Source organism: uncultured Parasphingopyxis sp., from assembly GCF_937129435.1.
Lineage (GTDB): Bacteria > Pseudomonadota > Alphaproteobacteria > Sphingomonadales > Sphingomonadaceae > Parasphingopyxis.
The window spans coordinates 1-56,232 of sequence record NZ_CAKZNF010000018.1; the positions used below are offsets into that span (position 1 = coordinate 1).

Annotated in this window: 48 protein-coding genes and 1 riboswitch; of the genes, 21 read left to right on the top strand and 27 right to left on the bottom strand. The window is 64.5% G+C overall.

All coding sequences use genetic code 11. From position 1 onward, the window contains the following. From Q0139_RS03760 to Q0139_RS03785, 6 genes are all read right to left on the bottom strand, one after another. Nucleotides 1-464, bottom strand: a 464-nt coding sequence (locus Q0139_RS03760; protein WP_298017525.1) for a competence/damage-inducible protein A, incomplete at its 3' end; no start/stop codon positions are given. 268 nt (nucleotides 465-732) lie between these two features. Next, a complete protein-coding gene (locus Q0139_RS03765) occupies nucleotides 733-996 on the bottom strand; it encodes a hypothetical protein (protein ID WP_298017528.1) in 264 nt (87 codons plus the stop codon). A 20-nt stretch (nucleotides 997-1,016) separates the two neighbouring features. After that, nucleotides 1,017-4,004, bottom strand: a complete 2,988-nt coding sequence (locus Q0139_RS03770) for a hypothetical protein (protein ID WP_298017532.1) — start codon at nucleotides 4,002-4,004, stop codon at nucleotides 1,017-1,019. An 83-nt stretch (nucleotides 4,005-4,087) separates the two neighbouring features. Beyond that, nucleotides 4,088-5,908, bottom strand: a complete 1,821-nt coding sequence (locus Q0139_RS03775; protein ID WP_298017535.1) for a CHAT domain-containing protein — start codon at nucleotides 5,906-5,908, stop codon at nucleotides 4,088-4,090. A gap of 72 nt (nucleotides 5,909-5,980) precedes the next feature. After that, a complete protein-coding gene (locus Q0139_RS03780) occupies nucleotides 5,981-7,609 on the bottom strand; it encodes a tetratricopeptide repeat protein (RefSeq protein WP_298017538.1) in 1,629 nt (542 codons plus the stop codon). 40 nt (nucleotides 7,610-7,649) lie between these two features. Continuing rightward, complete coding sequence (locus tag Q0139_RS03785; RefSeq protein ID WP_298017542.1) at nucleotides 7,650-8,849, bottom strand: tetratricopeptide repeat protein; 1,200 nt, start codon at nucleotides 8,847-8,849, stop codon at nucleotides 7,650-7,652. A gap of 97 nt (nucleotides 8,850-8,946) precedes the next feature. Here Q0139_RS03785 and map point away from each other — a divergent pair, with 97 nt between their 5' ends. The 6 genes from map (at nucleotide 8,947) to Q0139_RS03815 (ending at nucleotide 15,973) form a co-directional block, all read left to right on the top strand. After that, nucleotides 8,947-9,774 carry a type I methionyl aminopeptidase gene (gene map / locus Q0139_RS03790; protein ID WP_298017545.1) on the top strand — a complete coding sequence of 276 codons (828 nt, stop codon included), beginning with the start codon at nucleotides 8,947-8,949 and terminating at the stop codon, nucleotides 9,772-9,774. A gap of 114 nt (nucleotides 9,775-9,888) precedes the next feature. Next, nucleotides 9,889-11,484, top strand: coding sequence for a hypothetical protein (locus Q0139_RS03795; protein ID WP_298017548.1), 1,596 nt, complete (start codon nucleotides 9,889-9,891; stop codon nucleotides 11,482-11,484). Between the two features lie 50 nt (nucleotides 11,485-11,534). Further along, nucleotides 11,535-12,386, top strand: a complete 852-nt coding sequence (locus Q0139_RS03800) for a hypothetical protein (protein WP_298017551.1) — start codon at nucleotides 11,535-11,537, stop codon at nucleotides 12,384-12,386. A 13-nt stretch (nucleotides 12,387-12,399) separates the two neighbouring features. Continuing rightward, a complete protein-coding gene (locus tag Q0139_RS03805) occupies nucleotides 12,400-12,873 on the top strand; it encodes a tellurite resistance TerB family protein (protein ID WP_298017554.1) in 474 nt (157 codons plus the stop codon). Between the two features lie 89 nt (nucleotides 12,874-12,962). Continuing rightward, nucleotides 12,963-15,158: a PQQ-dependent dehydrogenase, methanol/ethanol family gene (locus tag Q0139_RS03810; RefSeq protein ID WP_298017559.1), complete on the top strand. Its 2,196-nt coding sequence runs from the start codon at nucleotides 12,963-12,965 to the stop codon at nucleotides 15,156-15,158. Nucleotides 15,159-15,178: 20 nt separating this feature from the next. Beyond that, nucleotides 15,179-15,973: a hypothetical protein gene (locus tag Q0139_RS03815; RefSeq protein ID WP_298017564.1), complete on the top strand. Its 795-nt coding sequence runs from the start codon at nucleotides 15,179-15,181 to the stop codon at nucleotides 15,971-15,973. Nucleotides 15,974-15,980: 7 nt separating this feature from the next. On the opposite strand, the gene Q0139_RS03820 is transcribed toward Q0139_RS03815, so the two are convergent. Next, nucleotides 15,981-18,116, bottom strand: a complete 2,136-nt coding sequence (locus Q0139_RS03820; RefSeq protein ID WP_298017570.1) for a TonB-dependent siderophore receptor — start codon at nucleotides 18,114-18,116, stop codon at nucleotides 15,981-15,983. 251 nt (nucleotides 18,117-18,367) lie between these two features. Between Q0139_RS03820 and Q0139_RS03825 the strand changes: the two genes are divergently transcribed. From Q0139_RS03825 to Q0139_RS03845, 5 genes are all read left to right on the top strand, one after another. Beyond that, on the top strand, nucleotides 18,368-18,706 hold the full coding sequence (locus Q0139_RS03825; protein ID WP_298017573.1) for a P-II family nitrogen regulator: 339 nt from the start codon (nucleotides 18,368-18,370) through the stop codon (nucleotides 18,704-18,706). A gap of 202 nt (nucleotides 18,707-18,908) precedes the next feature. Then, on the top strand, nucleotides 18,909-20,321 hold the full coding sequence (gene glnA / locus Q0139_RS03830; protein WP_298017576.1) for a type I glutamate--ammonia ligase: 1,413 nt from the start codon (nucleotides 18,909-18,911) through the stop codon (nucleotides 20,319-20,321). Between the two features lie 176 nt (nucleotides 20,322-20,497). Next, nucleotides 20,498-20,983 (top strand): hypothetical protein, encoded by a 486-nt coding sequence (locus Q0139_RS03835; protein ID WP_298017578.1) that lies wholly within the window; start codon nucleotides 20,498-20,500, stop codon nucleotides 20,981-20,983. A gap of 108 nt (nucleotides 20,984-21,091) precedes the next feature. Further along, nucleotides 21,092-22,516, top strand: coding sequence for an aldehyde dehydrogenase family protein (locus tag Q0139_RS03840; RefSeq protein ID WP_298017583.1), 1,425 nt, complete (start codon nucleotides 21,092-21,094; stop codon nucleotides 22,514-22,516). Between the two features lie 9 nt (nucleotides 22,517-22,525). Continuing rightward, a complete protein-coding gene (locus tag Q0139_RS03845; RefSeq protein WP_298017586.1) occupies nucleotides 22,526-23,596 on the top strand; it encodes an alpha/beta hydrolase-fold protein in 1,071 nt (356 codons plus the stop codon). 3 nt (nucleotides 23,597-23,599) lie between these two features. On the opposite strand, the gene Q0139_RS03850 is transcribed toward Q0139_RS03845, so the two are convergent. From Q0139_RS03850 to Q0139_RS03870, 5 genes are all read right to left on the bottom strand, one after another. Beyond that, entirely contained in the window at nucleotides 23,600-24,547 is a 948-nt protein-coding gene (locus Q0139_RS03850) for a GNAT family N-acetyltransferase (protein ID WP_298017591.1), read from the bottom strand. A gap of 64 nt (nucleotides 24,548-24,611) precedes the next feature. Next, nucleotides 24,612-25,298: a DJ-1/PfpI family protein gene (locus tag Q0139_RS03855; RefSeq protein WP_298017598.1), complete on the bottom strand. Its 687-nt coding sequence runs from the start codon at nucleotides 25,296-25,298 to the stop codon at nucleotides 24,612-24,614. A 19-nt stretch (nucleotides 25,299-25,317) separates the two neighbouring features. Then, a riboswitch (ZMP/ZTP riboswitch) is annotated at nucleotides 25,318-25,399 on the bottom strand. Nucleotides 25,400-25,432: 33 nt separating this feature from the next. Further along, a complete protein-coding gene (locus Q0139_RS03860) occupies nucleotides 25,433-29,680 on the bottom strand; it encodes a translocation/assembly module TamB (protein WP_298017601.1) in 4,248 nt (1,415 codons plus the stop codon). Further along, entirely contained in the window at nucleotides 29,680-31,731 is a 2,052-nt protein-coding gene (locus tag Q0139_RS03865) for an autotransporter assembly complex family protein (RefSeq protein ID WP_298017608.1), read from the bottom strand. Before Q0139_RS03865 ends, Q0139_RS03860 begins: the two co-directional genes overlap by 1 nt. Before the next feature lie 103 nt (nucleotides 31,732-31,834). Continuing rightward, nucleotides 31,835-32,047: a hypothetical protein gene (locus Q0139_RS03870; RefSeq protein ID WP_298017616.1), complete on the bottom strand. Its 213-nt coding sequence runs from the start codon at nucleotides 32,045-32,047 to the stop codon at nucleotides 31,835-31,837. A gap of 175 nt (nucleotides 32,048-32,222) precedes the next feature. Here Q0139_RS03870 and Q0139_RS03875 point away from each other — a divergent pair, with 175 nt between their 5' ends. Further along, nucleotides 32,223-32,393 (top strand): hypothetical protein, encoded by a 171-nt coding sequence (locus Q0139_RS03875; RefSeq protein WP_298017618.1) that lies wholly within the window; start codon nucleotides 32,223-32,225, stop codon nucleotides 32,391-32,393. A 141-nt stretch (nucleotides 32,394-32,534) separates the two neighbouring features. On the opposite strand, the gene Q0139_RS03880 is transcribed toward Q0139_RS03875, so the two are convergent. After that, nucleotides 32,535-33,212: a S24 family peptidase gene (locus Q0139_RS03880; protein WP_298017622.1), complete on the bottom strand. Its 678-nt coding sequence runs from the start codon at nucleotides 33,210-33,212 to the stop codon at nucleotides 32,535-32,537. Nucleotides 33,213-33,334: 122 nt separating this feature from the next. Here Q0139_RS03880 and Q0139_RS03885 point away from each other — a divergent pair, with 122 nt between their 5' ends. Together Q0139_RS03885 and Q0139_RS03890 are read left to right on the top strand one after the other, a co-directional pair. Further along, a complete protein-coding gene (locus Q0139_RS03885; RefSeq protein ID WP_298017627.1) occupies nucleotides 33,335-33,526 on the top strand; it encodes a hypothetical protein in 192 nt (63 codons plus the stop codon). Beyond that, complete coding sequence (locus Q0139_RS03890; protein WP_298017632.1) at nucleotides 33,517-33,828, top strand: hypothetical protein; 312 nt, start codon at nucleotides 33,517-33,519, stop codon at nucleotides 33,826-33,828. The genes Q0139_RS03885 and Q0139_RS03890 overlap by 10 nt, the downstream gene beginning before the upstream one ends. 12 nt (nucleotides 33,829-33,840) lie before the next feature. On the opposite strand, the gene Q0139_RS03895 is transcribed toward Q0139_RS03890, so the two are convergent. From Q0139_RS03895 to Q0139_RS03910, 4 genes are all read right to left on the bottom strand, one after another. Beyond that, nucleotides 33,841-34,329, bottom strand: coding sequence for a pyridoxamine 5'-phosphate oxidase family protein (locus Q0139_RS03895; RefSeq protein ID WP_298017634.1), 489 nt, complete (start codon nucleotides 34,327-34,329; stop codon nucleotides 33,841-33,843). A gap of 252 nt (nucleotides 34,330-34,581) precedes the next feature. Then, entirely contained in the window at nucleotides 34,582-35,763 is a 1,182-nt protein-coding gene (locus tag Q0139_RS03900; RefSeq protein ID WP_298017639.1) for an acetyl-CoA C-acyltransferase, read from the bottom strand. Between the two features lie 75 nt (nucleotides 35,764-35,838). Continuing rightward, entirely contained in the window at nucleotides 35,839-36,237 is a 399-nt protein-coding gene (locus Q0139_RS03905; RefSeq protein ID WP_298017642.1) for a GxxExxY protein, read from the bottom strand. Nucleotides 36,238-36,279: 42 nt separating this feature from the next. Then, a complete protein-coding gene (locus Q0139_RS03910; protein ID WP_298017644.1) occupies nucleotides 36,280-36,738 on the bottom strand; it encodes a MaoC family dehydratase in 459 nt (152 codons plus the stop codon). 226 nt (nucleotides 36,739-36,964) lie between these two features. Here Q0139_RS03910 and Q0139_RS03915 point away from each other — a divergent pair, with 226 nt between their 5' ends. After that, nucleotides 36,965-39,937 carry an L-glutamate gamma-semialdehyde dehydrogenase gene (locus tag Q0139_RS03915; RefSeq protein WP_298017741.1) on the top strand — a complete coding sequence of 991 codons (2,973 nt, stop codon included), beginning with the start codon at nucleotides 36,965-36,967 and terminating at the stop codon, nucleotides 39,935-39,937. Nucleotides 39,938-39,998: 61 nt separating this feature from the next. Continuing rightward, entirely contained in the window at nucleotides 39,999-40,331 is a 333-nt protein-coding gene (locus Q0139_RS03920; protein WP_298017650.1) for a GIY-YIG nuclease family protein, read from the top strand. Nucleotides 40,332-40,409: 78 nt separating this feature from the next. On the opposite strand, the gene Q0139_RS03925 is transcribed toward Q0139_RS03920, so the two are convergent. Then, on the bottom strand, nucleotides 40,410-41,585 hold the full coding sequence (locus tag Q0139_RS03925) for a mechanosensitive ion channel family protein (protein WP_298017653.1): 1,176 nt from the start codon (nucleotides 41,583-41,585) through the stop codon (nucleotides 40,410-40,412). 10 nt (nucleotides 41,586-41,595) lie between these two features. Continuing rightward, a complete protein-coding gene (locus tag Q0139_RS03930) occupies nucleotides 41,596-42,606 on the bottom strand; it encodes a DNA topoisomerase IB (RefSeq protein WP_298017661.1) in 1,011 nt (336 codons plus the stop codon). A 134-nt stretch (nucleotides 42,607-42,740) separates the two neighbouring features. Here Q0139_RS03930 and Q0139_RS03935 point away from each other — a divergent pair, with 134 nt between their 5' ends. Then, on the top strand, nucleotides 42,741-43,301 hold the full coding sequence (locus tag Q0139_RS03935) for a type 1 glutamine amidotransferase domain-containing protein (RefSeq protein ID WP_298017667.1): 561 nt from the start codon (nucleotides 42,741-42,743) through the stop codon (nucleotides 43,299-43,301). A gap of 6 nt (nucleotides 43,302-43,307) precedes the next feature. Here the strand turns inward: Q0139_RS03935 and Q0139_RS03940 are convergent, their stop codons facing one another. Then, a complete protein-coding gene (locus tag Q0139_RS03940; RefSeq protein WP_298017673.1) occupies nucleotides 43,308-44,693 on the bottom strand; it encodes a putative O-glycosylation ligase, exosortase A system-associated in 1,386 nt (461 codons plus the stop codon). Beyond that, the gene (locus Q0139_RS03945) at nucleotides 44,686-44,853 is read right to left on the bottom strand and encodes a hypothetical protein (RefSeq protein WP_298017681.1); all 168 of its coding nucleotides are present in this window, start codon (nucleotides 44,851-44,853) and stop codon (nucleotides 44,686-44,688) included. The genes Q0139_RS03940 and Q0139_RS03945 overlap by 8 nt, the downstream gene beginning before the upstream one ends. A 109-nt stretch (nucleotides 44,854-44,962) precedes the next feature. On the opposite strand from Q0139_RS03945, the gene Q0139_RS03950 reads away from it, so the two are divergent. Together Q0139_RS03950 and Q0139_RS03955 are read left to right on the top strand one after the other, a co-directional pair. After that, a complete protein-coding gene (locus tag Q0139_RS03950; RefSeq protein WP_298017688.1) occupies nucleotides 44,963-46,165 on the top strand; it encodes a TIGR04063 family PEP-CTERM/XrtA system glycosyltransferase in 1,203 nt (400 codons plus the stop codon). 2 nt (nucleotides 46,166-46,167) lie between these two features. Then, on the top strand, nucleotides 46,168-47,199 hold the full coding sequence (locus Q0139_RS03955) for a hypothetical protein (RefSeq protein ID WP_298017693.1): 1,032 nt from the start codon (nucleotides 46,168-46,170) through the stop codon (nucleotides 47,197-47,199). An 84-nt stretch (nucleotides 47,200-47,283) separates the two neighbouring features. Here Q0139_RS03955 and Q0139_RS03960 read toward each other — a convergent pair whose 3' ends face one another. From Q0139_RS03960 to Q0139_RS03985, 6 genes are all read right to left on the bottom strand, one after another. Then, on the bottom strand, nucleotides 47,284-47,832 hold the full coding sequence (locus tag Q0139_RS03960; protein ID WP_298017698.1) for a peroxiredoxin: 549 nt from the start codon (nucleotides 47,830-47,832) through the stop codon (nucleotides 47,284-47,286). Between the two features lie 131 nt (nucleotides 47,833-47,963). Beyond that, nucleotides 47,964-48,719 (bottom strand): ABC transporter ATP-binding protein, encoded by a 756-nt coding sequence (locus tag Q0139_RS03965; RefSeq protein ID WP_298017701.1) that lies wholly within the window; start codon nucleotides 48,717-48,719, stop codon nucleotides 47,964-47,966. Continuing rightward, nucleotides 48,719-49,519: an ABC transporter permease gene (locus Q0139_RS03970; protein WP_298017704.1), complete on the bottom strand. Its 801-nt coding sequence runs from the start codon at nucleotides 49,517-49,519 to the stop codon at nucleotides 48,719-48,721. Before Q0139_RS03970 ends, Q0139_RS03965 begins: the two co-directional genes overlap by 1 nt. Then, complete coding sequence (gene alr / locus Q0139_RS03975; protein WP_298017707.1) at nucleotides 49,516-50,562, bottom strand: alanine racemase; 1,047 nt, start codon at nucleotides 50,560-50,562, stop codon at nucleotides 49,516-49,518. The genes Q0139_RS03970 and alr overlap by 4 nt, the downstream gene beginning before the upstream one ends. Beyond that, nucleotides 50,562-51,308 (bottom strand): sulfotransferase domain-containing protein, encoded by a 747-nt coding sequence (locus Q0139_RS03980; RefSeq protein ID WP_298017712.1) that lies wholly within the window; start codon nucleotides 51,306-51,308, stop codon nucleotides 50,562-50,564. The genes alr and Q0139_RS03980 overlap by 1 nt, the downstream gene beginning before the upstream one ends. A gap of 56 nt (nucleotides 51,309-51,364) precedes the next feature. Further along, the gene (locus Q0139_RS03985; protein WP_298017718.1) at nucleotides 51,365-53,005 is read right to left on the bottom strand and encodes an MFS transporter; all 1,641 of its coding nucleotides are present in this window, start codon (nucleotides 53,003-53,005) and stop codon (nucleotides 51,365-51,367) included. A 250-nt stretch (nucleotides 53,006-53,255) separates the two neighbouring features. Between Q0139_RS03985 and Q0139_RS03990 the strand changes: the two genes are divergently transcribed. Beyond that, nucleotides 53,256-55,190 carry a prolyl oligopeptidase family serine peptidase gene (locus Q0139_RS03990; protein ID WP_298017726.1) on the top strand — a complete coding sequence of 645 codons (1,935 nt, stop codon included), beginning with the start codon at nucleotides 53,256-53,258 and terminating at the stop codon, nucleotides 55,188-55,190. Nucleotides 55,191-55,212: 22 nt separating this feature from the next. After that, nucleotides 55,213-55,578, top strand: coding sequence for a hypothetical protein (locus tag Q0139_RS03995; protein ID WP_298017734.1), 366 nt, complete (start codon nucleotides 55,213-55,215; stop codon nucleotides 55,576-55,578). Nucleotides 55,579-56,232: the final 654 nt, after the last annotated feature.

The window sequence follows — 56,232 nt, forward strand, 5'->3', positions numbered from 1 at the left end:
TGCGGAATGCCGGCCATGATGAAGACGCTGCCATGGCGGATGCCCGGCGCGCCCGAATATTTGTTCTCGATCAGCTCGCCGCCATCGGGCACGCGCGCCATGCGGAGCCGCGCCTCGGTCGCCCCGCCCTTGTCGCCATAATAGCGCTCCAGCATCGCCCGCGCGCGCGGATGGACAACAACTTCGACGCCCAGCGCATGGGCGATCGCATCGACGGTGATGTCATCATGCGTCGGTCCGATTCCGCCGGTAGTGAAGAGATAATCGTTGCGCCCGCGCAGTTCGTTGGCGGCGTCCGCAATCTCCTCCAGCACATCGGGCACGATCCGCACCTCGGCGAGGCGGATGCCCTGCACATTGAGCCACTTCGCCAGCGCCGCGACATTCTTGTCCTGCGTACGGCCCGAGAGAATCTCGTCCCCGATGACGAGCATGGCGGCGGTCCAGATGCGGGAGGATGACATGGCGGCAAGGCATAGCGGATGGGCGCGGAATCGCAATTTGGAAAGTTGCCGAAAGTGCCGCGACACGGGGTGGTAATTTTCGTGGATTGGCGGTTTTCGGGGCGATTTTAGCGAAGGCCGCTGCAAAACGCGTCCTCTGGCGACACTTTCGCCCCGCTTCGCCCCGAATATCCCCGCCCGCGTGACACTTTCGGTGCATCATGCGGCATTTTTCGCAGGGAATGTTGGACGGGGATTGCGGGGGGCGGCGAGAAGGCGCGGGTGCCGTCTAGGCCGCCAGCTGCGTTTCGATCCGTTCCAGTTCCAGTTCGAACTGGCGCCACAGGAAAGTCGCCTCTTCGGGCGGCAGGACTTTCGCCTTGATCGGAAAGCTGTTGCGGTGATGACGCAGCGTCGAGGCGTCCCACGGAGATTCGCTGCGCGCCGCCTTGGCCGTTTCCAGCAGCTCGTGCAGTTCCAGCCGCACCGCGTGCGAACCGACGAACTTGGGCGCTTCCGGTTCGTCGAGATCGAAACCGATCTGTTCGTCCATCAAGGCCTCCTCCATGCTCGTCAACCGGATTGCTTCTTGCCGCCATGGATAGACGGTTCGGCGGCCAGCTTTTTCCGCAACAGATCGAGCGCGCCGCCTTCGTCCGCCAACGCGCCCGGCAGCCCCAATATATCGATCAGAAATGCCGCGTCCAACGCGGTGCGGGTGTTATCCACATCAATTTCATGCAAGGGCCGCATGGGGATATCGGCGCGCTCCTGGAGAAGCGCTGCGCTGTCGGCGAGTTGCTTTTCGGTCAGCTGAGCAGGATCGAGCATGGTCATGTTTGCCAAAGCCTCCTTGCCCATATTGCCTCTGCCCTTCTGCTGCTTGTTGGCCTGCCACCAATGCAGAAGAAGGCCAATTGAAGAATTCCCCCATAATGCGATTGCGGCCTCCTCCTCAGACGACGCGAAACGGAGTGATAGCCATGCGCGTCCCCCAATCGTGCGGCGCGCACAATATTGCATTGCGGTCACTTGGCTATTGAACTGAAAATTTTGATTGAAATGCAGATGCGAGGCGCTGGCCATGACCTCGTTCACCTTGTCGAGGATGATCGCCTTTTCCTCCGCATTCTTGCCAGGTCTGACACGACCTTCCTTGTCGGCCTCGAAGCAGAGCGATCTCTCGCGATCGGCATTATGGCTCCAGAGAATGGGATAGGTCACCGACGCAGGTTTGGTCGTGGGCTCCACCTTGAATGGTCCGCGTATCTTTCCGCCAGCCCCATTCCAATTGATGTCCGCATGATAGGGTCCGATCTGGGCAATCATATCGCGCACTTCGGCAAGCGGCAGGGCATCGGCCAATGCCTGGGGCATTCCGGGCAGCCACAGCGATTTTTCGGTAATCAATCGCCAGGCCGATTGCGCCAAGGACAGATCGGCAACGCGACAAATGTCCCACGTGTCGTCCGATGGCAGCGGCGCCTCGATCGCTTCGCCGACCTTGTCGGCGCCGATCATGATCGGCGAACCCCCATGCGGGGGATCGTCAATCTTATTGATGGCGCCGCCCTCGATCAGCCGCTTGATCGATTTGGCCGTTGCATAGCCGTCGAGCGGCGAGCTGGGCCGGTCGTTCAACACGATGTACGTCGCGGGACGCACATCCGTGCTGTCGTCTTCCCGTCTTTTCGCTACAGTCAATGCTTCCGCCATGCCGGTATCGGCCGAAAACGAGGTTTCACGCGACTGCGTTCCCGTGATCGAAAGGACAATCACATCCTCATAGCCTTCGGCCAATCGCTTGCGCGATTTGTCCCAGGCCTCGCCCGACATCAGGCTCAATGGCGTAATCAGACCGAGCGTGCCGCCCGACGCCAGCTTGCGATGGCCCAGTTCGATGAAGCCGCTCGCCTCGCCCGCCTGACCGTCATAGCAATGATCGCCATCCAACGACTTCAACAGCTTGTCGAACGCGCGTTTCATTTCCTTCTGTTCGTCCTTGTCAGCGGCGAAGGCGGCGAACATCGGATTGGGTACGCCGACTTTTGAGGCCTCCTGACCGGTCGGACGCGTGAACGGCGGATTCATGATGACCAGATCGAAGCTCTTGTCGGCCACGTCGACAAAGACATTCTTTTCCTTCGCACCCTTGGCGCCGATCCCTGTCGCGGAAACGGCATCCATTGCCTTTTGACGTGCCAGCAAATCGAGCGATCCGAGGGCGACGGTCTTGTCCGGCTGGGCGCCGTAGGACACGGTCATGATCATGCTGTCGGTGTATGTCGTTTGCGGGTGAACGCCCGATAGCATCGCAGCGGTCAAATGGGCGGCCGCAGGCAGAACGTCGGCGCCGACGAGAACCGATCCCATCATTGCCGGGTGGATGACTTCCGAATCACCACCTCTCAGTTCGAAATATTGGCCCAGCCTCGTATAGGCCGTCGAAAGAAGCGTACCGGTGCCGCAGGCGAAATCGCCAACCTTCAATCCTTCGACGCTCTCTATGTCCGTCCAGTCATCCCCGCTCGGCGTGTGATTCCGGTTCAGCGCCAATCCCACCATGAGCGCGGCCGATGCCGGTGTCGTATAATAGGCGGCCAGGAATTTGCGATCAGCGATGAGCTTCTGGAAAACGGCACCCGTCAGATCGTGACTGCGCGTCAGGCTGTTCTCGACCAGTTTGATCGCGGTGTCGGCGAGCGTATTGCAGAGCCCGTTACCGATGATTGACGGAATGACATCGAAAATTCGACACGCGATATCGAAAATGGGCCAATAGTTGACCTTCAAGATGGCGCGCCATTCGTGCAGAACCTGACTTCTGGTCAGTTGCCCGGCTCCTCTCATTTCTTCGAGATTGCGGATCGATGCCAAACCGCCCGGACCGTGCGCCAAGGTTTCGTGAAATATGAAGGCATTCGCCAATATGGTCGTTGCCATCCGCCGGGTCTGTTCGCTGTCTTCCTGGCAAAGGGCTTCTGCCATCTTGAGAAGAGCGGGCTCGTATTTGTGCTCGATACCCGCCAGTTGACCGGCGGCCTGTTGCACGCCGGTCATGAGCTGATCGGCAGCCTCTTCGACTATCGAGGGAGGGACGGTCGCCGCCTGTACGATGATCGAAAGGTCGTCGATTGTACCGGTAAGCCAGCCCTCCGAAGGCCAACGCTCGGCAGCGTCGGGCGAGGTCCCGGTAAAGAGCGCGCATTCGATATCTTTCGCACTCCGCAACTCGTCTGTTAACGATTGACCCGACAGGTTGCGCAGACGTTCCGGCGTTCTCACGGCGACGGAAGACAAAATCGACCGTCCATTCTCGGCCAGCACCTCGCCAAGACGATCGCGTGCCTCAGCCTCGACGGTCAGAGCAGGAAGCACTTCATTTTCGACGACCACGGGAGACACGCCGAATTCGGTTACAAGGATGTCGGGCCGCTTTGTGCTCCCGGCGAAATTGCCTGTGTGCTCCGAACGAATCGTATCGCCTTTTCGCCAATTACGCCGCGTCGCACGCAATAGATTTGCGATCGCGTCGTTGATTGTGTGTTCAGTCGTCGCCACGCAAACTCGCCTCCCCGTCGCAAAGACTTAGCGGCGACGGACGGGAAAGGGCAATGGTTTGTAGGACGCCGCGGCGCTCCGTTCTACCGCGCCCCATCCCCGATCAGCGTGAACGGCGACCAGAAGGCTGGGTGGGCCCAGCTTGTCCGGTCGGTGTCGTGGCTTTCGTCCATGCGGACTTCGCGCATCGCCTGTTGGAAGGCCTGGGCGCGGGTGAGGGTTTCGTTGTCGCGTTCCAGTTCGATCGTGCGGACGGTGACTTCGGCGGCGACGTCGTCGTTCACGGGCCAGTGCGAAGCGAGCAGGTTGCGCGCGCCGGCGTAGAAGAAGGCGCGGGCGAGGCCGGACAGCCCCTGCGCGCCTTCGCTGCCGTCGCCGGCGGCGGTGTTGCAGGCCGACAGGATCACCCAGTCGGCGTTGAGCCGCAGCGTCGCGACTTCGCTCGCGGCGAGATAGCCGTCATCCTCGTCGGTCGCTTCGCGCGGCGGCGTGAAGACGAGGCCGGGCTCGACGATTTCGCTGCGGTCGTTCGCGGTCAGGCCGTGGGTCGCGAAGGCGATGATGCGGGTGTTCGACAGGTCCGCCGTGCGCACCGCCGTTTCGGTCGCCTGTTCGGCCAGCTTGATCGCGCTTTCGGGGGCGCCGAGCGCGGCGCGCATATTGTTGAGCTCGATCGCGGTGCCGGGGAGCCGGGCCATGTTGCGGAGCGCACGGACATTGGCGATGCCGCCGCCCGATCGGGTGCGCTGCTGGGTGAAGATCTCGGCCGCATCGGGGGCGCTGTTGCCGCGGTTGAGGCCGCGCGTCTGCGCGACGCCTTGCAGCGCGGGATCGCCGAAGCCGGCGAACATCTGCGCTTCGCCCGCATCGCCGCGCCGTTCCTCGAACTGGCGCAGAAGCTGCAGCGACTGGACCGAGGGGATATGGGTCAGCGCGAAATCGTCGGCGAACCATCGGGTGGCGCGCAGGTCCGCGCCGTTGCTGTCGCTGCCTTGCGGCTCTTCGACGACGAGCATCGCGAAGGGCAGGCTGGAGAGCGCGCCGCCGGACGCGATGAAGAGCTGGTTACGGCCTTCGAGCGCACCCGCCACCGGGGCGACGACCTGGTTGTAGAGCGCGTGCGCGGTCGCACGGTCGAAGGCGAAGCCGTCCGCCTGCGCGGCGCGCCATTCGGCGAGTTCCTCCTCGGACGTCTCGACGCTGGCGCCGACATCCCAGCGCAGCCGGCGCACGGCATCGCCGATCTCCTCGCGCGTCCAGTCGCTGCGCGCCCAGGTCGCGCCGTCGCTGGTCAGCGCCATGACATGGGTGCCGAATTCGGTGGGGACGGTGAGCAGGATCGCCTCGTCGGGGCCGAGCAGCGCGCTCGTCTGTTCGACGGTCAGCGGTTCGGGGCGGACGAGCGCGAAATAGTCGGGGAAGTCGGCGCGCAGCGTCGCGTCGATCTCGTCCATCCGCGCCTCGATCTCGCCGCGCTCGGTGCGGAGCCGCTCGCGCAGTTCCTCATCGGATTCGCTCGATCCGCCGAAAGTCAGCGCATAGCGTTCGTTGTTCGCGGCCCATTGCTCGGACAGCGACTGGCGTTCGCGGACCAGCGCACCGAGCCCCTCGCCCGCCTGATCGGCGAAGCGGCGCACCGCCATCTCGACGATCGCGCGGTTGGCGCTGCCCGCCATTGCATCCTGCAGCGCGGTATAGGCTTCGGCGCGCAGCCCTTCGCGGGGCTCGACATTCGCCTCAGCCGCGGCCCAGGCGGCATCGGCGAAGAGCGCGAAATATTCGGCCTGCGAAGCCGCCTCCCGCTCGGCCTGCGCCTCGGCGAAGCGGCCCTGTGCGTGCGCCGCAGCGGCGGGCAGCGCGAACGCCGCCAGGGCGATACCCGTCTTCAGAATCAACTTGTTCATCGCTTCCCCCTACCCGTTGAAATCGTTTCTATATCCATTGCCGTCCGCGTCCAATCCCTATTGCCTTGGCCCTCATGGCGCCGCGCCGAGTTGCCGCCGCCGCTGCCTGATCGCCGCGACCATCGCGCGGGCGGCCTCGATCGGCTGGCCGAGCGCGGGCTGGTGAAGGCGGAGCCAGGTCAGGTCGGCGGCCGCCAAGATCGTGTCGGGATGGAGATCGCCCAGTGCCTCGCGGCGGTGCGCAAATGCGGCGGCCAGATCCTCGTGCGCCTCTTCGAAACGTCCGGCGCGAAGATCGAGCCACGCCCGGTTATAACGGCTGAGTAGCGTATCCGGATGCGCCGGACCCAATATGCGTTCGCGCCGCGACAGCGTATCGGCGTAGAGCGCCCGTGCCCCTTCCCCGCGCCCGCCGGTCGACAGGGCGACGGCGAGGCTGTTCGCGTTGTTGAGCGTGGCCGGGTGGTCGGCGCCCAGTAGGTCGCGCGCACCTTCATAGGCGAGCGTGGCGCTCGCAATCGCCTGTTCGGAGTCGCCCAGCCGGCCGTAGATGGCGGCCAGATTGGCATGGGCGAGAAAGGTATCGGGGTGATCGGCGCCATAGCGCCGGATCGCCGCGTCGCGCGCCCGCAATGTCAGCGGCAGCGCCTCGGCATAGCGTTCCTGGCGGTAAAGCGTGCGGGCAAGGCCGGTCATCGAATCGATCGTCGACGGGTGATCGGGACCGAGCAGCGCCTCGCGTCGGGAAAACACCTCAAGCTGCAGCTGCTCCGCCCCGGCATAATCGCCGCGATTGACGGCGAGCGAGGCGAGGTTGCCGATCGCGGTGATCGCGTCGGGATGGTCCGGTCCGCCGCGCTCCATGGCCAGGACCCGCGCCTCTTCGAGCAGCCTCGTCGCATCGGTATATCGGCCCTGCATACCGTAGGCGAGGGCGAGATTGTTGAGCGCCGTCGCCGAAACGCCCGACGCGCTCTGCCGCTGCCGCGCGACCGTATCGGCAAAGATGGCCACTGCTTCGTCGACCCTCCCGGCGCTCTCGAGCATCGAGGCCAGATTGGCGCGTACGCGAAGCACGGCTTCATGGTCCGCGCCCAGCGTTTCGGCCAGCCCGGCATGGACCTGCTCGATCAGCGTCACCGCTTCGCCGATACGCCCCAGCCGTTCATAGGCGAGGGCGAGCCCGTTCATCGAGATCAGCGTATTGGCGGCGCGCTCGCCATCGGTCCGGCGGCGCGCATCGACCAGCTGTTCGTAGACACCGGCCGCGCGCGCATAGTCCCCCGTCTGGAGCAAGGCATTGCCAAGCCGGGAACGCGACATCAGCGTTTCCGGATGATCGGGCCCGAAGGCGCGCTCTCTTCCCGCCATGGCGCGCTCGAAGGCGTCGCGCGCCTCGGCGAATCGCCCGGTTCCGACAAAGACCTGTCCCAGCGAATCGACCCAGGCCAGCGTGTAGGGATCGTCCGGGCCTAGCGCCTCGCCGAACCGATCGATCAGAGTAACGACGATCGGCTCGGCCTCGGCAAAGTCACCGCGCGCAAAGACCTGCCGCGCGCGATCCATTTCGGCGGCGCTCTCGGCAACGATCGAAGGCAGTTGCGGCGATGGTTGCGCGGACGCCGGCGGCGCGCTCGACGCCAGGGGCTTTTCTTGTGCGGCCAGCGGCACAGCCAGCAGCATCGCCAGCAAGACGGCCACGGAGCAAGGGCGCACTGCGTTTCTGTCCATTTCCGCTACCCTATCGTTCGGCCGACCGGCGCTCGCGGATGCCCGCCACCAACGCACGTCCGGGGGCGAGGGTTTGCGCGCCCTCGCCCGCCTGCAACCGCCCGCGCAGCAGCATCGCCGCGCTCGACTGGGCATAAGGGTGCGTCATGCCGAACAATTCCCGGCGGCCCGCCAAAACGTCCGCCGCGATGCGGTTGGCTTCGTCCAGATCGCCGCGCCGGAATTGGAGCAGCGCCATATTGCTCCGCGCGATCAGCGTCGACGGGTGGTTCTCACCCAGCGCTGCGCCGCGAATGGCGATCACCCGGTCGTAGAGATCCTCGGCCTCATCAAAGCGGCCCGATCGCATCAGGATACCGGCGGCATTGTTGGCCGGCAGCGCGGTGCGCGGATCGATATCGCCATAGCGTTGGCGGCGCGCGTCGAACACGGCACGGTACAGCGTCAGGGCTTCGTCGGTACGGCCGAGATCGGCATAGATCGCGGCAAGGGCGATCTTCGCAAAATCGGTTTCGGCATGATCGTCGCCCAGCAAATGCCGGCGTCCCGCAAGGACGCGTTCGGCGATGATGGCGGCTTCGGCATTGCGTTGCTGCTCCCAGAGGATCGCCGAAAGATTGCCGAGGACCGACAGGGCGGCCTCGCTATCGGCGCCGTCGATCCGCTCGCGCCGTTCGGCGAGATCGGTGAAAATGGCTTCGGCCTCGGCGAGCCGGCTCTGTGCGATCCTGACCAGACCGAGATGATTGGAGGCGACGAGCGCGCGTTCATGATCGGGGCCCAGCGCCGCGATCGCCCGGTCGCGATTGGCGTCGAGCAGCCCGGCGGCCTCGGACAGCCGGCCCTGGCGATAGAGAATGAAACCCAGATTGGCCTCGGTCGCCAGCGTATCGCGATCGTTATCCCCGAGCTGCTCGCGCCGGACCGCCAGTGCGTCGCGATACATGTCCGCCGCTTCGGCAAGCTTGTCGGCCTGCGCATAAAGCGTGCCGAGATTGTTGGCGACACGCGCGACCAGCAGCGGCTGGTGATTGCGGGCGCCGCGAACCTGCTCATAATAGGCTTCCGCCAGCACGATGGCTTCGGCCAGACGCCCGGCGCGCAACAGTTCGCCGAGCTCCGGTGCATCGCCCTGCATCGCCGGCGCAGGCGATGACGCGACGAACATCAGCGATGCCGCAAGAATCGCGATCCTGTGTACGCGGCGCATGACGCCCTCCTACTTCGCGACCGGCAGGCAATCTGCACGGACCGGATGCCCGGGGCAAGGGTCGCAACCGCAGCGATAAGCATCTATATATCGCCCCATGAACGAATATCAGACGATCACGGCGGACGATTCGGTCGTTCGCGACGGTTCCATCAAGCTGCACGATGCCAGCGGGTTCGAAGGCATGCGTGCGGCCGGGCGGCTGGCGGCGGAAATCCTCGACGCGCTTGTGCCGATGGTCGAGCCGGGAGTGACGACCGAGGAGATCGACGATTTCGTGCTCGAACGGATGCGCGCGGGCGGCGGCATTCCGGCGACGATGAATTATCGCGGCTATACGAAAAGCTGCTGCACCTCGATCAACCATGTCGTGTGCCACGGCATCCCGGCGGACAAGCCGCTCAAATCGGGCGACATCGTCAATATCGACGTCACGCCGATCCTCGACGGCTGGCACGGCGACACCAGCCGGATGTTCACCGTCGGCAAGGTGCCGATCAAGGCCGAGCGGCTGATCGACGTGACTTATGAGTCCATGATGCGTGGTATCGCACAGGTAAAACCCGGCGCGCGGCTGGGCGATGTCAGCCACGCGATCCAGAGCTTCGCCGAGGGTCACCGCTATTCGGTCGTCCGCGATTTCTGCGGCCATGGGCTCGGAAGGCTGTTCCATGACGCGCCCGAGGTGATCCATGCCGGCCATCCTGGAACGGGGCCGGAGCTCAAGCCCGGCATGTTCTTCACCATTGAACCGATGATCAATATCGGCCGGCCGCATGTGAAGGTGCTCGAAGACGGCTGGACCGCCGTCACCCGCGACCGCAAACTCTCCGCCCAGTTCGAACATTCGGTCGGCGTGACCGAAGACGGGGTGGAGATCTTCACAAAGAGCCCGGCCGGGCTGGACAAGCCGCCTTACCGCTGATCGCTCCGAATCCGTCCGGTCCGAGGGGCGAAACACTCCATAACGGACCCACTCGGCATTCTCATTTCACCAAAAGGCTGGTGAATTCGCCCCATAGTTCAGGGGGGCTGAATCATGGCAGGCGACATGCCCGAGCCGGTCGGCGAAATGGCCGGCGAGGGGCGTTGGCGGAAGACCAACCGGGTCTGGATTCCCGAGCTCGACACAGTCGCGCAGGAGGAAATCGAACGAATAAAGCGCGAAACCGATTTGGAGGCGCGCGCCGCCGAGGACGGGCGCAACAACCGCCCGCCGCTTAGCGACACGAGGCTGAACGAGATCCAGCTCGATCTCTGTAGCAAGGTCTATTCGGGCATCCTGTTGCTCAACCAGTTTCTCGCCGAACAGGTCGATCTGGCGCTCAAGCATGTCCGAGCGATGATGCCCGACCGGCTCGATGCGGAAAGCGTCAAGGACGAATGCGAACGCGAGATCAACCGCGTCTTCGGCGACGAGCATAGCCATCTCGTCGAACTCAAGCGCAAGGAGCTGGAAGCCGGGCGATATCTGCGCTTTTTCCGGCACAAGAACCGGATTCATCACGAGGCCGACTATCCTGCATCGCTGATCAAGCTGATCGCCATCCTGTTCGCGATGTTCCTCGGCGAATCGCTGATCAACGGATCGCTGTTCGCCGAAATATCGACGACCGGCCTGATGGGCGGCGCCGTCTTCGCCGGGATGATCAGCGCCATCAATATCGTGCTGGGGCTTATGGCTGGCTATGTCGGCTGGCGTTATTCCGGTCATGTTGCGCCGCTGCAGAAGTCGATCGGCGTTTTCGTCACCATGGCCTGCCACAGCGCCGCGATGACGTGGAACCTGCTCGTCGCCCATTTTCGCGAAGCAGCCGAGATCATCGTCGCGCGCGACGATATCAGCTTCGATTTCAGCCAGATGCGCGAGGCGACGTTCAATCATATCGAGGCGACCGGCTGGCTCGGGATCGATTCGCTTCAATCCTGGGCGCTGCTGCTGATCGGAGTGATCATCCACTTCATTTCGGCGCGCGAAGGCTGGGACGAGATCGCCGATCGCTATCCCGACTACAAGCAGGCCGACCAGAGAGCCGTGCGTACGCGGGAGAATTTCGAATTCGCAATGGCGGACCTGCGCGACGATATTCGCGATGGGGTCGAGGATATCGAGGCGCGCGCGAAAAACACCGTCGCTCTGGCCCAGCAGGCCGAGCGCGACGCGGCGATGCTGCTCGATCAAGCCGAGCAGCGGCGGGCGGAAGTACGCGACAGCGAGGATGAATGGGTCAATGGCGGCAACCGGCTGCTTCGCACCTATCGTGAAATCAACACCGATATCCGCGACAAGGACACCACGCCGTCTTACTTCAAACACTTCCCTACCGCCGCCGATTACCGCCAGAACAACTTCGACGGCAGCCCGGCGAAGAAGGACGTCGCCGAGCGCACCAAGGCGGTTCAGACGGCGCTCGCCGAGATCGAGGCGTTGAAAAAGCAGGCGCACGATATTGCCGAAGCCGGGCAGGACGTGCTGCGCGAGATCGGCCGCCACATCACCCATGCCATGGACCGGGTCGATGCCCGGATCGAACTTGAAGGCCTTGCCATCCGGGAGGAAGCGGAACGGGCGATGGCGGAACAGGCCGGGCCGATCGACAGTGAGCTGGCGGCGATCGCGCCGAGATCGGCATGACACGCAGCCGTTCGCAACGGCGCGACCGAAGCGGGCGCGACCGGCGGAGGATGGCGCGGTCCCTTGGCTCGCGTCCGCGCCGGGAACGTGGCGGAGAGAAGCGCTGGTGGATCGTGATCGCCGTCTGCGTCCTGGTAGTCGGCCTGTTGGTCTGGCTCAACGCGTTCGTGATCGAGCATGTCGAGGTCGACGAAATCACCGGCTGCCCTTCGAACGGCCGGATGCCGGAGGCGCACACGATCATCCTCGTCGACGAGACCGACGCGCTCAATCCCGACACGATCGAATATGCCAAGAACGTCATCTACAACGAATATCGCTGGCTTCCGATCGGCGGCCGGATGACGGTTCGCAACGTCATCAGCAACCCCGATCTGGCCGAGGACATCGTCTTCTGCCGCATCGAGGATGGATCGAATGCGAACGGCATCATCGACAACCCGCGCATGATACAGCAGCGGTTCGACGAAATCGCGGGAGAGCGTCTGCAACAGCTTTACGAAGCGCTCAGCGTGGCGCCGGAACAGGAACAGTCGCCGATCGCCGAATTCGTGTCGATCGCGATGGACCGTACCAATTTCGGCCGCAACGTGGCGGATCGCCGACTGATCCTGCTGTCCGATATGGCGCAGCACAGCGATATCGCCAGCCAGTACGGCGCGGCACCCCTGCTCGACCCGGACGCGCCGGCCCTCGACCATCTCGAACGCGAGATGGCCGGTGTGCACCTGCGGATCCACTATCTTCGCCGACCCGAACTCGCGCGGCTGCAAACCGATGCCCATCGCGCGTTCTGGACTGGATATTTCGCGAATATGGGCGCCGACGATATCGCACTCGGACGCGGTCTACTGCTGGGCGAACCGGATAACAGGGAGACTTGGAGCTATGACAGAGAGTGAGAGGGGGTCTGCCGTGTCGGCTACCGCCGGCGCGGTGAAGGGGCTGTTCGCGGGCCTTCGCGGCAAGGGTGTGAGCGGCGAGCTCGATACGCAGATCGCCGTGATGCTGCCGATCGTCGCCGCCATGGTCGCGGACGGCATGGTGGAGGACGAGGAGCTCGCCCAGATCCATGCCGTGTGCGATTTCAGCCCGATCTACGAGCGCAATTCGCTGACGCAGAACGAGATGCTGGTCGGCCGCGCGATCCGGATCATCGACGATCTCGGACTCGAGAACGCCTGCCGGGCTGCACGCGAACAGCTGTCGCGCGCGCTCTGCGAGACCGCCTTCGTCCATGCCGTCCGCGTGATCTTCTGTGACGGCTATGTCGGCCAACTGGAGCGCGAAGTCGTCGAGCAGATGATCGGCTGGCTCGAAATCGATCGCGACCGCGCGCGGATGATGACCGAGGTCGTCTCGATCATGCAGCATTCCGCCTCGGCCTGACGACCGGGGGCACCGGGCTCCGATCTCCCGATTGCAACGCTTCCCCGGTTGCGCCAATGTGGCGGGAATCGAGGGAGGGAATGACGGTCATGCGGATCTGGGCAACGATCGCGGCGTTTGGCGCCATGGCCTTGGCGGCCTGCCAGAGCGAACCGCTCGACGAGGCGGCTGCGGCGGATGCGTCGTTCAGCGCCGCCGATGTCGATGGCGACTATCTCACCACGGGCGGCGACGGCAGCAACTGGGCGGCGGTCAATTTCAACTACGACGAAACGCGCTTCAGCCCGCTCGATCAGATCAACACCGACAATGTCGATGAACTCGGCGTCGCCTGGTATGCCGATCTTCCCGATGCGCGCGCGCAGGAAGCGACGCCGATCGTCGTCGGCAACACCATGTACCTCACCGGTCCCTGGTCCAAGGTCTTCGCCTATGATGCGGCAACGGGCGAGCCGCTATGGGAATTCGATCCCGAGGTGCCGCGCTCGGTCCTCCAGAATCTGTGCTGCGACGCCGTCAACCGCGGCGTTGCCGTGTGGCGCGGGAAGCTGTTCGTCGGCACGCTCGACGGGCGGCTGATCGCGATCGACGCCAATACCGGTGCCCAGCTCTGGTCGACGCAGACGACCGACCGCGAACGCCCCTATTCGATCACCGGCGCGCCGCGCGTCGTCAACAATCATGTCATCATCGGCAATGGCGGCGCCGAATTCGGCGTGCGCGGTTATGTCTCCGCCTATGACGCCAATACCGGCGCGCTCGTCTGGCGCTTCTACACTGTCCCCAATCCCGACGGCGAACCCGACAATGCGGCATCGGACGAGGTGCTGCGGACAGCCGCGCGGACCTGGTCCGAAGAGGGCAATTGGCGCGAGAGCGGCGGCGGCGGCACGGTCTGGGATTCGATCGTCTACGATCATGAACTGAACCAGCTCTATATCGGCGTCGGCAACGGCAATCCGTGGAACCATGGCGTGCGTTCGGATGGCGAGGGCGACAATCTCTTCCTCTCCTCGATCGTCGCGCTCGACCCCGATACCGGCGAATATCTCTGGCATTACCAGGAAACGCCGGGCGAGACCTGGGACTATACCGCCACCCAGCAGATGATCCTCGCGACGCTGACCATCGACGGCGCGGAGCGGCAGGTGATCATGCACGCGCCGAAGAACGGCTTCTTCTTCGTCATCGATCGCGGAACGGGCGAGCTGATCTCGGCCAAGCCGTTCGTCGAGAATGTCAACTGGGCGACCGGTTATGACGAGGAAGGCCGGCCCATCGAAAATCCCGAGGCGCGTTTCTACCGCACCGGCAACCCGTTCATCGCGATGCCGGGACCGATCGGCGCGCACAACTGGCAGCCCATGGCGTTCAGCCCGGAAACGGGCCTCGTCTACATCCCGGCCAATATCGTGCCGCAGGCCTTCCTGCCCGCGACCGAGGAACGGATGCGCGCGCAGAGCCCAATCGGCTTCAACACCGGCACGAACCTTGAGGACGGCATGCTGCCGCGCGACGAAGCCGTGGTGCGCGAGGCGCTGGCCTCGGTGCGCGGCCAGCTCGTTGCCTTCGATCCGGTGGCGGGCGAGGCGCGTTGGACGGTCGATTATCCGACCCCGTGGAACGGCGGCACGCTGGCGACGGCGGGCGGGCTGATCTTCCAGGGCACCGCGACCGGCGAGCTGAAAGCCTATGATGCGGCGACCGGCGAGGAACTCTGGTCGATGGATACGGGTTCCGGCGTGCTCGCGGGTGCGTCGACCTTCACCATCGACGGGGTGCAGCATATCGCCTTCACCACCGGGCGCGGCGGCGCCTTCACCATCACCGCCGGCACCGCCGACATCACGGCCGGCCGCGTGCCGAACGTACCGCGCCTGATCGTGCTTCGGCTCGGCGGCAACGGTATCCTGCCCGAAACGCCGCCGGTCGATCAGATGACGCTCGACCCGCCCGAATCGACGGGCCGGCCCGAGCAGGTCGCAACCGGCCAGCGTCTCTACGCTCGCTACTGCCTCGTCTGTCACGGCGAAGGCGCGATCGGCGGCGGCGTCAATCCGGACCTGCGCTTCTCGGGCTTTCTGCGCGATGCCGATGCATGGCGTGGCGTGATCCTGGGCGGCAACCTCGCCGAGAACGGCATGCCGAGCTTTCGCGAAGTCCTGAACCGCGCCCGCGCCGAAGCGATCCGCCACTATGTGATCGACAAGGCGAATTACGACCTGCAGCAACTCCGCGCGCGGCGCGAGGAGGCGGAGAGCGGTGAGGCTGCCGACGACGGCTGATCGGTCGAAAGGGGAGCGCGATGGGCGAGTATAGCGTTCGCTTCAGCTTCGGCGGTGCGCCGCAGCCAATGCGCCCTGCTGCCGACATGCCTAACCCGGCACCCGATCCCGACCAGCCGCTGATCGAATTCCTCTGCGATCCCGCGCTCCACGGCCGAATTCCCGCGCCCGATCGCGCCGTGCGGTTCGTGCCGGACTGGTTCAAGCGGCTCGAGCGAGATCTCGGTATGCCCGATGCGCACGGGCTGCCGGGGCTGACGGCCAAGGCCTGCCTGCCGATGACCGACGCCTTCGCGCTCGGCTTTGTCATCCCGCTGCCCTTCGACGTGCAATTGCTGGTGCCCGAAGACCGGGTGTCGATCCAGCTCGGCTGGGCGGCCGATACGCCGTTCCAGCCGATCGAACAGCACCTCCCCGCGCAGATCGGCGCCCCTGCCCCGCCCTTCGAACACACGATGCCGCTGAAGTTTATCAACCCGTGGCGGATCAAGATGCCCGATGGTTATTCGCTGCTCTTCACCCAGCCGCTGAGCCGCCCCGACCTGCCCTTCACCTGCTTTTCCGGCCTCGTCGATGGCGATCGCTTCGACACCACGGTGAACCTCCCCTTCGCCTGGACCGGACCGACTGGCGAACATGTCCTCCCCGCCGGCACGCCCATTGCCCAGCTGATCCCGATCCGCCGCGACGCGATGATCAAGCAGGCAACCGCCCGCGCGTCTACCGACGACGAACTTGCCGAACAGGAAATGGCGAAAGCGCGCAAATACACCGATGAATCGACCTACCGCCGGGACTGGCGTGTGAAGAAATAGCTGCTTTCTAGAACCCCACCCGCACCGTCAGCCGCGCGTTCAGGGGTTCGCCAGTGGAGATGTTGTCGTTGTTGTGCGCGGCGGGGAAATAATCCTCGTTGAACAGGTTCTCGACGTTGAGCTGCAGCTCCACATTCTCGCTGAGCACATAATAGAGCGCGGCATCGACGCGGGTATAGCCCGGCAGGCGGACGCTGTTGTCGATCGCGGCGAATTGCGAGGACTGGTGCGTGACACCGGCACCGAAGCCGAAGCGCTCCGACACGTCATAGCGGCTCCACAGCGAGAACATGTGCTCGGGCACCTGGGCCAGCGTTCGATTGGCGAGCGCCGCGCCGACCACGCGGCCGCGCTCGTCGGCATCGAGATAGCTGTAGCCGGCATTGACCTGCCAGCCGGGCAGGAGCTCGCCGACCAGCTGCACCTCGAAGCCTTCGGTGCGGCTGCCGGTGAGGATGCTGTTCCCCGGATTGGCGGGATCGGGCGTAGTGCCGTTTTCGCGATCGAGCCGGAAGACGGCCGCCGTCAGGCTGAGCTGCGGCATCGGATCCCATTTCAGGCCGATCTCGTAGTTATCGAAGCGTTCGGGCGCGAGCGTCTCGTCGGTCGGGGTCAGAGACAGGAACTGATCGCCCGATCGCGGCAGGAAAGATCGGCTGAAGCTCGCATAGAGCGAGAGATTATCCATCGGCTTGACGATGAGGCCCACGCGCGGCGACCATTCGGTATCGGTGCGGCTCAGGAACCCGTCATTGCCGTCGCCCGCGCCGTCGGCGACCTCAATCGCATCGATCACGTCGATGTCGAACCGGTCGTAGCGGACGCCGCCGACGAGGATGATGTGCTGTCCGATCTCGAGCTGCTCCTGCGCATAAAAGGAGAGGAATTCGGCGTCAGACTGTGTGCTGCGAACCGTGACCGGGAAGCCGAAGGACGGAATGGCGAGCGGATCGGAAAAGGCGAAGGTGACTTGGTCGTCCTGGCTCACATCGAAGAACGTGTCGCGCCGCGCATTGGCGGTCTGCTGGTCGCCATATTCATAGCCCAGCAGCAGCGTATGGGCGAGCGCGCCGGTCCGCCCCTCCCAGATCAGATTGCCCTGGACGATGAAATTCTCGCGCTGCGTCGTGTCGCGATAGCCGTCGAGCGACACCGTCCCCGCCACATCGTCAAAGCCGACGGGATAGAGATTCTGGTAGAGCTTGTCGTAATCGGCATATTGCACGGTCGTGTTGAACGACAGGCTATCCGAAAAATCGTGAAAGAACCGGCCGCGGACGATATCGCCCTGGAACTGCGTCAGGTTGAAATCGGGCGAGCCGAAGAATGTGTTGTCAAAACCCATCAGCGGTTCGCCGCGCAGCGACGGAACACCGCGATCGACGGTGCGGCTGTCGTCGACATGTTCGTAGGACGCCTCGATCCGCGTCGACGGGCCGAGCGCGAAGGAGGCGGTCGGATTGAATGCCCAGCGGCCGCCGTCGTAGAAATCGCGATGGTTGTTGAGCGCCTCGTAATAACCATTGAGGCGGACCGCGACGCTGTTGGAGGCAGACAGGTTCACATCGCCCGACAGATAGGCCGATCCGAAGGTGTCGACGCTCGCCGTGCCCCCGCCGAAGATTGTATCGAACTGCGCCGTCTTGGTGACGCGGTTGATGACGCCGCCGCCGCCGCCCCGGCCGAAGATCAGCGCGTTCGAGCCACGCAGGATCTCGACACGCTCCAGATTGTAGAGCGGCCGGAAATACTGGACGTCGTCGCGCAGGCCGTCGACGAAGAAATCGGCCGTCGTGTTCTGCCCGCGGATCGTGATCTGGTCGCGATGCCCCTCGCCCTGCCCGATCGAGGCGCCGGGCGTGTAGCGCATGACATCGGCGATGTCGGTCAGCATCTGATCGTCGAGCTGTTCTCGAGAGATCACCGACAGGCTCTGCGGCACGTCGATCAGCGGCGTCTCGGTCTTGGTTGCACTGATAATCGCCGGCGGCTGATATTCGCCCGTAACGATGATCATCGGCTGCATCGCGGCTGCGGCATATTGTGTCGGCACGGTGTCGGCGATTGCCTCGGCGTGGACAGGCATCGCGGTAACAATGCCGACCGCAAGGGCACTGGCACCGGAAAGATGGAAACGGAACACAAGGAATCCCCCAACAAACGCAAAACTGCTACTGGCTCGCGAAAGCGTACCAAGCTGGCGCTGTTCTCTAATGCGACTTATTTGCAGTTGCAATCCATTGTGATCGAATTCCCCTGCCGATCCGGTCGTGACCGTCGCATCTCGCTGCAAGGCCGACGGTAAGGCCGCAACGCGGCGCGCACGGCTCGCCATCCTTGAGTCTGTCCAAAGTCTGCCTATGCTGCGAGGCTCGAAAGCAGGAGCATCGTCCCGTGAAAAAGATCGAAGCGATCATCAAGCCGTTCAAGCTCGACGAAGTGAAGGATGCGCTGCACGAGGTCGGCGTGACCGGCATGACCGTGACCGAGGCGAAGGGCTTCGGGCGGCAGAAGGGACATACCGAGCTTTATCGCGGCGCCGAATATATCGTCGACTTCCTGCCCAAGGTGAAGCTGGAGGTGGTCGTCGCGGACGGGCTTGCCGAACGCTGTGTCGAGGCGATCCAGAATGCGGCGCAGACCGGGCGGATCGGCGACGGGAAGATCTTCGTCTCGCCCGTCGACAACGCCATCCGCATCCGCACGGGCGAGCGCGACGAGGACGCGGTCTGAGAGCATGGTCATGTCGGCCTGGCGACCGTCGTGGCGGACGGTCGCAACGGCATCGCTGGCGTACACGGGGGCTTGCCGCTCCGCCCGATCACATGTTGCGGCCGCCCCCGCCTATGCTGCAGCGCAAAAATAATTTGTGCACTGCGTGGCGTTGCGTTAGAGTTTATTGCGCGTGATTCCCAGAAGAGGAAGGAAAGATTTCATGACGACGACCGCGAAAGACATTATCAAACGGATCAAGGACGAGGAGATCGAATGGGTCGATCTGCGTTTCACCGATCCGCGTGGCAAGTGGCAGCACCTGCAAATGTGTTCCGGCGTGTTGGGCGAGGACGAGCTTGAAGAAGGCCTGATGTTCGACGGATCGTCGATCGAGGGCTGGAAGGCCATCAACGAAAGCGACATGATCCTGCGGCCGGACCTCGACGCGGTCTATGCCGATCCCTTCTCCGCAACGCCGATGCTCGCCGTGTTCTGCGATATCGTCGAACCCGGCGACGGTTCGCTCTATGCCCGCGATCCGCGCTCGACGGCGAAGCGCGCCGAGGCGTTCCTGAAGACCACAGGCATCGGCGACACCGTCTATGTCGGCCCCGAACCCGAATTCTTCATGTTCGACGACGTTCGCTTCGAGGACGGTTACGACCGCAGCTATTTCAAGATCGACGATATCGAGCTGCCCACCAATACGGGCCGCGAATATGAGCTAGGCAATATGGGCCACCGTCCGCGCGCCAAGGGCGGCTATTTCCCGGTGCCGCCGGTCGACAGCACGATGGACGTGCGCGCCGAAATGGTCTCGACGATGCTCGAACTCGGCATGCCGATGGACAAGCATCATCACGAGGTCGCCGCGGCGCAGCACGAACTGGGCGTGACCTTCGGCACGCTGACCCAGACGGCCGACCGGGTGCAGGTCTACAAATATGTCGTCCAGCAGGTCGCCCATGCCTATGGCAAAACGGCGACCTTCATGCCCAAGCCGATCAAGGAAGATAACGGGTCGGGCATGCACACGCACATGTCGATCTGGGACGGCGACAAGCCGACCTTCGCGGGCGACGGCTATGCCGGGCTCAGCGAAACCTGCCTCCATTATATCGGCGGCGTCATCAAGCACGCCAAGGCGCTCAACGCCTTCACCAACCCGACGACGAACAGCTACAAGCGGCTCGTTCCGGGCTTCGAGGCACCGGTGCTCCTCGCCTATTCAAGCCGCAACCGTTCGGCCTCCTGCCGCATTCCTTACGGCACCGGCGAAAAGTCGCGCCGCGTCGAATTCCGCTTCCCCGATCCGCTGGCCAATCCATATCTCGCCTTCTCGGCGCTGCTGATGGCCGGGCTCGACGGGATCGAGAACAAGATCCACCCGGGCGACGCGATGGACAAGAATCTCTACGACCTGCCGCCGGCCGAACTCGCCAATGTGCCGACCGTCTGCGGTTCGCTGCGCGAAGCGCTCGAGGCGCTCGAGGAAGATCACGCCTTCCTGCTGAAGGGCGACGTCTTCTATCTCGACCAGATCGAGGCCTATGCCGAGCTGAAATGGGAAGAGCAGCTGCGCTGGGAAACGACCCCCAGCCCGGTCGAATACGACATGTATTACAGCGCCTGATCGACGGCGATATCGAAAAGGGGAAAGGGCCTGGCGGAAACGCCGGGCCCTTTTTCGATCGCGACGGCGGCGACGATTTTCGCTCAACCGATGCTGATCGCGTTTGCAATGCTGCGCGGACCGTCGCAATATCCGCCGTGACCATCGGGGTAGGAAAGACATCGGGGAGTCTTGTCATGAGGAAATTCGCCATCGCCGCCATTTTCGCCGGAAGCCTCGCGCTGGCCGGCTGCGAACAGCTCGGCCTGCAGCAGAGCGATGACGAGGAAGAGGCCGCGGCGAACGAGGAGGAAGATGACGGCGCCGGGCTCGGCAGCGGCTTCGGCAATGACAATGCGGGCAACACCAATGCCGGCCCGATCATCCCCAAGGACAATGCCCAGACGGCGCAGAACAACAATCAGGGCAACAACGCCGCGCTGCGCTCCTGGTTCATCGGCCAGTGGACCGATGACGGCAATTGCGCCAGCGCGATCACCATGGCGCCCGACGGCCGCTTCATCAACGCCGACGGCACCGGCGGCAACTGGGTGCTGAACGGCGATCAGCTCACCATGTCGGGCGGCGGGGGCAGCATCACGGTGACGCTCGTCCAGGCCGGGCCGGACCGGCTGCAGCTCGTCTATGCCGACGGCCGTTCGGGCTTCTCGACCCGCTGCTAACCGGCGCATAAGCGAGACGGTGGATCTCATCGGCGATTGCGCCGAGCCTTGCCCGCGCCTATCTTCGTTGCAAACACGAACCGAATCCGAACCGAGAGGAGCTTCCCGATGCACAGCTATCTGCAGCACTATATCAACGGCGAATGGGTCGACAGCGATGGCGGCCAACGCCACGAGGTGATCAACCCGGCGACCGAAGAGGCCTGTACCGAGATCACCCTCGGCAGCCAGGCCGATGTCGACAAGGCCGTCGCCGCCGCCAAGGAAGCCTTCAAGACCTTCTCCCAGACCAGCGTCGAGGAGCGGGTCGCGCTGCTCGAGCGGATCGCGGACGAATATAAGAAACGCATGCCCGATATCGCCGCCGTGATGGCCGACGAGATGGGCTGCCCCGTCGCCATCGGCAACGCCGCGCAGGCGCCGGCGGGCCTCGGTCACATCCTGAAGGCCGCCGAGGTGCTGAAGGATTTCGAATTCGAAGAGCAGGTCGGCGCTGCGCGCGTCGTGCACGAGCCGATCGGCGTCGTCGCGATGATCACGCCGTGGAACTGGCCGCTCAACCAGATCACCGCCAAGGTCGCCCCGGCGCTCGCCGCCGGCGACACCATGGTCCTCAAACCTTCGGAAGAGACCCCCGGATCTGCCGCGATCTTCGCCGAGATCATGGACGCCGCCGGCGTGCCGGCGGGCGTCTTCAACATGGTGCAGGGCGACGGCCCGGGCGTCGGTACGATGCTGACCAAGCATGAGGACGTCGACATGGTGAGCTTCACCGGATCGACCCGCGCCGGCATCATGATCGCCAAGAACGCCGCCGACACGGTGAAGCGCGTGCATCAGGAACTCGGCGGCAAGACCCCGAACATCGTGCTCGAAGGCTCGGACCTTTCCGAGGCCATTCCGAACGGCCTGCAGGGCGTGATCATCAATTCGGGCCAGAGCTGCATCGCGCCGACGCGGATGCTCGTCCATGAATCGCAATATGACGAGGCGGTGCAGGTCGCGAAGAGCGTGATGGAGAGCGTGCCGGTCGGCGATCCCAAGGAGATGGGCCAGCATATCGGCCCGGTGGTGAACGCCAAGCAATATGAGAAGATCCAGGATCTGATCCAGAAGGGCATCGACGAAGGCGGCAAGCTGGAAACCGGCGGCACCGGGCGCCCCGACGGCGTCAACCAGGGCTTCTACGTCAAGCCGACGGTGTTCTCGAACGTGACCAACGACATGACGATCGCGCGCGAGGAGATCTTCGGCCCCGTTGTGACGCTCATCAAGTATAAAGACGATGACGAGGCGGTCGAGATCGCCAACGACACCGCCTATGGCCTGTCCGCCTGCGTCTACGGCCCGCCGGAAAAGGCGAAGGCCTTCACCGGCAAGCTGCGCGCCGGCCTGATTGGCGTCAACAATTGGGGCCCGATCCCCGACGCGCCCTTCGGCGGCTACAAACAGTCGGGCAACGGCCGCGAAATGGGCAAATACGGCCTGCGCGAATTCATGGAAGTGAAATCGATCGTCGGCGAGCCGGCCTAAGACCGGCTTATGTTTCGACAGCTATTGACGGGGGCGGGCGCGATAGCGTCCGCCCTTTCTCTTTGTACCGCCTCGCCTGCCCTCGCCCAACGCACGGATCAGGCGGGGACGCCGATCACCATCGGGCAATCGTTCACGCTCGACTCAACCGTGATGGGCGCAGGACGGCGCATCGCCGTGCGATTGCCGACGGGTTACGATGCGGAGGAGAATGCCGAACGCCGCTATCCAGTCATCTATGTGATCGACGGCGGGCCCGAGCAGGATTTTCCGCATATCGCCGGCATCGCGCAAAGCGGCGATATCAACTGGACGTTCGAACCGTTCATCCTCGTCGGCATCGAGACGGTGAACCGGCGCCACGAGATCGTCCCGCCCGCAACCGATGTCGCCGCCTATGAGGCCGAACTCGGCGCGAGCCCGGGCGGATCGGCGCAGTTCCGCCGGTTCATCGCCGAGGAGATCAAGCCCTGGGTCGAGGCGCGATACCGGACGAGCGGGCGCGACGCCGTCATGGGCGAATCGCTGGCCGGGCTGTTCGTCGTCGAGACGCTGTTCGAGGCGCCGGAACTGTTCGACGATTATATCGCCGTCTCGCCGTCGCTGTGGTGGGAAGAGATGAAATATGGCCGCGAGGCGCGCGCCTATCTCGACGCGATTCCTGCAGGGGACCGGCGGCTCTATCTGACGCTGGCCGATGAAGGATACCGGCACGAGGAAGGCGTCGGGCTGCTCGTCCAGGCGCTGCAACATGGCGTTCCGCAAGGGTTCCAATGGCAGTTCGTCGAGCAGGGCGACAGCGAGACCCATGCCAGCATCTATCACGGCGCCGCGCTCGACGCGTTCCGCGCCTTTTACGGCTACCCCTCGCGTATCTACCTGCCCGGTCCGCTGCTGAGTGGCCATCCGGTCCGCGAACGCACCGCTGAGGAACAGGCGCGCCGCGACGCCGAATGCACGCGTGAAAATGCGCGCGCGACGACCCCGGCGACTACCCGGAGCGGCATGGACGCCATCACGTACGAATGCCTGCTCTACGATCTCGGCCCGGTGCCGCTGGCGGGGAATTTCGAACGCTGACGCTCACCCGGCGTAGCGCATCGCCACATCGCATCGGCCATATTCGCGTCCATGCTCTTCCAAGATCTGCGCGTCGTGACGAAAGCCGTGCTTCTCGTAGAGATGGATGGCGGTCGCGCATTTGGAGCTGGTCAGAAGATACAGTTTTCGCGCGCCGAGCGCTTCCGCCCTGTCGAGCGCGGCGTGCAGGAGCATTTCGCCGGCGCGGAGCCCGCGCGCCTCCGGGACCACGCCCATCTTTGTCAGCTCGAACGCGCCCTTTCCGGTTTTCCTGAGAGCGCAGGTGCCCAACACGCCGAGCGTCGGCGACCGGGCGAACAGGATCGCACCGCCTCGATCGATAATCGTCTCGCGCGGATGTTCGAGGACGCGGCGGTCCGTCTCCTCCATCACGAACATACTTTCGATCCACTCGGCATTGATGCGGTGAAAATCCGGCGCGAGGTCATCGGCAAAGTCGCAAATTGCGATCTCGTCGCGCAGGATCGCGGCAACGCGGGCGTCGAGCGACCGGTCGGCGAGCTGGGCTTCCAGAGACGCGAGCTGTGCGATGACCGGTCCGTCCAGTTGCTCGCACATCGCCTCGACCACCCGTTCCACCGGAGGCCAGATGATCTTCCGGCATCGCCCCACCAGCGCCTCGCCCGCCTCGGTCAACGCCACGCGGCGTTCGCGCCGATCCGCCGCACGCTCCGAACGGACGAGACCGAGATCGGCAAGCTGCCGGATCGATCGCGTCACGCCGGGCTGGCTCGTTCCCACGGCCTGGGCCAACGCGCCCACGGCCATGGGGCCGCCTTGCAGCGCAGCGATGAGCGGCATATGGGCCGGCTGGACCGGCATCCCGGTCCGCTCGATCACGCGCGCCGCACCCGCCTGGAACTGCTCCGCCAGCCGTTTCAGCCGGCTGCCCAGAAAGGCCGGTCCCATCGCCGCAATCACGTCCGCCATCCGCTCAACCCCTATTACATAACACGTTATATTACATGCTATGTAGTCAGTGATCGGTCAAGCGCTAATCGGCTCCATCCCGCAATCGCGCCGCCGCACGCTCCGCAGCCGCCTGCCGTTCGCCGGCAATACCGGCGAGGCGATCGTTGAGATAGGCGACGATCTTCGGGTCCGCCTTGCCGGGCGATCCGCCGTCGAAAGGCGGTGCGGGATCGTACTCCATCGACAGCTGGATCGTGCGCGCCATCCGCTCGCCATGAAGTTGGGCGGCCAGCGTCAGCGCGAAATCGATGCCGCTGGAGACGCCCGCGCCGGTGATTCGGTTGCGGTCGATGACGACGCGCTCACGCACCGGCTCGGCACCGAACAAGGTGAGCTGATCGATCCATTGCCAGTGACTCGTAGCGCGATAGCCGGTGAGCAGGCCCGCGGCCGCCAGCACCAGCGATCCCGTGCACACCGAAGTGATCCACTGCGCCCCTTCCGCCTGCCGCCGCAGAAAGGTGAGCGTCGCCTCGTCCTCCATTAGCGCCATCTGGCCGAAGCCGCCGGGGACGAACAGGATATCGGCACGCGCGCAATGATCAAAATCGACCGTCGGCACGATCCTGAGGCCGTTGCCGTCGGTCACCGGATCGGTGGTCTTCCAGGCAAGGCTGATCTTGGTGTCGGGCATCCGCGCGAACACCTCGAACGGGCCGGTGAGGTCGAGCTGGGTGAATTGCGGAAAGACGAGCATGACGATGTGCATGGGCATTCTCCTTCGTTTCAGGTGATGCCCAGGCGATCGGCTGTCTTGGTCCGCGTTCCCCGATGGTGTCCCATCTCGAATCGCCAGTCGCGCGGACGGCGACCTTGTAGCAGATTACGACCGATTCGGGAGGATCAATAATCCCGGCTGATCTCGACGCTGGCGCCGGCGCGGCCGATCGAGCTGATCGTCGAAAGCAAGGAGAGCCAGCGCGTGACGCGGAATTCGACATCGGTCGCCGAATAGCCCTGCCCGTCGGTGATCACCTCGACATAGAGGTTGCGCGTCACATAAAGCCCGCCCGCGACCGCCGTCTCGCGGTCCTCTGCAGGGTCGGCGGGGAGCACGCGCAGCCGGTCGAGCCCAATCGCGTCGCGCACGGCGTTGATCGGATTGAGCCCGCCACCCCCGCCGCCCTGGAGCGAGGCAACCGCCGCGCCGAGCTGCAATGCCTCCGGCGCGGACAGGTTGGTGATCGAGGTACCGAAGAGCAGGCGGCTCAGCAATTCGCTCTGCGGCAGCGCGGGCGTGCTGGTGAAGGCGATTTCGGGCTCGCTCGCCGTGCCGCCGATATTGATCTGCGCGTTCAGCCCCTCGACGTCGCCGGCCGCGACGATGTCGAGCCCCGGATTGATCGGGCTGCTGCCGTAGAAATCGATCCGCCCTTCCTCGAGCTCGAAGCGCTTGCCGGCAAATTCATAGCCGCCGCGCACCAGGTCCATCTGCCCCAGGATGCGGAAGTCGGCGACGCTGCCGGAGACCTCCAGATCGGCGCTCCACTCGCTGTCGAGACCGAGACCGCGGACGAGGAAACGGTTGCGCGCATCGACATCGATGGCGAGTTCCCAGTTGATCGGCGGCGGTGGCTCTACGGGCAGATCGCGGCGCGCGTTGATCTCCGTGACGTTGAGCTGCGGTACCGTCGTCGAAGGCGTAACGTTGCCGAGCTCGAAAATCCCCTCGATCAGGTCGAGATCGCCGGTGATGCTGCCCTGCGGAATCGCGGCTTCATTCCCCGCCACCGTGCCGGGCGGCGCCTGCAGCGTGATCGCGATCGGACCCGAAACGCGAGCCGAGATGTCGTCGCGGCGCAGCAGCCAGGCCCCGTTCGCCTCGAGCCGGATATCCATGCCGAGGCCGCTGGCAAGGCCGAGATCGAACACCGCGCTGCCCGACAGCGTGCCGCCGCCCGGCGTCGCGCCCGTGAAGCTCGGCAGGCTGAAGCGCGAGCCGTCGAAAAAGCCCTCGGTTGTAATGCCGGTGACGACGGTGCCGGTCAGCCCGCTTTCGAGCCGCGCATTCTCGGTCCGGATCGATCCCGAATAGTTCGGGTTGTTGAGCGTTCCGCCGGCATCGGCCCGCGCGACGATCGGGCCGGAGATGCTGAACGCTTCATTGCCGGTCAGCTGCCAGATGGTTTCGGACGGGCCGCTGTAACGCAATTCGGCGAAGAGCGGAGCGGCGGCGATCTGCTCGCCGAAGCTGCCCGATCCCGAGAAGGGACTGAGCCGCACCTGGCCGCGCATCACCTCTTCGCCTTCGGTTTCCATGATCGCGCGCGCGGCGAGCTGGTCCTGCCGCAGCCGCGCGTTGATCCCGACATTCACCGGGCGCGGACGCAGCGCAAAGCCTTCGCGCGTCAGGCTGCGGATGCGGATTTCGGCATCGGCGGTCGGCACCGTTTCGCCCGGCGCGAGGCGGTAGGCCAGCGATCCCGTCAGCTCGCCACCGAAGCCGGTTTCCGGATAGAAGATGTCGATCAACGAAAGCGGCACCGCATCCATCGAGGCATCGACGACCGTCTCTTCGCCGATCCGGCCCGCGACGGTGGCGCCGCCTCCGGCATAGCGGATCGTCGATTCGTCGATCACCCAGTCATCGCCTTCGCGGCGGATGCGGACTTCGCTGAGCTCAATCGGTTCGCCTTCAAACTCGCCGCCGCCGTTGATCACGTACTGATCGGGCGCGAGTTCGGCATTGGCGGTGAAATCGAATTCGCGGCCTCGCGCGCCCGCGACGCTGATGGTCGCATCGCCATAGCCGCCGCGATAATCCACATTGCCTGCAAGCCGCGCGATCGAGAGGCTGCCGCGCGAGACGCCGACAGCCTGCACCGTCGCGGTGATCTGCGGCGCATCGTCGTAGAGCAGCACGTCGAGATCGAGCATGCCTTCGCGGATCGTCGTCGCAATCTCGCCGCCGAGTTGCGCCTCGTCCGCGGCAAGATCGACGCGCACCGCCTGCACGCCGCCCACCGGCTCGAGCACGATATCGCCGTCGAGGCCGCTGCCCGTCAGGTCGAACGCGCCGATAAACCCGTTTTCGGCGAGCGTCAGCTGACCCGTCGTCGTCGTATCGGCGACGAGCAGTTGCGCGACGTTCACCACCACATGCCCCTGTGTCGGCAAGGCAATCACGCCCTGCGAGGTGAAGGCGCCGGCGATCGAACTGCCCTCGGCCTGGTAGTTATAACCGGCGCGCGTCGGATCGAGATTGAGCGTCACGTCTTCGAGCCGTGCCGAGGGCAGCGGATTGGCAAGCGCCAGCGCGACGGCGGGCCGCGCGGCCGCGCCCTGCGCGCGCACGGTAAACGCGCCATATTGCGCCGAGCTGCCCGATCCCCGCAGATCGATCCGCCCGGCCTGGGTGTCGTAGCTGCCGCTGCCGGTGAAGTTCAGACCGGACGAGCGGACGCGCGCATTGGAGAAGCGGAAGCGCCCGTCGGTGCCATAGGCGAATTGTGCGTCGATGACCGGCAGGCTCTGCGTCAGGCCCTGGACGGTCCCGTTCTCGAGGCTGCGCGTCACGATCCGCGCATTGCCCGCAACCTCGAACCCGCCGCGCGCGCCGGGGCGTACATCGACGTCAGTCCGCAGGTCGACAAGGCCGAGACCGTCGACATAATAGTTGCGAATCTCCCCATCGAGCCCGACGACATAGCGTCCGCTATCGAAATCGTAGACCGCAGAGGCCCTGCCGCTGACCCGGTCGGACCGGACGGCGACATCGTCGGCGACGATCTGTTCTTCGGTGATCATCAACACGCCGTCGACCGACAGATTGCCCAGCAGCTCTTCCGCCTCTGCCCCGGCACCGAAAACGCGGGTCGCGCGCGCCTGGATCGGCAGCGCATAGGGCGGATCGCCGATCCGGCCCTCGCCCACCGCGACGAGGTTCTCGAAGCCCGTTTCGCCGAAGGCCGCGCGCGGCGCGGTCAGGCGGTAGTTGAACGAGGGCTGCGCATAGGGGCCGTTGAGCCGGAGCGTGAGGCGCACATTCTGTCCGCTCATATCCTCGGCCAGCGCCTGCGGTTCGAGCACGCGGATATCGGTGACGAGGCCGTCATAATGACCGTTGCCGAGATCGAGCGCGCCGCGCCCGTCGATCACCGCGGCGGCGGACCGGACGTTGAACTGCCCGGCGAGCCGCTGCTCCTCGAACGTCCCGCTAGCCGTCAGCATCACCTCGGGCGCGGTGAGCCGCCTGACGAGTCCGGGGTCGAAGATCGGCTGCGTCCGCACGCGGCCGCCCAGCGTATATTCGCCGTCGCGCGCGGACAGGTCGAGCGCCATCACGCGCTGCTCGCCGCTATCGACGATCGCGCGGCCGTCCCAGCGTTCCCAGGCGCCTGATCCCGCGATGTCGATGGCCAGCGCGCGGCCGAAACCCGACAGCTCCGCGATCACCCCGTCTTCGGGCGCCGCCACCTGCAGGTCGATATCGAAGACGTCGCCATCGGGTTCGGCATCGAGGACGAGCGCCAGCCGGTCTCCACCATCCACGGCACGCGCGTTGAGGTTCACCTGAGCGCGGCCGCCCCGGATATCCGCATTGCCCGCAATGGCGAGATCGCGCTGTTCGCCCGTGATCGCCTCGCCGAAGCGCATCCGTTCGATATCGAGTTCTCGCAGCAGGATATCGAAGCCCGGCAGCAGCGGCTGATCGGGGTCCTCCGACGGGATCAACGCCGGCGCACGGTGCAGGATCGCCAACTCGGACGACGCGCTTTCGATGTGGAGCCGGTTGCGGAAGAGATAGGCGAAGGGCCGCCAGTCGACGGTGATCTCGGGCGCCTCGAAGAACAGGCCGTCGGGATCGTAGAGCCGCAGGTCCGAAATCTGCATTTCGCCATAGATCGACCCGTCGATCCGGCCGATGCGGATGCGCATCCCGTTCGCCGGCTCCATCGCCTCGATCTGGTCGATGATGAAGCGGCGGCCCGGCGGCGTATCGAGCGCAAACAAGGCGACGATGATCAACCCGATCAGGCTGAGGAAACCGGCCAGCGTCCAGCGCTTCCAGCCCCAGCGCTTGCGGACGCGCACGCGCTCTTCGGTCGCTACCGGCTCAGCGTCGGTCAGGTCGCCCGGCTGGCTGGCCATCAGAAGGCCTGGCCGAGAGAGACGTAGACGGCGACGACGGCGTCACCGGGCTGCGGGTTCAGCGGCGTACCGACATCGATCCGGATAGGCCCGAAATTGCTGTAATAGCGCAGCCCCAGCCCGGCGCCGAAGCGCAGGTTCGAGAAGTCGGGATAGATATCGTCATAGATCGCGCCGGCATCTATGAAGGGCACGATACCGAAATTGCCGAAGCGATAGCGGCCTTCGAGCGAAACTTCGAACAGGCTGCGGCCGCCGATCGGATCGTTATTGGCGTCGCGCGGGCCGATCGACTGATAGCTGTAGCCGCGCACCGATCCGCCGCCGCCGGCATAGAAGCGTCGCGACGGCGCGATCGACAGCGTCGTCGCCCCCGGCATCGATCCGACGCGCACGCGCCCCGCCAGCGTCAGCGCGTCGGTCGCGGGGAAATAGAAACTGCCGTCGAGCTGCACCCTCGCATAGCCGACGAACCCGTCCTCCAACGATGCCTCGGGCGAGATGAAGGCGCCGAGGCGGAAACCCTGTTCGGGATTGAGCAGATCGTTGGTGCTGTCGAAATTGAGCCCGAGCGGCAATGCGGCAATGAAGAAGGTCCGGCGCCCGACCTGACCCGCCGGGCCCACGATATCGCGCTCGTCCGACGCCAGCAATTCGGCGCCAACCGACCAGTACCAGTCCTTCTGCCAGAGCTGGTTGGTAATGCGCGCGAAGCTCGCGGTGAAGCCGGCGGTGCGGGCGTCATAGGCATCGCGGTTCAGATTGTTGGCGTAGATTTGCGCCGTCAGCACCTGGTCTCGCGCGAGAAAATTGTTGCGGCGGAAAGCGATGCTGGCGAGCTGCTCCTCGGTGCCGGCAATGCCGCGGATCGTCAGCGCGCCTTCGGGGCGGAACAGGTTGCGGTGCTCCCAGCTCGCCTCGACCCGGGCGCCGCGCCCGGTGTCGTAGCCGAGCGAACCGGCCACGGTGCGCGGCGGCGCCGGCTCCATCGCGACGGCGATATCGACGAGTTCGCCATTGCCGGCATCGACCGGCGTCAGTTCGACGCGCGAGATCAGGCCGGTCTGGATGAGCGCCCGGCGCAGGTCGTCGACCATCCCGGTCGAATAGAGTTCCCCCTGGCGGAAACGCGCGATCGTCGCGACATGCTCGGCGCCAAAGATCGCCTCCTCGCCCTCGGTGACGCGGATCGAGCCGAAATCGCGCTCGCCGCCCGGATCGACGGGCTGGGTCAGGATGGCGATGCGGTTGGCGTGGTCGACGACCACCTCTTCCTCGCCAACCCGGGCGAAGGGATAGCCGCGGTTGCCGAGTTCGGTGCTGAGCCGCGCCTGTTGCGTCGTCACCGTTGCGGCATCGACCGGATCCTCGGCCTCGACGTCGAACTGGGCGCGCAGTTCATCGGTCCGCTCGCCCGCCGACGCGAGGCCCGGCAGTTCGACGCGCTCGAAGCGATAGAGCGGGCCGGTTTCGATATCGAAGACGACATCGACGCCGTCACCTCCCTGCTCGCCGACGATATCGGCGGCCACCTGTGCATCATAATAACCATGCGAGCGCAGGATCTGGCGCATCAGCTCGATATCGGTCTCGGTACGGCGATCGATCTGGGCGACGACAGCCGGATCGCCGTCATTCTCGCGCAGGACGGAGAGCGCGTTGAACTGGGTGCGAATATCGTCTTCGTCCTCGCCCTCAAGGTCCGCGAGCCCGTTGAGTACGACCTCGTAGCGCTGTTCGGCATTGAAGGCGGTCGCAGTCTCGGCATCGCCGACGACGCTGTCGCCGACCTCCGACATATCCGGCCATTCGACGCCGAAATTCGCGACATCGGTCAACGGCGCGGCGGCGCCCAGTTCATCGGCGCGATCGAGCGGGCCCAGTTCATTGGTGTTGAGCGACTGGACCTCTTCGGCGACCTCTTCCTCCACCTCTTCGGCGGCGTCGCTTTGGGCTCCCGTCTGCGCGGCAAGCGGGTACGGCGCGGCAAGCGCGCACAGCGTGGCGAGCGGCCCGAAAAACGCCCGGCCCGGCTTCGGCAACCCGGTCATGCGGGTTCGATAGCTGCAATGCAGGAGCCGCGCTAGGGCGAATTAGCGCTCTTTTTGGCGTTGAAGACGAAAATTTCCGAGGCGCGAGAAAGACTTGGGGCGATCAGTGGATCGTGCCGATCACGTCGTCCGATCCCATGATTGCGACGAACCGCTCGATCTGCCGCCAGCGGCAGAAATGGATGACATTGCCGAGGTCGCGGCTGCGGTCCGCCCGCGCCGATGCCTCGGCGGGCGCGGCATGGCCATATTCGTCGAGCAGTTGCGTCGCCAGCTCGGCCGCCTGGCGGTCGGCGATATACACAATGTCGTCCATGGATGGGGCTCTCGATCTGGGGGCGTGCGGCCCGATTGCGCGGTGATGGGCGGATAGCAGCGACACCTTAACGGCAGGCCGCGCGAAACTGGTCAACCGATCGTTAGGTGTAATTTGCGCCGCCAACCAAACCGGCGGATGACAGCGCCGCCCGGCAATGCCATAGGCCCGGCCCATGGAAGAACGCAGCGGATCAAAGGTCGCCGGCGGCGGCATATTCATCGCAATGGGCGTCATCGGCGGCGTGATCGCCGGCGCCGCGCTGGGCCAGCCGAGCATCGGGTTTCTGGCGGGGCTGGGGATCGGCGTGGCCCTGGCGGTCCTGACCTGGCTGATGACGCGTTAGTTTGACAGACCTCGCCTTCGGCTCGGCGCCGCACCAGCCCGCACCCCCACCCGGCCTCCCATTGATTATATCCTAGATGGGAGGCCGGGTGGGGGTGCGGGCTGGTGCGGCGATTTTCCGCCAGGAAAATTTTGACGACAATCACGCGATCTTCCGCCCCGCCCAGACCACGCGGCCGATCACATTCACATCGCCGGGCCCGCAATCGGGCCAGTCGGGATAGCCGGGATTGTCGCTCTTGATCGTGAAGCGCCGCGTGCCGCGCTGGCGCGCCGGGTTCATCGCGATCCGCTTGACGATCAGCGCATCGTCCTGCCGCAGCACATAGATACCGTCGCGCAGCCGCTCGGCCCCGTCGCCCCGGTCGACGAGGATCTCATCGCCGTCCGATAGCACCGGCTCCATCGAATCGCCTTGCACCGCGATGATCGAGAGCTCGTTCGGGTCGCTCGCCGCCATGTCGCGCAACCAACGCTTCGGAAAGGCGATCCGCGACAGCTCCGCCTCTTCCTCGGCCAGCGCCCCTGCCCCCGCCGACGCCCCGACGGCGTAACGCGCGACCGCGGTCAGGTCGCCGCCGAAATCTCCCGGGGTCACACGGCTTGCTCGCTCCGGCGCGCCAAGCACGCTTTCCGCGACGCCGAAATATTCGGCGAGCACGCGCCTGTCGTCCTCGGCCAGCTTCTTCGGCGTCCCGCGCCGGATGAACTGCTGCACATAGGCCGGGTTGCGCCCGATCAGCCGCGACAGCGCGGAAAGATCGTCGCCGCGTTCGCCCGCCAGCCGTTCGAGCGCCTGTCTCGGGGTCTCCTCCACCATGGCGCCAATATAGGATAGGATTTTTCCTAGACAAGTAGGAAATCGCCGATGATGTAGAACATCTCAGGAACAAAAAGCCTTGGCGATTCGGGATCGCGCCGGGCGGGCAACAGGAGGGCCATATGCCATTGCTGATGGAAATCACCCGCTTCCTCGACAGCGCCGATATGGCGCCGGCGACATTCGGCCGCCGGGCGGTCAACGATCCCCGCCTCGTCTTCGATCTCAAACGGGGCCGCGAGCCGGGCAAGCGGGTTAGCGCACGCGTCCGCGCCTTCATCGCTGCCTATCGGAAGGGCGCACCATGCAACTGAGCGGCGCAGCCGGCGCACTGATCCGCGCCCTCGCCCGGCGCGCGGGTGCTATGCCGCATATCGAGGAGATCGGCTCGCGCCCCTGGGCCAGCATCACCTTCACCGGCGCGCGACACCGGATCGCGCTGCGCTTTTCCGGGCCGGACTCGACGGCATCTGCTGAACGGATGTGCGACGGGCTCGATCACGCCGAATTCGAGCTCGGCCGCCATTTGCTCGTCGATATCGATGTCGTGGAACGCGAAGAGGAGGATGCGGGGTGCCGCATCCTCCTCGAAGCCTTGACCGTCGAAGACGGGTAAAGATGTTGGGGGCTACATCGCCGTTTCGAGGTGACCCATCTCGCTTTCGTCGACCTTGCCGCCGAACAGCATCTTGATGACGCCGCCCATCGACATGTCGGCTTCCCACATCTCGGCATGCTGCAGTTCGACGCAGAGCATCGCGAGCTTGGGATCGTCGCGCCCGCCTTCATACCAAGCCGCAACAGTGTTGTTCCAGAAGCGGTCGATCATGTCGGGGTCCGTCACGCGGGACAGCGTTCCCTTCATGCAGGCGAAGAAATCATGGCCCTTGGCGGCAAACTGGATCATGGCGTTCGGGTCCGTCGCCATGCCCTGGGTCAGCCGATTGTCGGTGTTGGTGTAGATGAAGAGCCTGTTCGGGAAATCGTCGTCGAATTTGAGCGCCATCGGTTCGCTATGGGCATCCTGCGAGGGAATGCCGACAAGAGCATAGGGGCTGTCGTCGAGCTTCTCCCAGAGCATGTCGATCATTTCGCGGGGGCTGGGGGCGTCGGTCATCGGTTGAACTCCTTGACTTGGGGTGTGGGAGATCAACGGGCGAACCGTCTGAAATGTTTCGGGAAACAGTTCGAGTCTTCGACGAATGGAACGTGCGCCGAGCCGGACAGATAGCTCTGCCCTCGGCTCGCCCATCTGGCGTCATTGCGAACGAAGCGAAGCAATCCAGAGCCACATGCTTTGCCGCTCGCGGCTCTGGATTGCCGCGTCGCCTTCGGCTCCTCGCAATGACGAAAAGTCAGAATGCCGTTGCTAGAGAACCTCGAAAAGCCCCGCCGCGCCCATGCCGCCGCCGACGCACATGGTCACGACGACGTATTTGGCGCCGCGGCGCTTGCCCTCGATCAGCGCATGGCCGGTGCAACGCGCACCGGTCATGCCATACGGATGGCCGATCGAGATCGAGCCGCCATTGACGTTGAGCAGCTCGTCCGGAATGCCGAGCTTGTCGCGGCAGTAGAGCACCTGGACGGCGAAGGCCTCGTTCAGCTCCCAAAGGCCGATATCGTCGACGGAAAGATCGAAGCGTTCGAGCAGTTTCGGGATCGCGAAGACCGGGCCGATGCCCATCTCGTCGGGCTCGGTTCCGGCGACGGCCATGCCGACATATCGGCCGAGCGGCGTCAGCCCCTTTTTCTCGGCGGTCGAGGCTTCCATGACGACGCAGGCCGAGGAACCGTCGGAAAGCTGCGAGGCGTTACCGGCGGTGATCGTGCCGCCTTCGCCGATCACCGGCTGGAGCGACTGCAAGCCTTCGAGCGTGGTCGAGGGGCGGTTGCCCTCGTCCTTGGCGATGGTGACGGTTTCCTCGCTGGTTTCGCCCGTTTCCTTGTTCGTGTTGAGCTTGACCGTCGTCGTCTCGACGATCTCGTCGTCGAACTTGCCGGCCTCCTGCGCGGCGGCGGTCCGCTGCTGCGATTGCAACGAATATTCGTCCATCGCCTCGCGGCTGATGTCGTAGCGCTTGGCAACGACTTCGGCCGTTTGCAGCATCGGCATGTAGATATTGCCGTGCATCGCGATCAGCTCCGGATCGGGCATGACGCGCATTTCCTTGGTCTGCACGAGGCTGATCGATTCGAGCCCGCCGGCGACCACGCAGTCCATCCGGTCGACGATCACCTGCTTCGCTGCCGTCGCGATCGTCATCAGCCCCGAAGAGCATTGCCGGTCCATCGACATACCCGCAACCGAGGTCGGCAGCCCGGCCCGCAAGGCGATCTGACGCGCGACATTGGTGCCGGTCGTGCCCTGCTGCAGCGCCGCACCCATGATGCAGTCATCGACCTCGCCGCCCTCGATCCCGGCGCGCTCGACCGCCGCCTTGACCGCGAAGCTGCCGAGCGTCGGCCCCTTGGTATTGTTGAACGCGCCGCGATAGGCCTTGCCGATCGGCGTACGGGCGGTGGAAACGATAACGGCGTCACGGGACATTGTGGGTGTTCCTTTCAGTGATTCTGTTCTGTTTTGCGGTTTGTCTAGCGAGGTATTTTGACTCACGCAAAGACGCTAAGACGCAAAATCCGTATGATTGTTCACGATGCGCTTGATGCCTTCCTTGAAGGTGGCAGCGCCGAAATTCATCAAGAGACCCAGGGGCAGGTCTAGAAGCCGCAGATAGGTCAGCACCTGCTTGCCATGAACCGCTTGCAGGCGTTCGACGGATTTGAGTTCGATCAGAAGCCGGTCTTCGACCAGAATATCAGCGCGAAACCCTTCCTGGATCGCCAGTCCCTTGAAATGGATCCCGACCGGCTTTTGCCGGTCGATTTTCAAACCACGTTCTTCCAGTTCGAAGGCCAACACCGCTTCATAGACCGATTCCAGCAGTCCCGGCCCCAATTCCTTGTGGATGTGAAACCCCGCATCGACCGCAATCCGCGCAAGCTCTTCGACAGAATGGCTCACGCTTATTCTTTGCGTCTTCGCGTCTTCGCGTGAGTCAATTCCTCAAACGAAAAACTGCGAGATCCATTCGGCAATCAGGGCGGGCTTGTCCTCGCCCTCGATCTCGACGGAAAATTCGAGCGTCTGCTGATACTGGCCGGGGCGCTTTTCGGTGAGCTCGAGCAGCTTGAAATGGCCGCGCACGCGCTTGCCGGATTTTACCGGCGCGAGGAAACGCGTTTTGTTGCCGCCATAGTTGACGCCCATCTTCACGCCTTCGGGACGCGGGCAATCGCTCTCCGCCATCATGCGCGGGAAGAGCGACAGCGTCAGAAAGCCGTGCGCGATCGTCTGGCCGAAGGGCGTCATCTTCGCGGCTTCGGGATTGACGTGGATGAACTGGTGATCGCCGGTTGCGTCGGCAAACTTGTCGATCATCTCCTGATCGACGGTGATCCATTCGGACGTGCCGAGCGTTTCGCCCACCTTGCCCATCATTTCGTCGATGCTGATCGTTGCCATCCCGTCGCTCCTCTCGTTTCGGATCGTCATGCTGAACTTGTTTCAGCATCCACCTTTCATTCCGCATGGTCCGTGCGATGGGAGAGGTGGACCCTGAAACAAGTTCAGGGTGACGGTGAAGCCTCACCTTATCGTTATGCGGCGTGTCCGCAAGGCGTTATAGGGCCGCGCCATGGCTAGCACGAAACACGACCCCGATTCCCTAACGTCCGCCGCCTGGCTCCACATGGAAGAGGTGCACCGCGCGCCCGAAAACGAGGTGCTGGCGCCGCTGATCGAGCGCGCCCGACTCGCGCCCGACGAACGCGAACGGATCGAGCACCGCGCACTGGGCCTGCTCGCCGAATTGCGCGAGGGGCAGCGGACGGGCTGGGTCAACCAGTTCCTCCAGGAATATCGCCTGAACACATCGGAGGGCGTCGCGCTCCTCAGTCTCGCCGAGGCGTTCCTGCGGGTGCCCGATGCCGACACCGCGGACAAGCTGATCGCCGACAAGATCGGCGAAGGAAACTGGCGCAGCCATGCCGGCAAATCGCATTCGGGGATGGTCAATTCGGCCACCTGGGGCCTCGTCATCGGTCGCGCGCTCGTGGGCGAGAAGACGACGGCAAACGCCCTGCGCCGCCTGATCAGCCGTACGGGCGAACCGTTCGTGCGGCAAGCGGTCGGCGCGGCGATGCGGCTGATGGGCGAGATCTTCGTCATGGGCCGGACGATCGACGAAGCACTGAAGCGCATGAAGCGGCCGGAAAACAAGGGCTTTACCGCGAGCTTCGACATGCTCGGCGAAGCAGCGCGGACCTTCCCCGATGCCGATCGCTATTTCGAAAGCTATATGCGCGCGATTCAAGCCGTCGGCGCCGCGCGGACCGAGGGGTCGACCGAGGTCAACCATTCGATCTCGGTCAAACTGTCGGCGCTCCACCCGCGCTACGAGGTGGCGCAATGGGGCCGCTGCGTGCCCGAACTCACCGACCGGCTGGAAGCGCTGGCCGAGGCGGCTGCGAAGGCGCAGATCGGCCTGACCGTCGATGCCGAGGAATCGGAACGGCTCGAGATGAGCCTCGACATTATCGAGCATGTCGCCGAGATGCCGAAGTTTGCCGGCTGGAACGGATTCGGCATGGCGATCCAGGCCTATGGCAAGCGCTGCCAGCGCACCATCGGCTGGGCCGAGGCGCTGGCCGAGCGCACGAACCGGTACATCCCCGTCCGTCTCGTCAAGGGCGCCTATTGGGACAGCGAGATCAAGCACGCGCAGGAAAAGGGGCTGCGGCACTACCCCCTCTTCACGCGCAAGGTGAACACCGACACCTGCTATCTCGCCTGCGCGAAGGATATGCTCGAAGCCAAGATGATCCGCCCCGCCTTCGCCACGCATAATGCGTTGACGGCGGCGACGATCATGGAATGGGCGCCCGACCCGAAAAGCTTCGAATTCCAGCGGCTGCACGGCATGGGCGAAGGGCTGTTCGAGGATCTCGTGCGGGAGCAGGGCTATCGCTGCCGCATCTATGCGCCGGTCGGCGGCCATCGCGACCTCCTCGCCTATCTCGTCCGCCGCCTGCTTGAGAACGGCGCCAATTCGAGCTTTGTCCACCAGCTTGCCGACGAGCATCTGAGCGATGCCGACCTGCTGCGCGATCCGGTGGAGCGCTGCGCGGAAGTGGGCGGGACGCGCCATCCGTCGATCCCGCTGCCCGAAGACCTGTTCATGCCGCAAAGGAAGAACAGCGAGGGGCTGGACCTCGACGACTGGCGCGTGCTCAACCGCGTGACCGAGGGCATTGTCGAGCGCGGCGATATCGGCGATCCGCCGGCCCAGCCAAAGGACGTGAATGCGTTGATCGAGAAGGCCGGCAAGGGCTATGCCAAATGGTCGCTGCTCCCGGTCGAAGAGCGCGCTGCACGGATTGCCCGGCTGGGCGAGTTGCTCGAGGAACATCGCGGCGAGCTGATGGCGCTCGCGGTGCACGAAGCCAACAAGACGATCCCCGATGCGCTGGCCGAGATACGCGAGGCGATCGACTTCTGCCGCTATTACGCAGCCGAAGCGCGCGAGAAATTGCAGCCGCTCGAAATGCCCGGCCCGACGGGTGAGACCAATGTCCTGCGGATGGAGGGCAAGGGCGTGTGGTGCTGCATCTCGCCCTGGAACTTCCCGCTCGCCATTTTCACCGGGCAGGTGGCCGCCGCGCTCGTGACCGGCAATGCAGTGATCGCAAAGCCGGCCCCGCAGACGCCCCGCATCGCGGCGGCCGCCGTTCGGCTCGCGCATGTCGCCGGGATCCCGGAGGATGCGCTGCTGCTCGCCCCCGGCGGACCGAAAATCGGCGCGGCGCTGACCGGCGACCCGCGCATTGCCGGCGTCGCCTTTACCGGCTCGACCGGCACGGCCAAGGCCATCGCCAAGTCGCTGCTCGAGGACGACGACCGGCCGATCGTCCCGCTGATCGCCGAGACGGGCGGCATCAACGCGATGATCGTCGATTCCACGGCGCTGCCCGAACAGGTCGTCGCCGATGCCGTCGCCTCGGCTTTCGGTTCGGCCGGGCAACGCTGTTCGGCGCTTCGTCTCCTGCTGATCCAGAAGGATGTCGCCGAAAAGATGATCGAGATGCTGAAAGGCGCGATGGCGACGCTGCAGGTCGGACAACCGGAAAACCCGGCGAGCGATGTCGGACCGGTCATCGACCAGGCGTCCTATGACAAGCTGATGAGCTATCGCGAGACGATGGCCGACCGGATTCTTGCGACCTGCGATGTGCCCGAACAAGGGCTATATGTGCCGCCGACACTGATCCGGCTCGACAGTGCCGAGGACCTCACCGCCGAATGGTTCGGGCCGATCCTGCATGTCGCGACATGGAAATCGGGCAAGCTTGAACAGACGGTCGCGCGGATCAACGCCAAGGGCTTCGGCCTCACCATGGGCCTGCACAGCCGCATCGCGCGGGCCGGCGAGATCGTCGAAATGCATGCCCGCGTCGGCAATCTCTACGTCAACCGCACGATGACCGGCGCCGTCGTCGGCTCGCAGCCCTTTGGCGGCGAAGGCCTGTCGGGCACCGGCCCCAAGGCCGGCGGCCCGCACTACCTACCCCGCTTCTGCGCCGAACGGGTGACGACGATCGACACGACGAGTGCCGGCGGCAATGCGACGCTGCTGAGCCTGGAGGAAGCGGGGATGGGGATTTGACACGCGGATAGGTGACACAGCACGGCATTATCTGTCATGCTGAACTTGTTTCAGCATCCATATGCCTCATCCTATATGGCAGCGTGTGACCGAACCCAAACAGCCCTGCGTCTACATCCTCGCCAAGCGGAAACACGGCGCGCTCTACATCGGCGTAACGTCAAATCTGACAAAGCGGCTGTATGAACATCGCACCGGAGCAGTACCCGGTCATGCGAAACGGCATTCCATCAAATGCCTCGTCCATTTCGAGCAGTTCGAAGATATGCCCAGCGCGATCGCCCGCGAGAAGCAGCTGAAAAACTGGCATCGCGACTGGAAATGCAACCTTATCGAACGCGACAATCCCGATTGGCACGACATTGCGGCGGATTGGCGGTTCGATCCGGTTTGAGGTGCGGCCGCCGTTCCATAGCCATGAGCGGTGAGGCATATGGATGCTGAAACAAGTTCAGCATGACGGCCTTCATAGCTAACTCCCTGTCACCACCGGGTTCGCGCCTTCGCCATCTCCGCTGGGATAGGGCATGATCGCCTCTCCGCTGGGCGCGGCCGTGAAGGTGGTCTGCGTCGGATAGGCGAATTCGAGGCCCTCTTCGGAGAAGCGGCGGAAGATGGCGATGCCGACCTCGTGCCGGGCCTTGATGAAATCGGCATAATCGGCGCTCGGGACGTCGAACAGCACCTCATAGTCGAGGCTCGACGCACCGAAGCCGGTGAAGCCCGCGCGGGCCAGCGTGTTGCCGAGCTTCTCCACCTCCTCCTGCAGGAATTCGGGAATGCGCGCGGCGAGATCGGGCGGGGTCTGGTAGATCACGCCGACGTTGAAGATACCGCGCCGCCGCTCGAGCTGGGTGTTGTTGGAGATTTCCTTCGACAGCAACAGCGAATTGGAGATGATCTTCTCCTCGCCGTTCACCGACCGGATCCGCGTTGTCTTCAGCCCGATCTTTTCGACCGTGCCGAAGGTGTTGTCGTAATGAATGCTGTCGCCCTTCTTGAAGGGCTTGTCGAAGATGATCGACAGCGCCGCAAACAGTTCCTCGAAGATGCCCTGCGCAGCCAAACCGATGGCGATGCCGCCGACGCCGAGGCCCGCGACAAGACCCGTCACATCGACGCCGAGATTGTCGAGCACGACAATCAGGGCCACGGCAAACACCGCGACGGTCACCGAAATGCGGATCAGCGTCATCGCCGTGCCCAGCGTTTCGGCGTGGTCCTCGTCGGTCTCGGCCCGGATCAGGATGAAACCGAGGATAATCTCGCGTACCCAGATCGCGACCTGCAGCACGGTGGTGACGGTGAACAGGAAGGTGACGACGCCATCGAGCCGTTCCGGGCTTTCGGCAAAGGTCGTCACGATCTTCGCCGAGACCATCAGCATGAACCAGTGCTTGGTCTTCCAGAGCGCTTGACCGACGACACTGGACAATGTCGTTTCGTTCGGGTTGCGATCTCGCAGCCGCCGGCCGAAGTGCCGCATCATTTCCAATATCAGATAGACGACAAGCCCGCCTGCGGCGGCGATCAGAAGCTCGACATAATGGTTCGAGACCCATTCCGAGGTGCTCGTCCAGAAATCGGCCAGCGCATCGCTGCTCGGCATCGATATGGCCGCGTCGCCGGCTGTATTCGTCGTCGTCATAAATCCCCGTTCAGGCTGCTTTGGCAGGCGCGGCCGGCGCTTCGAGCGTATCGAGAAATTCGATCAGGCCGCGTTCGTACCGTGAAAGATATTTGGTCTTGCGGGGCAGGTTCAACCCCCCGAAGTGTTCGGGCGCCCCATCCTTGGCGAGTTCGATGAGCGCGGGATGGACATAGCTCTTGCGGCTGATCGCCGGTGTATTGCCGAGCGATTCGGCGATCGGATCGAGCAAGGCCTTAAGAGTCATGGGCTCTTCGCCCGCGTCATGGAGCAGTTCGAAGGCAAGCGCGCTAGCGCCCCAGGTACGGAAATGCTTGGCGCTGAAATCGCCGCCCATCGTTTCGTGGATATAGTCGTTGACGTCGCAGCTCGACACGCCGTGGCGCTGGCCGTCGCTGTCGAGATACTGGAACAGCTGCTGCCCCGGCACGTCGCGGCACCGGCGGACCATACGGGCCAGCGTGCCGTCATTGATCGTGATGTTGCGCTCCTTGCCCGATTTCGCGCGATATTCGAGCCGCAGCTTGCCATGCGCAAAATGCGCGTGGCGATCGCGCAATGTCGTCGCGCCGAAGCTCTTGTTCGACTTGGCGTAGATGGAATTGCCGATCCGGACCTTGCCGAGATCGAGGAGGCGCACGACCGCGGCGAGCACCGAATCGCGTTGTAGCGAGCCCTCCGCCATATCGCTCTGCACGCGGGCGCGGATCAGCGGCAGCTTGCGGCCGAATTCGGCGCACATCTCGTATTTCGCCGCCTCGCGCTGGGCGCGGAATTCCTCGTGATAGCGATATTGCTTGCGGCCCTTTTCGTCATAGCCGGTCGCCTGGATATGGCCGTCGGGCGAGGGGCAAATCCAGACATCGCTCCAGGCAGGGGGAACGGCGAGCGCGTTCAACCGGCCGATCTCGTCCTGATCTTCGATCCTCTCGCCATCGGGATCGGTATAGCCCCATCCCTTGCCGTAGCGGCGGCGGGTGATGCCCGGAAGGTCATCATCGACATAGGCGATCTTGGTCATGGGTAAGCGGCGCTCCTGCGTCGGCATCGCTGCCGCATCGGACAAACGCCACATCCCGCCGCGCGGTTCCGGAACGATGTCGGCGCCCGCACCGTTGGTTGGAGGACAACCCGTTTGAATTGAGGAGTAAAAGCATGCCCAAGTCCATCGAAGACGCGAAAATCCTGATCGTCGCCACCAACGGCTTTGAATATTCAGAACTGACCAAGCCGCGCGATATCCTCGCCGGCAAGGGCGCCAGCGTCACCCTCGCCTCGCTCGACACCGACGAGATACAGGGCGAAAGCGGCGGCGAGCCGCAGGGCAAGGTGAAGCCCGACACGACCATCGGCGAGGTATCGGCCGAAGATTTCGACGCGCTCGTCCTGCCCGGCGGGGTCGGCAATCCCGACACGCTGCGCATGGAGAAGGACGTGGTCAGGCTGATCCAGGCGTTCGACAATGACGACAAGCCAGTGGCCGCGATCTGCCATGCTCCGTGGCTGCTGATCGAGGCCGATCTGGTCGACGGCAAGACCGCGACGAGCTGGCCTTCGGTCCGCACGGACCTCGCCAATGCCGGCGCGAACGTCGTCGATCAGGAAGTGGCCGTAGACGGCAATATCATCACCAGCCGCAACCCGGACGACATTCCCGCCTTCACCGATGCGATCATCGAAGCGGTCACGTCGAAGGCGATGGCCGAAGCCGCCTAGCCTCGATCAATAGCCGGGCGCAAGCTTGCTTGCGCCCGGCGCCTCGAGCTCTTCGATCATCGGCTTGAACCCCTGCGCCTTGCGTTTGCGCGCGAGATAGGTGTCGAAGCCGATCTCGACCGATACCAGCATCCAGAAAAAGGGCTGATAGGCGATGCCGACAAAGGCGGCGCCCAGCAAGAACGTCAGATGTGCGTGTTGTAGCGCCGTCGCCAAAGGCGAGACCCACTTTTCGTCATCCGGGATGTGATCGCCGCGATAATGCCGCCTGAGCCACTCCATCCGCAAGATACCGATGCCATGGATCAACAGCCATAGACCGAGGCCGATCCAGCCCTGTTCGCCGAGCATCTCGAAATAGGCCGAGTGAAAGGCCCGGCCCTGATCGACAACCAGCCGGCGGGTCACGCTGGTCGCCCCGCCGCCTGTCTCCGTCGCCTCGGTCGTATGATAAACGATCGCATTCTCGCGATAGATTTCAAACCCGCCGCCAAGCGGATGATCCTGCACATATTCGAACGTCCAGCGCCACACGGCGAGCCGCGTACCCGCGCTTTCGTCGGCCTGGAAATTGCTGATCGTCCCCATCCGTTCCGAAAAGGCGGAGGGGAGGAAGGGCAGGGAAACGAGGCCCAGCAGCGCCGCGCCCGCGATATACATTCCCTTGCGCTTCACGTCGCGCAGCTGGAGCATGGCGAGAAAGGCGATGCAGACGAGCCCGGTGCGCGCCTGCGTCCCGATCGGCGTGAGCAGGCAGGCGAAGATCAGCGCATAGCAGAATACCGACACGCGCCAGTCCGGCTTGAAGACCGTCCCCCATCTGGTGAACCAGAGCAGAATCGGAATGATCATGATCGCCGCCGTCGTCAGCGTCGAATCCTCGTAGATGCCGCTGTTGTCGTCGACCATCATGGCGAAGCTGCCATAGCCCGAGCCGCCGAGCGCGGTCTTGATCCCCGCGCCGATCACGATCGCGGCGAGCGCCAGGCACATGAACAGCAGCACGCTCTCGATCCGCAGCTTGGTGCGCAGCGTCAGCGGCAGGAAGATGGCGAAGAGCAGCGATTTCCACGCCCAGTCCCATTTCGCCCAGCTCTCGATCGGGAAGGCGGCAACATAATATGTCGTCAGCGCGCAATAGACCAGCAGCAACGCGATCAGGATCTGCCGCGGCGCGATCCGCACATCGTCCTTCTTGTCCGCCACGATCCATCCGCCCACGGCCAGCACGAACATCACCAGCGACACCGGGATGTTGTTGAGCAGGTAGTAAGACAATCGCTGCGGCGAGACCGTATCGATATAGATATAGCCGAGGATGAAGATGAACGGCCGCTTCAGCCCGAGCAGGCACAGCGAACCGAGAAAGCCGACAAAGCCGAGGTCACGCACGCTGGCTGTCCCCCTCCGCCTTGGGCGCCCGGCCGAAAATGTCGCGCGGCGCTGCCTCCGGATCGGCGGCGTCGTCATCGACATCAGGCCGGAACGCCAGCCGCCAGGCGGCGATGAGCATCAGCCCATGGCTCAGCGCTAGCGAGAAAAGGTCGATCATGGCGTGTTCCGGTCTCCGGGCGTCGGGCCGCATGCGGACCCTGGGCGTCTGTGCCATTTAGCGCCGAGCGGTTGACGGGCCGTTAAGCAGTTCGTGGCAGAGAGCCGGCATGCGGATCCTGCACGTCCTCGACCATTCGATGCCGCTGCACAGCGGCTATACCTTTCGCACGCGCGCCATCCTGAAAGCGCAGATCGCGCGCGGCTGGGACGTCGCCGGAGTGACCGGCGTGCGTCACACGCAAGACGGCCCGCCGGTCGAGGAGGTCGACGGCCTCACCTTCTACCGCACCCCGCCGATCGCCAGGGTGCCGAGCCCGCTGCGCGAGGTGCGCGAAATCGGCGCGCTGGCGAAACGGATCGGCGAGGTGATCGAGGAGTGGCAGCCCGATCAGCTCCACGCCCATTCGCCGGTGCTGAACGCGCTCGCGGCGCAGCGTGCGGCAGACAAATACACGCTTCCGCTGCTCTACGAGATTCGCGCCTTCTGGGAAGATGCGGCCGTGGGCAACGGCACGGGCCGCGAGGGATCGGCCAAATATCTCGCGACCAAGATGATGGAGACGCATGCGGCCAAGCAAGCCGATGCGGTCGCCGTGATTTGCGAGGGGCTGCGGCAGGACCTGATCAAGCGCGGCGTATCGGGCGACAAGATTATCGTCTCGCCTAATGGCGTCGACATGGCGCTGTTCGGCGAGCCGGGGCCGCGCGACGAAAAGCTGGCCGACGAACTCGGCTTCGAGGACGGCGAGGTCATCGGCTTCATCGGCAGCTTCTACGATTATGAGGGACTGGACGACCTGATCCACGCGATGCCCGCCCTGATCGCGATCCGCCCGCACGCAAGGCTTTTGCTCGTCGGCGGCGGGCCGATGGAGGCGGCGCTGAAGGCGCAGGCCGAAGCCTCGCCCGTCGCCCATGCGATCCATTTCACCGGCCGCGTTCCGCATCACGAGGTCGAGCGCTATTACAGCCTCATCGATATCCTCTGCTATCCGCGCAAGAAGATGCGGCTGACCGATCTCGTCACGCCGCTCAAACCGCTCGAAGCGATGGCGCAGCGGCGGCTCGTCGCGGCCTCGGATGTCGGCGGCCATCGCGAGCTGATCGAGGACGGGGTGACGGGCACATTGTTCGCCCCGGAAGACCCGGGCGCCATCGCCGCTGCGCTCGCCGGGCTCTTCGCCAACCGGTCGGAATGGGAAGAACGGCGGGAAACCGCGCGGAAATTCGTCGAGAAAGATCGTAACTGGTCGTCAAACATTTCCCGTTATGCCCCTGTTTACCAAAAACTTACGGGCAAGGCGGTATAGCCATGAACATGAATTTGGATGCGCTCAGAGCCGGTAAGCCGGCATTCCTCGCCCGCCTGCCGAAGGTGCCGGTGGCTTCCGCCATATCGGGCCTTATCGTGGCAGCGCTGATCCTGATGACGCCGAACACGCTGTTCGAAGCGTTCATCGTCCAGACCGGCCTTCCCGGCATGATTGACGCCGCCGCGCCGCCGCTCGGTGCCAAGGCGCGGATCGTGTTCGCGCTGATCGCCGCCGTCATCGTCACGATCGGCGCCTGGGTCGCATTGTCGATCCTGCTGCGCGATCGCGGCGGCGATACGGCGTACGGCTATGGCCATGACGAAGAAAACGGCCTGCCGCCGCGACGCCGCGCCGACAGCCATCCCGACCACCCGGCCCGCGCACCGCTGATGGCGCATGACCTGGGCGCGCCGCTCGATCTCGTCACCGTGGCGCCCGACGAGCCCTCAGACGACTTCGCCGATTTCGGCCCCGCCGACGCCCCCGCGTTCGGCGAGCCCGAACAGCCCTTCGAGCCGGCGCCCGCCGCGTTCGATCCGCCTGCCGAACAGAGCCCGCGCTTCGCGCCCGACGCGCCGAGCTGGGAAGAGCCGTTTGCGCCGCAGCCCGAGCCCGCACAGTCGACTCAGTCCTTCGAGCCGCCGGCGTTCGAAACGCCCGCCTTCGACCCGCCGGCACATAATCCGCAACAGGCCGAAACGCCCGCTGCGCCCGAGCCGGAACCTGCGCCGGAACCTGTCGCCCAGGAGCAGGAGCCGGAACCCGTCTTCACCGTTCCGCTCAAACCGCGCCCGGCTGCCGGCGAACCGGCGACCGAAGCGAGCGGACCGCAACCGGCTCCGCCGCAGCGCGATGTGCAATCGGAACTGGGCGAACTGATAGACCGGCTCGAAGCCGGCCTTGCCCATCGCCGGGAGCGGCTCAACAAGCAGGCGCAGCCCGAAGCCGCCGCACCGGAAGCCGCGACCACCGATGGCGCGCTGCGCGAGGCGCTCGACGCGCTGCAACGGCTGACCGCCAAGGGCGCCTGACGCAAAAAAGGGGAGAGGCCTGAAGCCCCTCCCCTTCTTGCGACCCGAAAGACGTTGCCTCCGGGCTATTTGCTTCGCTCCGCGCTATGCGGCTTTCTGCATGCTTCCTTCGCGCAGCCAGTTCAGCACGGTTTCCGGCGCGGTTTCGCCATAGGGATCGTCATCGGAGCCGACATCGTTGATGCCCGGTTCCTCGAACCAGCCGGTGATCTTGCCGTCCTCGACGACCATGGCATAGCGCCACGAACGATCACCGAAGCCGAGATGGTTCTTCTTGATGAGCATGCCCATGCGGCGGGTGAAATCGCCCGAACCGTCCGGCAGCATCTTCACCTTCTCGATGCCGAGAAACCTGGCCCATTGATACATGACGAAGGCGTCGTTGACCGAGGCGCAATAGACCTCGTCAACGCCTTCGGCCTTGAAGTCGTCATAGTGACGCTCGAAGCCCGGTGCCTGCTCGTTGGTGCAGGTCGGCGTGAACGCGCCCGGAAGCGAGAAGACGACGACGCGCTTTCCGGCAAACAGGTCTTTCGTCTCGACCTCTTCCCAGCGGAACGGATTGTCGCCGCTCAGGCTTTCGTCGCGGGTGCGGGTTTTCAGGGTGACGTGAGGGATTTCACGACCGATCATAAGATTGTCTCCTTGTTAATCGACGGTTTCGATTTGTGCAACGCACAATAATGCATTCTGTCCATTAAGGCAAAGTGAGTTGGTCGTTTTTCGTGATCGGAAATCCCGATCAACGCTGCAATGCAGCAAGGTCATTCGGCCGGTTGGGCGACGCCTTTCACGAATCGTTCGACATGCGGATTACCGCAATCTTCGAGCGTGTCGACCGGCCCCGTCCAGATGATCTCGCCCTCGTAGAGCATCGCCACGCGGTGCGCGACACGGCGGGCCGATTTCATGTCGTGGGTGATCGTCACTGCCGTCACGCCGAGATCCTCGACCAGCTCGACGATCAGGTCGTTGATCACGCTGGCGCGGATGGGATCGAGCCCCGTGGTCGGCTCGTCGAAGAAGATGATCTCGGGGCGCGGCGCGATGGCGCGGGCGAGCGCGACTCGCTTCTGCATCCCGCCCGACAGCTCGGCCGGATAGAGATCGAGCACATCGCCGCCCAGATTGACGCGTTCGAGATTTTCGCGCGCGATATCGCGCATCTCGCGCTTCCGCAGCATACGTCCCTGTGTCAGCGAGAAGGTGACATTGCGCCAGACGGGCAGCGAATCGAACAGCGCGCCGCCCTGAAACAGCATGCCGAATTTCGTGCGGATCCGTTCGCGGTCGGCGGCGCGCATCGCGGTCATGTCCTCGCCATCGACACGGATCGTTCCGGCATCGGGTTCGACCAGCCCGAGAATGCATTTGAGCATCACCGACTTGCCCGACCCCGAACCGCCGATGATGGCAAGCGATTCGCCCGGTGCGACGGAGAGCGTGACATCGCGCAGCACCTGATTGCTGCCGAACCGCTTGGCGACATGGTCGAGCGCGAGCTTGGGCGTCTCCGCCATCAGCCGAACGCCGCCACGGTGAGCACGAGGTTGGCGGCAAGGATCGTCACAAAGGCGGCGACCACCGCGTTGGTCGTCGCCCGCCCGACGCCCGCCGCGCCGCCGCTGGCGCTGAGCCCGGCATAGCAACCCGACAGCGCGATGAAGAAACCGAAGACCGCCGCCTTGACCAGCGACATGACGATATCGTCCGCCTCCAGAATGTCCGCCGTCATGCTCAGATAATTGGCCGGGTTGAAGCCGAGCTTCGCCGTCGAGAGCAGATAGCCACCGAAGATCCCGAGAATGTTCGCGAGGCAAACCAGCAGCGGCATCGCGATGATCGCGGCAAACAGGCGCGGCGCGATCAGATAGCGATAGGGATCGGTACGCAGCGTCCGCATCGCGTCGATCTGTTCGGTCACACGCATCGTGCCGAGTTCGGCGGCCATCGCGCTCGACACCCGCCCCGCCACCATCAGACCGGTGAGCACCGGCCCCAGTTCGCGGACCATGCCGATGACGACCACGGCGGGGACAGTCGATTGCGCGTTAAAGCGCGACCCGCCGGTGTAAATCTGCTGCGCCAGCGCGGCGCCCGTAAAGATCGCAGTCAGCGCGACAACGGGGATCGAAAGCCAGCCGATCTGGAAGAATTGCTCGATCAGCCGCGTGGGATAGTAAGGCGGCGTCAGGCCGCGTCTGATCGTGCGCCCGGCGAAGATAGCCGCGCTGCCGACCCCGGCAAAGCCGTTGACGACCGGCCGGCCGATCGCCGCCAGCGCCGTCACGACCGTATTCTGTGTCCCGCTCTCGCTCATATCCAGAGGCGCTGATAGCGGCGGCCCAGCCCGGTAAGCAACTCATATTGCGAAAGACCCGATTGCGCGGCAGCCGTCGGCAGGTCGTAATCGACGGCGATCCAGTCGCCCTCGGCGACCTGCGGACAGGCATCGACCGACACGGCGATCAGGTCCATCGAGACGCGGCCGACCACGGGGCACTCGACCTCACCGAAGTGCGCCATGCCGCTTCCCGAAAAGCCGCGCAGATAGCCGTCGGCATAGCCGATATGGAGGATCGCGAGCTCGGTGTTCGCGGGCGCCCGGAAGGTCGCGCCATAGCCCACGGTTTCGCCCGCCTTGGCCGTGCGCCGCTGGATCACCTCGGCCTCGACAGCCACGACGGACGCGATCTCGTTTTCCAGCCTCGGCACCTGAATGCCGCCATAGAGCGACAGGCCGGGCCGCGTCAGGCCGAAGGCATAATCGCCGCCCAGCGCCACGCCGGCCGAATTGGCGAGGCTCAAGCGCTTAGCCGATGCCCGTTCGCCGATCCAGGCCAATGCCTCGCGCTGCTGCCGGTTCAGCGGATGGGACGGCTCGTCCGAACAGGCGAGATGGCTCATGAGTGTGTGTACGTTGAGGCCCTTCAGGATGCCCCCCGACACCTGTTCGGGCGTCAGGCCGAGCCGGTTCATGCCGGTATCGACCATCACGTCGCAGGGCGCGCCGCCCATTTGCTGCCAGCGCTGCACCTGTTCGGGCGAGTTGAGGCAGGGCCGCGCATGACCCGCCTTCGCCGTCGGCATATCCGCCGCGCGCACGCCGTGAAAGACCGTCAGCGACAGCCCCTCGGTCATCTCCGCGATCTCGAGCGCTTCGGCCCATGTCGCGACGAAGAAATCGCGGCACCCGGCATCGATCAGCCGCGGCACGACCTGCGTCACGCCGAGCCCATAGCCGTCCGCCTTCACCGCCGCACCACAGGCCGCATCGCCCGACAGCCGGTCGAGCGCGCGCCAGTTCCGCGCCAGCGCATCGCCGTCGAGCCGGAGCCGCAGGGGAGCCTCCAGAATCGCCATCACGCCGCGCCACCGTCTGCGAGCAGCGACCGATAGCTATGCTCGTCGAACAGCTCTTCGGCATAGGCCGTATCGGCATCGCTGAAATAATCGCGCCACCCGCCAACGACTCCGCGCCGGACCTTGTAGCTGTCCGGATCGGCCGGATCGCGCGGCCGCAGCCCGGCCCCATAGAGGCGTTGTCCTTCACCTGAACGTTCGACGCGGCGCATGTTGTCGTATTTACCGGCCTCGACCGCCGCCTCGACCGCCGCCTCGTCGGAATCGCGCTCGAGCACGAAGCGCGCCGCGCGCGCAAACTCCTCGTGCGCATCCCGGCGCATTCGCTCGTAGCGGATCACTTCAAAGTCGGAGATCGTCTCGCCGGCGCGCGACCAGAGCAGGTTGAAGCGGATGATCTTTTCCAGACCGTGCAACGGATCGCGCAGAAAGGCCGCCATGTCGCCTTCGTAGAATCGCTTGCGGCGGGTCGCCTGAAAAAAACCGGAAACCGCCGTGTCGCGCGGATCGCGCAGCAGGAAGAGGACGCGGCAAGCGCGATAGACGGCGGGGCCGCACAAGACGGCCTCGAAGGGCTGTTTCGCGATATGCGCGGCACCGCCATGGCTGACATGGAAATCGGCGCCCAGTTGATCGAGCATGTAGCGCACCCAGGTGCGGCCCGATTTGGGGAAGGCGAGCAGCACCGCAGCGCCGGGCGGCGGCGGCGGTTCGTGCTGCCGGATATAGATGTCGCTCGAAGACATCGCGCGGCCTTAGCCAAAACTCCCGGTCTTGGGGAGGCTTGTCTGATGGTCCGGATCTATGGCTGCTCTTCGAAATCGGTCGGCAGACCGCCCGGGATGCCCCACCAGGCGACGACCACGCCGAACGCCACGACGGCCCAAGTGTACCAGAGCCCGGCATAGAGATCGCCCGTCCGCGCCACGATATAGCCGGCGATCAGCGGCAGAAACCCGCCGAGATAGCCTGCGCCGACATGATAGGGGATCGACATCGAGCTGTAGCGGATTTTTGCCGGAAACATCTCGGCAAGCAGCGCGGCAACCGAGCCGTAGGTCAGCGCCGAGAGGACGCCCATGACGAGGAGCAACGCGAAAATCCCGACAATCGCACCCGCAGAAAGCTGCTGCGGCGTGAAATCGAAGCCGTAGGATCCGAGCGCGGCCTGGATGCCCTCGCGCCGGGCTATGCCGTCCTCCATCCATTCGGGCGCGATCGCGATCGACTCGCCACCGACGGTCAGCGAAACCGCGTCAGCCGCCTGAACGTCGTATCGCACGCCGCTCGCCGTCAGCGTTTCGAGCAGCTTGCCGCAATCGCTCTGCGCGCTGCCATAGAGTTCGGCGAAGGGATCAGTCGTGCATTCCGGGCCCGCGACGACGACCGGGTTCTCCGCTGCCGCCCGTGCCAGCCCCGGATTGGCAAGACTCCCCATCGCCCAGAAGACCGGGAAGAGCAGCGCCAGCGCCGCGATCGCGCCGATGATGATCGGCTTCTTGCGCCCCACCCGGTCCGACCATTTGCCGACGATGACGTAGAAACTCATCGAGACGAAGCCGGCGGCGAACAGGATCAGCTCGACCGTCAACTCGTCCACCCGCATCGGCCCGCGCAGGAAGGACAGGCCGGAAAAGAACGCGGTGTACCAGATTGTCGTCAGCACGCCGGTGATCCCGAACAGCGCCACGAAGATGCGGCGCTTGTTGCCGGGATAGCTGAAGCTTTCGGCGAAGGGATTGGCCGCCGTCTCGCCCGCTTCCTTCATCGCCTGGAAGACCGGGCTTTCCGAGAGCTTCAAGCGCATCCAGAGCGAAATGCCGAGCAGGATGATCGAGAGCAGGAACGGGATTCGCCAGCCCCAGGCGGCGAAATCGTCGGCCGGGATCAGGAAGCGGCAGGCCAGCACGACGGCGATCGACAGCACGAACCCGCCGACGACGCTCGCCTGGATGAAGCTGGTGTAGAAACCGCGCTTTTCGGGCGGCGCATGCTCGGCGACATAGATCGCCGCCCCGCCATATTCGCCGCCCAGCGCCAGCCCCTGAAGGATACGCAGCCCGATGACGATGATCGGCGCGGCCAGCCCGATCGAGGCGGCCGAGGGAATCATGCCGACCCCGGCCGTCGCGATGCCCATCAGCGTGACCGTCACGAGAAAGGTGTATTTGCGCCCCAGCCGGTCGCCGAGAAAGCCGAACAGGATCGCGCCCAACGGCCGGAAGCCGAAGCCCACGGCGAACCCCGCCCAGACGAGCAGCAATTGAAGCGTCTCGTTCCCCGCCGGGAAGAACGCCGCCCCGATCAGCGCGGCGAGCGTGCCGTAGATGAAGAAGTCATACCATTCGAACACCGTGCCTGCCGAGGACGCGGCGATGACAAGCCGGATTTCCTTGGGCGTCGGTTCGCGCATGGCGGCGCCCGATATTGCTGTTTCGGCCATGCGGCCTCCTCCCTCTCTTTCGCGCTTTTAGGGATGGATTGGCGCGCTGCGCAATCCTCCCCGGCACGGGGAGGGGGACCGCCGAAGGCGGTGGAGGGGCACCCGCCAATAGCGATGCGCTTGTGGATGGTGCCCCTCCACCATGCTCTGCATGGTTCCCCTCCCCGTGCCGGGGAGGAATCCGGATCCCCCTTCCCTCGCGCTTCGCCTCGCGCCATATTCGCGCCACGCACATCGAAGGGGTCCGCACATGTTTCGCATCGCCGCAACACTCTCGCTCACCGCCGTTCTGTCGCTGGCCGCCGTGCCGCTCGCCGCCCAACAGGTCGAGGAGCGCACCGTCGGCAGCGCAACGCTGCAGAACGTCCCCGCCATCCCCGCCGAGATCGAGGAAGCGGTTCAGCGCTACCAGAATTATCGCAGCGCGCAGTTCGAGGACTGGCTCGAGGACGGCACAATGCTGATCACGACCCGCTTCGGCACGACGAGCCAGGTGCATCTCGTCGCCGAACCCTATGGCCAGCGCAGCCAGCTGACCTTTTTCGCCGAACCCGTCACCGGTGCGACGGCCGAACCCGGGCATCAGCGCTTCGCGCTCAACCGCGATACCGGCGGAGACGAATGGTATCAGATCGATCTGATGCCGGTGGGCGGCACGCCCGTGCGCTTTACCGAGCCCACGACACGGAACACGGCGCCCGTCTTCTCATCGGACGGCGGCATGATGGTCTGGTCGTCGACCGGTCGCGAAGGCCGCTATACGATCTACGCCGCCGATCCGGCCGATCCCGCGAGCCGGCGCGAGATCGCGGTGTTCGACACGCCGATGTTCCCGGCCGATATCTCGGCGGACGGCGCCACGGTGATCCTGCAAAACTATGTGTCGAACAGCAACGCCACGATCCACCTGCTCGACATCGCTTCGGGCGAGGCGCCACGGATCTCGCCCGATGGCGAAGGCACCGACGAACAGCCGCAATTCGCGCGAAACGACACCGCGATCCTGGCCATCACCAACCGCACGAGCGATACGCGGCGGCTCGTCGAATATGCCCGCGACGGCGGCGGGATGACCATGGTGTCGCCGGAAAGCGAATGGGATGTCGAAACGTTCGACCTCAGCCACGATGGCCGCATCCTCGCCTGGTCGACCAACGAGGACGGCTATTCGCGGGTCCGCGTGACCGATTTCGTGACGCGCCGCGCCCTGCCGCAACCCGAACTGCCCGACGGCGTCCTCACCGCGCTCGATTTCGCGCCCGACAATGCACGGCTCGCGATCGGGCTGGAGAGCGCGACCTCGGCCGGCGACGTCTGGGTCTGGGGCGCTACATCGGGCGAGCTGGAGCGCTGGACCGAAAGCGAGCGCGGGCCGCTCGACCCTGCCACGCTGGTCGAGCCCGAACTGGTACGCTTCGAAAGCTTCGATGGCCGCTCGATCCCGGCCTTCGTCTATCGCCCCAATCGCGAGTCCGGCGAAGCGGTGCCGACGCCGGTGATCATCGACATCCATGGCGGGCCGGAAGCGCAGACCCGGCCCGGCTGGAACCCCGGCGCGCAATATTTCGCCGATACGCTCGGCGCGACGGTGATCCTGCCCAATGTGCGCGGCAGCGACGGCTATGGCACCGAATATCGCGATCTCGACAACGGCCCGCTGCGCGAAGACAGCGTCCGCGATATCGGCGCGCTGCTCGACTGGATCGCAGCGCAGCCCGGCCTCGATGAAAGCCGCGTTGCCGTCTACGGCCAGAGCTATGGCGGCTATATGTCGCTCGCCTCGATGATCCACTATTCGGACCGGCTGGTCGGCGGGGTTGAGCGCTACGGCATCAGCGACTTCCGCACCTTCCTCCAGAACACCGAAAGCTATCGCCGCGACATGCGCCGGGGCGAATATGGCGACGAGCGCGACCCCGAAATGGCCGCCGTGTTCGAGAGGATCGCCCCGATGAACAACCTGTCGCGGATTTCGAAACCGATGCTGGTGATGGCCGGCGCCAACGACCCCCGCGTGCCGCTGTCGGAGAGCGATCAGGTGGTTGAGGGCCTGCGCGAGGCAGGTGTGCCGACCTGGTATGTTGTGTTCGCGGATGAGGGACACGGATTCCGGAAGAAGCCCAACAACGATTTGCGGCGGGCGGTGGAGACGGTGTTTTTGCGGGAGTTGTTTGACGGCGAATAGATTTGCGATCGGATAGGCCGATATGGACGAGCTGCAATCGAGAGCCGAAGACCTGAAGCGACTTGCTGGACGCAAGCCGACTGACAAGCGATATGACATTATCCAAGGGGCGTTGCAGTCAAAGTGGGAAGGAGATCAATCGCTTGCGATCCAAGTCCTCGGCCAATGGGGCGGACGGCGAAGCATAGATATCTTGCGTCGTTTTCTCGAGACTTCCTATGAGAAACCCATGTCATGGGCCGTGCGAAAAGTGTCGGTTAGAGCGCTTGCCAATACGATAGAGCAAGAGGATGCCGAGTGGATCGAGCGGCTCCACGCATCTCGATCTAACAACATCGAAAAATTTGAACTACGCCCCTTGTTGGAGCGATTAAAAGCCATCCAGTGAGCGTTTCACCGATCGCGCGTGAAGCATTTTGACGTCATCGCGAGCGAAGCGAAGCGATCCAGGGTGTATCGCGACACGCTCTGGATTGCCGCGTCGCCTTCGGCTCCTCGCAATGACGCTAGAAATATTCAGCGTCGCTCAATCGGGCAAACATTCGAAGATCATTGGGGCGGTCCCCAAACCGCACCGTAGCAATATGCGCCACCCGCTTCGAACCACTGGCCGCCTGAGTCTATACATGCCTGACGCAATTGCCCACCACGCCACCACCAACCAGTGGCAACACCAATGAGCAGCGCGACGATACATGCCGCAATCAATTTATACCCGTTTCTCATTTTTTATTTCTCCCGCCGACAATTTCGCCTTCTCCCAATCGCGTCCATCGAACGGCACTACGTCCACATCCAACCTGTCCCCTCGTCGAGAGCGCGGAGGTTCCGCTCCAGCATTCGTGGCGCGAGCAGGGCTGGCAGAAGCTCCTGATGCCGCAGCGGCGGTAGAAGATGGGCCCCGGCACGTCATGCGCTGTCGGGACCCTTGAACGCCGAAAACACCGCTTCCAGCCCCGGCGGCTCCGGCATCGCCTTCAGCCGGTCAAGCATCTCCGCTATATCGAGGCTGTACGTCATCACCACGCCTACCGTTCCCTCT

Bases quoted from the DNA above. Each gene is read 5' to 3' on its own strand.
- Q0139_RS03935 (WP_298017667.1), top strand. From the start codon at position 42,741: ATGCCCAAGTCCATCGAAGACGCGAAAATCCTGATCGTCGCCACCAAC.
- Q0139_RS03880 (WP_298017622.1), bottom strand. From the start codon at position 33,212: ATGGTGGAGGAGACCCCGAGACAGGCGCTCGAACGGCTGGCGGGCGAA.
- Q0139_RS03960 (WP_298017698.1), bottom strand. From the start codon at position 47,832: ATGATCGGTCGTGAAATCCCTCACGTCACCCTGAAAACCCGCACCCGC.
- Q0139_RS03865 (WP_298017608.1), bottom strand. From the start codon at position 31,731: ATGACCGGGTTGCCGAAGCCGGGCCGGGCGTTTTTCGGGCCGCTCGCC.
- Q0139_RS03845 (WP_298017586.1), top strand. From the start codon at position 22,526: ATGTTTCGACAGCTATTGACGGGGGCGGGCGCGATAGCGTCCGCCCTT.
- Q0139_RS03785 (WP_298017542.1), bottom strand. From the start codon at position 8,849: ATGCGCCGCGTACACAGGATCGCGATTCTTGCGGCATCGCTGATGTTC.
- alr (WP_298017707.1), bottom strand. From the start codon at position 50,562: ATGGCGATTCTGGAGGCTCCCCTGCGGCTCCGGCTCGACGGCGATGCG.
- Q0139_RS03900 (WP_298017639.1), bottom strand. From the start codon at position 35,763: ATGTCCCGTGACGCCGTTATCGTTTCCACCGCCCGTACGCCGATCGGC.
- Q0139_RS03970 (WP_298017704.1), bottom strand. From the start codon at position 49,519: ATGAGCGAGAGCGGGACACAGAATACGGTCGTGACGGCGCTGGCGGCG.
- Q0139_RS03855 (WP_298017598.1), bottom strand. From the start codon at position 25,298: ATGCACATCGTCATGCTCGTCTTTCCGCAATTCACCCAGCTCGACCTC.
- Q0139_RS03950 (WP_298017688.1), top strand. From the start codon at position 44,963: ATGCGGATCCTGCACGTCCTCGACCATTCGATGCCGCTGCACAGCGGC.
- Q0139_RS03945 (WP_298017681.1), bottom strand. From the start codon at position 44,853: ATGATCGACCTTTTCTCGCTAGCGCTGAGCCATGGGCTGATGCTCATC.
- Q0139_RS03930 (WP_298017661.1), bottom strand. From the start codon at position 42,606: ATGACCAAGATCGCCTATGTCGATGATGACCTTCCGGGCATCACCCGC.
- Q0139_RS03835 (WP_298017578.1), top strand. From the start codon at position 20,498: ATGAGGAAATTCGCCATCGCCGCCATTTTCGCCGGAAGCCTCGCGCTG.
- Q0139_RS03990 (WP_298017726.1), top strand. From the start codon at position 53,256: ATGTTTCGCATCGCCGCAACACTCTCGCTCACCGCCGTTCTGTCGCTG.
- Q0139_RS03925 (WP_298017653.1), bottom strand. From the start codon at position 41,585: ATGACGACGACGAATACAGCCGGCGACGCGGCCATATCGATGCCGAGC.
- Q0139_RS03885 (WP_298017627.1), top strand. From the start codon at position 33,335: ATGCCATTGCTGATGGAAATCACCCGCTTCCTCGACAGCGCCGATATG.
- Q0139_RS03810 (WP_298017559.1), top strand. From the start codon at position 12,963: ATGCGGATCTGGGCAACGATCGCGGCGTTTGGCGCCATGGCCTTGGCG.
- Q0139_RS03870 (WP_298017616.1), bottom strand. From the start codon at position 32,047: ATGGACGACATTGTGTATATCGCCGACCGCCAGGCGGCCGAGCTGGCG.
- Q0139_RS03910 (WP_298017644.1), bottom strand. From the start codon at position 36,738: ATGGCAACGATCAGCATCGACGAAATGATGGGCAAGGTGGGCGAAACG.
- glnA (WP_298017576.1), top strand. From the start codon at position 18,909: ATGACGACGACCGCGAAAGACATTATCAAACGGATCAAGGACGAGGAG.
- Q0139_RS03895 (WP_298017634.1), bottom strand. From the start codon at position 34,329: ATGACCGACGCCCCCAGCCCCCGCGAAATGATCGACATGCTCTGGGAG.
- Q0139_RS03915 (WP_298017741.1), top strand. From the start codon at position 36,965: ATGGAAGAGGTGCACCGCGCGCCCGAAAACGAGGTGCTGGCGCCGCTG.
- Q0139_RS03860 (WP_298017601.1), bottom strand. From the start codon at position 29,680: ATGGCCAGCCAGCCGGGCGACCTGACCGACGCTGAGCCGGTAGCGACC.
- Q0139_RS03775 (WP_298017535.1), bottom strand. From the start codon at position 5,908: ATGAACAAGTTGATTCTGAAGACGGGTATCGCCCTGGCGGCGTTCGCG.
- Q0139_RS03955 (WP_298017693.1), top strand. From the start codon at position 46,168: ATGAACATGAATTTGGATGCGCTCAGAGCCGGTAAGCCGGCATTCCTC.
- Q0139_RS03965 (WP_298017701.1), bottom strand. From the start codon at position 48,719: ATGGCGGAGACGCCCAAGCTCGCGCTCGACCATGTCGCCAAGCGGTTC.
- map (WP_298017545.1), top strand. From the start codon at position 8,947: ATGAACGAATATCAGACGATCACGGCGGACGATTCGGTCGTTCGCGAC.
- Q0139_RS03995 (WP_298017734.1), top strand. From the start codon at position 55,213: ATGGACGAGCTGCAATCGAGAGCCGAAGACCTGAAGCGACTTGCTGGA.
- Q0139_RS03795 (WP_298017548.1), top strand. From the start codon at position 9,889: ATGGCAGGCGACATGCCCGAGCCGGTCGGCGAAATGGCCGGCGAGGGG.
- Q0139_RS03850 (WP_298017591.1), bottom strand. From the start codon at position 24,547: ATGGCGGACGTGATTGCGGCGATGGGACCGGCCTTTCTGGGCAGCCGG.
- Q0139_RS03765 (WP_298017528.1), bottom strand. From the start codon at position 996: ATGGACGAACAGATCGGTTTCGATCTCGACGAACCGGAAGCGCCCAAG.
- Q0139_RS03875 (WP_298017618.1), top strand. From the start codon at position 32,223: ATGGAAGAACGCAGCGGATCAAAGGTCGCCGGCGGCGGCATATTCATC.
- Q0139_RS03800 (WP_298017551.1), top strand. From the start codon at position 11,535: ATGGCGCGGTCCCTTGGCTCGCGTCCGCGCCGGGAACGTGGCGGAGAG.
- Q0139_RS03980 (WP_298017712.1), bottom strand. From the start codon at position 51,308: ATGTCTTCGAGCGACATCTATATCCGGCAGCACGAACCGCCGCCGCCG.
- Q0139_RS03985 (WP_298017718.1), bottom strand. From the start codon at position 53,005: ATGGCCGAAACAGCAATATCGGGCGCCGCCATGCGCGAACCGACGCCC.
- Q0139_RS03920 (WP_298017650.1), top strand. From the start codon at position 39,999: ATGCCTCATCCTATATGGCAGCGTGTGACCGAACCCAAACAGCCCTGC.
- Q0139_RS03890 (WP_298017632.1), top strand. From the start codon at position 33,517: ATGCAACTGAGCGGCGCAGCCGGCGCACTGATCCGCGCCCTCGCCCGG.
- Q0139_RS03840 (WP_298017583.1), top strand. From the start codon at position 21,092: ATGCACAGCTATCTGCAGCACTATATCAACGGCGAATGGGTCGACAGC.
- Q0139_RS03815 (WP_298017564.1), top strand. From the start codon at position 15,179: ATGGGCGAGTATAGCGTTCGCTTCAGCTTCGGCGGTGCGCCGCAGCCA.